The organism is Anaerococcus tetradius, from assembly GCF_947087635.1.
GTDB classification, from domain to species: Bacteria; Bacillota; Clostridia; order Tissierellales; family Peptoniphilaceae; genus Anaerococcus; species Anaerococcus tetradius.
This window is the reverse complement of sequence record NZ_CAMUDP010000002.1, coordinates 1-57671: the sequence shown is the minus strand read 5'-3', so window position 1 is coordinate 57671 and position 57671 is coordinate 1. Positions and strand designations below refer to the sequence as shown.

The following is a 57671-nucleotide window of genomic DNA, read 5'->3' as shown; positions in this document are numbered from 1 at the left end:
GGAACATAAGCAAATTAATCTAAACGAAACAGATACAGTTATCTTATCTTCATCTGCTATACCTGGAAATGAGATGGCTATTAATAATACTATTAACAACCTAACCAAAATTGGATGTAAGATAATCTATTCGTCATTAGCCAAGGTTCATGCTTCAGGTCATGCTTGTCAAGAAGAAATAAAGCTTATGTATCAATTAACAACACCAAAATATCTAATACCTGCCCATGGTGAAGTAAGACAACTTCAAAAACACGCAGAAATCGCTGAGGATATGGGTCAAGCAAAAGAAAATATCCTCATTGGTAAAAATGGTGATGTTTATGAGTTTACCAAGAAGACTGGAGCAATCAATGGTAGGGTTCAAGCAGGAAATATTCTTGTAGATGGTTCTGGCATTGGTGATGTTGGAAATATTGTCCTAAAAGATAGAAAACACTTATCTGAGGATGGATTAATGGTTGTATCATTAACATTTGATAAGCACACTCAACAACTATTAGCTGGCCCTGAAATAGTATCTCGTGGTTTTGTTTATGTCAAAGAAAATCAAGATATTATTGAAAATGCAAAAGATGTTGTATTAAGATCAATTAAAAAGTGCTCTGACAAAGACATTCGCGCTATAAGTCAAATTAAGTATAAGATTAGAGAGGACTTAAAATCTTATATTTATAATGAACTTGGACGTGATCCAATGATATTACCTGTTATTTCTGAGCTTGAAAGCAATGAATCCTATAAATAGAGAATATATTACGTCATTTATTGATGATTTGCTAGAAGACATGGATTTTTTAGAACTAAGAAAGTTTGCAGAAGAAAATTCAGTCCCCATTATGAAGGTAGAAACAAAAGAATTTTTGAAAAGTTTAGTCAAAATGAAAAATCCTTCATCTATTCTAGAGTTCGGAACTGCAATAGGTTACTCGTCTTTAGTGTTTGAAAAATATAGCCAAGCTAAAATAACTACTATTGAGTTATCAGAAGAAATGGCAAATATTGCAAGAGATAATTTTGAAAAATATAATGCAAATGTCAATTTAATAAATGATGATGCCAAAAAAGCCTTGACTAATCTAAATCAAGGCTTTGATTTTGTTTTTATAGATGCTAATAAATCTAATTATAAATTTTACTTCGACTATGTCGATAAGAATCTCCTCAATGATGGTGGAGTAATAATTTGCGATAACATACTCTTTAGAGGTGAAGTTTGTAATGATGATCTGATTGAAAAAAGAAAGATTACTATAGTCAAAAGACTAAGGAAATTTCTTGCTTATATTACTAGTAGGAATGATTATATAACATCAATTATTCCTATTGGTGATGGAATAAGTATAAGTTGTAAGGGGAAAAATTATGAATAAGAAAGTTGAATTACTTGCGCCCGCTGGGGATATGGAAAGATTGGAAGCAGCAATTAAATTTGGTGCCGATGCGGTATTTCTAGCTGGTGATAGCTTTGGATTAAGAGCCAATGCTAAAAATTTCGATAAAGAAGAATTAAAAAAAGCGGTAGAAATAGCTCACAAAAACAATGTAAGAGTTCATGTTACAATGAATATATTACCTCATGATGAAGACATGAAGGGCCTAGTAGAATATCTGGAGTATTTGGACTCTGTAAAAGTTGACGCTTTAATTATATCTGATCCAGGTATTTTTTCACTAGCTAAGGAACATACAAATATTGACCTTCATATTAGCACCCAGGCTTCAGTAACTAACTCTTTTACTGTTAAGTTTTGGCATGATATGGGGGCTAAGAGGGTAATACTAGCAAGAGAACTTTCCTTTGAGGAAATTAAGGAAGTTAAGAAGAATGCTCCTGAGGATATGGAGATTGAATGCTTCATTCATGGGGCTATGTGTATATCATATTCTGGCAGGTGTCTATTATCTAATTATATGACAGGAAGGGATGCGAATAGGGGTGATTGTGCTCAATCATGCAGATGGAAATATTCCATTCAAGAAGAGACAAGGCCAGGTGAATATTATCCTATAGAAGAGGATGGTAGGGGTGGAACCTTCATCATGAATTCCAAAGACCTTTGTCTTTTAGATGAGATTGATAAGTTGATAGAAATAGGCGTAGATAGCTTCAAAATCGAAGGAAGAATGAAGACGGCTTTCTATGTTGCAACTGTAATTAGAAGCTATAGACAGGCAATAGACGCTTATTATGATGGTAAATTCAACGAAGATGTAGCTAAAAAGTATTATAAGGAAATTACTAAAGCTAGTCACAGACATTTCACAAAAGGATTCTTTAATAAGAAACCTGATGCAAATGATCAAATTTATGAAAATTCATCATATATAAGAAATTATGATTTCATAGGAGTTGTGCTTGCTTATGATAAAGATAGTAAAATAGCTACAATAGAGCAAAGAAATAGATTTTTTCTAGGTGATGAGATAGAAATATTTTCTAACTCTCCAGATTTTTATGAATTTAAAATTGACAATATGAAAAATAAAAAAGGTGAGGACATTGATGTCGCAAACCAACCTAAGGAAGAAATTCTTATTAAAATCGACTATCCTTTATCCAAGGGCGATATGTTAAGGCGAAAAATCGAGGAATAAAAAATATAAAAACCCGAGTTCATTAGTACTCGGGCTTTTATGTAAAACAGCTTAATCTTCTGATGGATTTTCGGAAAAATCAGCTCTTGTTCTACGAGCTTCTACACCTACATTTGAATTTTCATCAGCTTCGTCAGTGATGCTTCTTAGATTTTCTTGATCTGGACCTAGTTTTCTATCTAGAGATTCTCCACCTGCGTTTTTGTTAGTTTCCCTAACTTTTTTATCAAGTTCAGCGTTTCCTCTGTATTGATTTGTGTTATTTACTTTATTTTCGTCTGTCATTGAATATCTCCTTTCCATATCAATTATCTTCACACTTATATTATAACATATTTATATAAAAATTTCATTAGATATCGTTTGCTATGATTTTTATTATCTCAATTATAGTCTCACTAGCCTTAATCATATGTTCAATTGGAATTAATTCATAAACTCCGTGATAGTTCATGCCACCAGTAAAGATATTTGGTGTTGGTAAACCCATGAAAGATAGCTTAGAACCATCTGTTCCTCCTCTGATAGGCTCTATAATTGGGCTGATACCCAAATTCTCCATGGCTTTTTTGGCGTAGTCAACTATTTTCATATTTTTTTCAATTATTTCGCCCATATTATAATAGGAATCGTTTAATTTAATATTAATTATATTACCATATTTTTTGTTTAAGAAATTTGCATTATCTTTAAATTCTTTTTTCATGGCTTCAAACTTATTCCTATCATGCTCTCTAATGATATATTCCATCTTAGTGTTTTCAATATCACCATTAATACTTAAAAGATGAAAGAAACCTTCGTAGCCTTCTGTATGTTCAGGTCTTCTTACATCCCCCAAAAGATTGTCAAATTCTCTAGCAACTGTAATTGAATTAATCATAGTATTTTTCGCTGAACCAGGGTGAATTGATTTTCCTTTAATACTTACAATTCCACTAGCAGCATTAAATGATTCATATTCTAATTCACCAAGATAGCCACCATCAACTGTGTAGGCAAAGTCAGCATCAAAAGCTTTTACATCGAATGTATCACAGCCTGTTCCTATCTCCTCATCAGGAGTAAAGGCAATCATAATATCACCATGTTCTACTTGCGGATTGTTTATTAAAAATTCGATTGCATTCATTATTGATGCAATACCTGCTTTATCATCAGCTCCGAGCAGGCTTTCTCCCCTGGTTGTTATTAATGTTAGCCCTTTAAGCTTATTTAGGATTGGAAATTCTTCGACTCTTATACTTCTTTCATCATTAAGTTTGATATCACCACCTTCATATTTTATGATTTGAGGATTATCTATTTTGCCGTACATTTCTGGAGAGGTATCCATGTGGGATAAGAAACCTACTCTTGGAATGTCTTTATTAGAATTGGATTTTAGTTTAGAAAATACGAATCCTTCTTCATTAATGTTTGCTTCTAATCCAAGTTCTTCTAGTTCTTTTTTTAATTCTTTAGCTAAGACAAGTTGTCCAGGAGTGGATGGTTTTTGCCTTTCTCCTTTGTCTGGATCGCTTTTAGTATCAAATGTTATATATTTCAAAAATCTTTTTGTTATATTTTCCATATTACACCTTCCTTTCTTTTAATTATACTCTAAAGATTGTAAAGTTAGCGAATATTGGTATATTAAATAGAGAAAAGGTGGGATTATGAATAATAAAAAACTTAAAATGATTGTTGAATCTAAAATTCCTTCTTATGGAACAGACCATGCAGCAGGTTTAGATTTATATTCATATACAGATAAAGATATAATAGTTAAAGCAGGAGAAACAGTTAAGGTTCATACTGGTGTTAGGGTAGAGATTCCAGAAGGATACTTTGGAGGAGTATATCCTAGATCTTCTACAGGTGTAAAAAAACAACTTATGCTTTCTAATACAATTGGTGTAATTGATTCTGATTATAGGGGCGAGATTATGGTGTTCTTTTATAACTATGGCAAGGAAACACAAGTCATAAAAAATGGTGATCGATTAGCTCAATTAGTCATACAACCATACCAAAGGTGTGACATAGAGCTTGTAGATAATTTGAATGACTCAGCCAGGGGAGAAGATGGATTCGGTTCAACAGGTCAGTAATGAAAAATAGGATGTATAAAAGATTTAAAAAGAACAAGTATAAGATATATTTAAGCTTAATAAGCCTAGTATTGGCAATTTTTCTGATTATATTTGTTAAAAATACGATATCTGATTATTATTTGAAAAAATATGATAAAGAAATCATTGTAATTAGGGATAGCGATAATATCCAACATTCTTATTCTTTAAGAGAAATTAGATCGCTTAAAGCTATAAAACAGAAGGTTAGAATAAATAAAGGGCTTGAAGTTGTTGAATTAACAGGAGTTGCCCTAGAAAAACTCTTAGGTGATTTAGGTTATAATCTAGAGGAAGCTCCAGATTTACTTATAGAGGATTCTAATGGTAATACTACTACTTTTCCGATGTCTGTTGCTTTGGAAGTAAATAGGGTTCTTCTAGTATATAAGATTAATAACAAAGCTAACAGGGATTATGATGATTCAATGGGAACATTTTCGATAATAGATACTACAAGCGATAACAAATCCTCTTGGGTAAAGGACGCTAAGCTTTTAAATATACAGTAATACTCATGTTAGGCATGAGTATTTTTTTGCTAGGCTATAAATTTATGAAATGGAGTTAAAATGAAGAGCAATTTTAAGTACGATAAACTTACTCCTATGCTAAAACATTATGTAGATGTAAAAAATGATTTTAGAGATTCTATACTCTTATACAGGGTAGGCGATTTTTATGAAAGTTTTTTTGATGATGCGATTATAACAAGTAAGGCCTTATCTCTAACTTTGACTGGTAAGGATTGCGGACATGAGAAAAAGGCACCCATGTGTGGAGTACCTCATCATGTTATTGATAGCTACGCTTTTAAGTTGGTAAAGCAGGGCTATAAGGTGGCCTTATGTGATCAGGTAGAAGATCCTAAAGAAGCTAAGGGGCTTGTAAAAAGAGCTATAACTAGGGTAATTACTCCTGGTACTATTACTGATATGGAATCCTTGGATAATAGGGAGAATAATTATCTTTTATCATTATTTCAAAATGATTATGGTCTATCTATAAGCTATTGTGATATATCTACTGGTAAACTAGTTTGCCTTGAAATAAAGGGACTTAGTTCGTCTTTAGCAAAAAAGGCAATAGATCAAATTGAAAGAATCAATCCTTCAGAAATCCTAATTAATTCAGATTTTTCAGATAATGTATTGAAAAGATATTTCAATGATAATGAAATCTTTCTTAATTATATAGAAAATCCAAAGGACTATCTTAATAGAGCAAGTATGATTAAGAATCATCTTGGTGAAACGAATTTCAAAAAAATCTCTAATATGAGATTAGCTATCTTGTCCTTAGCTAATTTAATTGATTATATTTATAAGTATCATAAGGATAACCTAAGCCACATTAACAATATTGAAGTTTTAGAAATAAACGATTATATGCAGCTTGAGGCAAATACAAGAAGGAATTTGGAGCTCCATAGAAACTTAAATAATAATACCAAAGAAAACACACTTTTAAGTATTTTAGATAAAGCCGATACCGTGATGGGATCTAGGCTAATAAATGAATATTTGGAAAGACCTCTTATTGATAGGGATAAAATAAATAGGAGACTTGATATAGTTGAAAGCTTCCTTGAAGATAGGATTCTTTCTAACAATATTTCTAATATTTTATCAGATGTTTACGACCTAGAAAGACTTATTGCAAAAATATCCTACAAAAGAGCAAACGCAAGGGATTTTATTTCGATAAAAAACTCTATAGCAAATATGCCAAAACTTAGAGAAATACTAGAAGCAAGTGAAAGTGAGCAAATAAGAAATATAGCTTTAAATCTGCCAGATGTTAGCGATATATATGAACTGATTGATAAAGCTATTGTAGATGATCCGCCCCTAGGGATAAGCGAGGGTGGGATAATAAAAGATAAATACAATACAGAGCTTGATTCTCTAAAAATAGCTTCTAAAAATGCTCAAAGCGATTTGATTTTATATGAAAATGAGGAGAAAGAAAAAACTGCTATTAAAAATTATAAAATAGTTTTTAATAAAAATAATGGTTATTCCATTGAAATAACTAAGGCTAACTTGGATAAGGTCCCAAAAAACTATGTCAGAAAACAAACTCTAAAAAATCAAGAAAGATATACTAGTGAGAGATTGGAAGAGATTGCTAATATAATTTTGGGTGGAAAAGATAAGCTTAATGAGCTAGAATATAAGATTTTTTCAAATATTAGAGAAAAAATACTGGCAAATACTATAAAGTTACAAGCTCTCGCTAAGATGCTTGCTATGATTGATGCCTTGAACACATTTGCAAAAATAGCCCTAGAAAATTCTTATATAAGGCCAAAGCTAAGAGATGACAATATTATAAAAATTAAGGATGGTAGACATCCGGTTATAGAAAATAATCTAAAAGAGAATGAATTTATTCCAAATGACACCGACATAGGTAGTAGAGAAAATCTTATTCAAATAATAACTGGGCCTAATATGGCTGGTAAATCGACTTATATGAGGCAAATGGCAATAATTATAATCCTTGCTCAAATCGGATCCTTCGTACCTGCAAGAGCTTGTGAAATATCAATTTGTGATCAAGTTTTCACAAGAATTGGAGCAAGCGATAATATTTCTAAGGGCGAGTCGACCTTCATGTTAGAAATGAATGAGGTAAGTAATATATTAAAAAATTCTACTAAGGATTCTTTTGTAATATTAGATGAAGTAGGTAGGGGAACCTCTTCTGATGATGGTCTTAGTATAGCTATGGCTATAGTCGAGTATCTAAGTAAGCACAAGAAAGTTAAGACTGTATTCGCAACACATTTTCATGAACTAACCATTCTAGAAGATGAACTAGAAAATGTAACAAATCTTAAAATAGAAATATTAGAAGAAAATAATAATCTAGTATTTTTAAGGAAAATAAAAAAGGGTAAATCTGATAGATCGTATGGAATAGAGGTTGCAAAACTAAGTGGTTTGCCTAATGAAATAATCGATAACGCTAAAATAATTATGGACAAATTATCTACGAATGAGATATTTGAAATAAATAAAAGTAAGGAATTATCATCTTCTATCGCAGATATATCAAATCAAAAAATACTTGCTATAAAAAATCTTGCTTCAGCTGTAGATATAAATAGCTTAACACCAATAGAAGCGATTAATAAACTAAATGATTTATTAAAGAAAATTGGAGAATTGTAATGACTATAATAAAATTAGACGATCAGACTATCGAAAAGATAGCAGCTGGTGAAGTTATAGAATCTCCAGTTTCAATCATCAAGGAATTAGTCGAAAATTCTATAGATTCTGGAGCGGATACTATCACCGTCGAAATAAAAAATGGTGGTAAGACTTATATAAGGGTTACAGATAATGGTTGTGGAATAGCAAGAGGTGAGATTGAACTTGCCTTTAGTAAACACGCTACATCAAAGATTAAAGACTTTAATGATTTATATGATATATATTCCTTAGGTTTTAGGGGTGAAGCTCTCGCAAGTATTGTCACTGTTAGCCAACTAACCGCTATAAGTAAAACTGATTTTGAAGATATAGGAAGTAAGATAAATTTTGATAATGGTAAATCTTCTTTAACAAGTATAGCTACTAATACGGGAACTAGTATTGTTGTTAAAGACTTGTTTAGAGATATACCTGTTCGTAGGAGATTTCTTAAATCTGATACGATCGAAGCAAATCGTATAAGTAGACTAATGTACGCTTTTGCTATTGGTTATAAAGATATATCTTTTAAATTTATAAAAAATGACAATATTGAATTTTCAACTAATAAAAATGAGGACTTGAAAGTAAGAATCTCGAAACTCCTTGATGATAGTTTAGGTGAAAATTTAATTAGCCTTAAAGCTAAAAATGATATCTACAAAATTAATGGCTATATATCTAATTCTAACTATTATAGGGGCAACAGATCCTTGCAATATATCTATATTAATAATCGCCTAGTTGATAGTGACTTGATTAGGGCTAGGATCGAGCTAAATTATAGGGGTCTTATTCCTAATGCTAGATTTCCAGTTTATTTTATCTATATTAGTACTAATCCTAAAAATCTCGATGTTAACGTTCATCCTAATAAGAGGAGTATTAAGTTTTCCTATGAAGATGAACTTATAGAATTAATTGATGGAACTCTTAGCATAAAATTAGGGGAGAACAATAGGGCCAAAGAGATAGATGTAAGGACAGAAACTAGCGAAGATTTAATGGATTTTTCTGATTATGGACAAATTCTCAATAAATATAACAAAGTATCTTCTTTCGCCAAAGAAGAGAATAAGAGTAATTTGTACAAAACTAAAGAAAAAAAAGATTATAAATCTAAGTCGCTTGATGATTTCTTTAACAATAATATAGAATTAGACGTTCAAAATGACAGTATTGAAGATAAAAGAAAAATATCTATTTCAAATAAAAATCAGCCTAAAGAAGAATTCGAAGAACAAACATATTTGGAGGACTTTGAGTTTTTAAGCTATAAGTGTTCTATTTTTAATAGATATTCCTTATTTGAAAAGAAAGATGAACTTTATATTTTAGACCATAGAAGGGCATCGGAGAAGATTAACTTTGATAAGTTTATTAAGCAATTATCCAATAAATCAATTGATAAACAAATTTTACTAGATCCTATAATAATAAAGTTAAATAGAAATGATTTTGAAAAATTTAATAGTAAAAAAGAACTCATAAATAACTTAGGTTTTGACGCTGAAATTATAAGTGATGAGTCAATAATTATAAGGTCAACTCCTTTTATTTTTGAAATTCCAGAAAATGATAAATTTTTCTATGATCTTATTGATATTGATTATGATAGGGATGTAGATTATCTTTATAACAAGCTTAGAAAACTGAACCTTTCATATATTTTTAGGAAGGGAGATAAGATTGGTGAAAAAGAGGCTTTCGCCTTAATTAAAGGCCTATCAGCTATGGCTAATCCATATAAAACTAGCGATGGCAAAGCAACTCTTATAAAAATAAATGAAAAAGATGTGGAGAAATACTTTGAAAAATAGATTAATAGTAATAACTGGCCCTACAGCTAGTGGAAAAAGCGATATAGCAATTAATCTTGCAAAATCTTTGGAAAGTCAGATAATATCAGCTGATAGCCAACAAGTTTATAGATATATGAATATTGGTACAAACAAAACAGAAGACATTTTTGAAGTTGATCACTTTATGATAGATTTGATTAATCCTGATCAGCCTTTTTCTGTTGAGGATTTTTCAAGAGAGGCTAGAAGTTTGGTAAAAAAAATCAATGATAATAATAGAATTCCTATAGTAGCAGGTGGTACAGGTTTTTATATAGATTCATTAATTTATGAGATGAATTATGGTCAAGTTAAGAAGGATCAAGGATATAGAAATGAATTACAAGCCCTTGCCATTGATAAGGGTAATGAATTTTTATATAAGCGTTTATCTGAAATTGACCCTGAAACTGCCAAAAGATACCATCCTAATGAAGTTAATAGAATTATTCGAGCCTTAGAAATTTATCATCTAAGTGGTAAGATTCCTTCAGATATTAGGAGCGGAGAAAGAAAATTAAATGATAATATTAATCCTCTAGTGTTTTTTCTAAATTATGATAATAGAGATCTGTTATATGAAAGAATCAATCATAGAGTCCTTAAAATGATAGATGATGGGCTAGTAGAAGAAGTGAAATATTTAGTTAGAAAATACAAGCTAACTGATAAATCTCAGTCTATGTCAGCAATAGGCTACAAAGAAGTACTAAGCTTCTTAAATGATGAAATAACTTACGAAGAAATGATTGAGCTAATTCAAAAAAACACCCGACATTATGCAAAAAGGCAAATAACTTGGATGAAGAAATATCTAGATTATGGATTTACCCATGAAATTAAGATGGATAAGTTAACTAAAGATGATGCAAGTGATATAATTTTAAGTATAATTTTAAGTATAATAAAGGGAGCTTATGATTTATAAAAATATTTACGACAATTATAAAATAGATTACAATTTTGATGAAGAAATCAAAGATATAGAAAGTTCATTGCATGAAGAATTTTTGAAAATTGATGAAATTTCTGAGTATAATCAACTAAAGGTTTTAAGTTCCTTAAAAAAGAATGACCTTCAAACATCAGACTTTATGCAAGCTACAGGTTATGGCTATGCTGATGTGGGAATGGATAAGATTGAGGCTATATTTTCAGATATTTTTAATACTGAGGATGCCTTGGTTCGTCCGAGCATAGTTTCAGGAACTCATGCCTTATCTATAGTTTTATTTTCGCTATTAAATAGCGGAGACCAGATGGTATCGATAACTGATGACCCTTATGATACAATGCAACAGGTTATTGGAATTGCAGGTAATAAAAAGGGAAATCTTTTAGAAAAAGGTGTTATATATGATAAATTAGCCTTAGATGATGAAAATAAAATTCAATATGACAAAATCAAGGATCTTGTAACATATACAACAAAGATTGTATTGATACAAAGGTCAACTGGTTATACCCGAAGAAGAGCTTTTACTATTTCTGAAATCAAAGAAGCCATTATAAAAATAAGACAAGCTAATCCTACGGCCATAGTTTTTGTAGATAATTGCTATGGTGAATTTACAGAAACTCTAGAACCTACTGAAGTAGGTGCAGATATTGTTGCCGGATCTTTAATTAAAAATTTAGGTGGTGGTATAGCCATTACAGGTGGCTATATATGCGGTAAAAAAAATCTCATTGAATACTGCTCAAATTACTTGACAGCTCCCGGAATCGGAAAAGATGAGGGGTTAAGTTTTGGTACAAATAGGCTAGTTGCGGAGGGATTATATTTTGCTGCTCATATTGTAAAAGAAGCTATGAAAGTTGCTATCTTATTTGCTAAAGCCTTTGCTAAATTGGGCTATGAAGTAATCCCAAAGACCGATGACCCAAGATCAGATTTAGTTCAATCAATAATATTAAGAGATCCTGATAAGGTCAAGACTTTCTGCAAGGCTATTCAAGAAGCTTGTAGTGTTGACTCTAACTTCGTTCCCGAAGCTTATCCTATGCCAGGCTATGAAGATCCAGTTATAATGGCTGCAGGAGGTTTCGTAGAAGGAGCTACATCTGAATTATCAGCTGATGGTCCATTGAGAGCACCATATATAGTTTATTTGCAAGGTGGTCTTAACTACTATCATGGAAAACTTGCCTTAAAGATTGTACTAGATAGATTCAAAAAAGAAGCTTATATATAAACTTATAAAAGCTCAGCTATAATCCTGTAATTTTAAGGATATAGTTGAGCTTTTATATATCTATATTAGAGAGAGGATTCTTATTTACAGCATTTTTTAAATCTTCGTCATCGAGGTGAGTATAAATCTGAGTGGTCGAAACATTTGCATGTCCTAAGATATCTTTTAATGCTCTTATATCTACATTTCCATACTTATACATTAGGGTCGCTGCCGTATGTCTCAACTTGTGGGTTGAGTAAACACTTACATCAAAGCCTGCTTTTTTTAAATATTTATCTATAGTACTTTGAACAGCCCTATTAGAAATTCTTTTTTTTCTTGTTGAGATAAATAGGGCATCAATATCAATGTTTTTAACATATTTACCTCTAACTTCTATATACTTTTCTATTAGATCTATACAATTACTGGTTAAATAAATAGTTCTTTCTTTATTGCCTTTACCAATAATGTTAAAATGCTCATTTGAAATATCCCTTAAATTAACACTAACAAGTTCAGAAAGTCTCATGCCAGTAGTAAGGAAAGTAAATATAATAGCTAAATCTCTACATTTTAAGAATTCGTTTTGTTCTTCTTTAACAGTTTCGAGCAATTTCTCAGTTTCTTGTAAGGTTAGATAAACAGGTTGCCTTTGACTTATCTTTGGGTTAGTTAATTTATCGCTAATATTTGTATCAATAACTTCAATCTCGGAAAATAAATATTTATAAAAAGATCTTATGGCAGAAATTTTTCTAGACCTTGTTGAAGCTAAGTCACTTTTGTCATTATCCAAGTAACTTAAATAAGAATAGAAGTCCTGCAAGGATAAGGTCTCAAAGAATTTGGGGTCAACAATTTTATTAATCGATTCAGGGTCGAATTGTTCATCAAATCTCTCAAAATCACCATAATATATTTTTCTGACAAGCATAAACCTAATCATAAGATTCAAATCATAATTATATTCTCTAATTGTATTAGAAGATAGGCCTCTAATAGATTTTAAATAATTAAGATAGTCTGTTAATATAATTGGTGAAATGATTTCTTTCATAAATTCCTCGGTTTAGCTTAAGAATATTGTTCTTTAATAAAATTGTACCTCTTTCTAGGTAAAAATACAATTATTGCACAAAATTATTATTTTGTGCAATAATTTATCTATGATTGACTACTCCTCTTTTATAAAATCACATAATACTCATTCGATCTTTTATTTAGTTCGATTAAAACTTTTTAGTATATATTTTCCTATAATAATGGCTAGAACAGCATTAAGGTATCTTCTACTCAATAGTAACCAACATCTTTATATTTTCCTATATTACTAATGATATTACTTGTTTATGAAATGATTTTTTATAATGCCTTATATTATGGATCTTTGTTTTTGTAAATATTAGAATTATTTTACGAAGAAATTTTAGGATTGTATCATCAATTGCTAATCTTTTATTACCTATAATTTAAGTCATTTACAAAAATTTATTAAATAAAAAACATAGGCCCTATTTTAGCTTGTAAGCGATTTAAAAATAAAAGGAATGCTATTGTATGTCTTTGATTGCAGTTGGTTTTATTATAATTTAAGGAATTATTGTTGGATTAAATGGTCAAGTAAAAATTATTATAATTTAAAGACCTTGTGTTAAAATGATAGGTCCCTATATTGCCTTGTTAGAGATTTAAAGATAAAAGTAATACTAATATCATGATTTTTCATTAATTTCTTTTAACTAAATTAAAAGACTACCAATTAAATGGTAGTCTAGTTTAAATACAATATTTTATTTAGCAAAATCTATCACTTTAGACTCTCTTAATACGTTTACTTTTATTTCACCTGGATATTCTAGTTCTTCCTCTATTTTCTTTGCAATTTCTCTAGCAATTACAATCATTTCATCGTCAGAAATTTTCTCTGGTTTAACCATAATCCTAAGTTCTCTACCAGCTTGTAGAGCAAATGATTTTTCAATACCGTCGAAAGAATTTGCGATTCCTTCAAGGTTTTCAAGTCTCTTAACGTATTTTTCTAAGCTTTCACGCCTTGCACCTGGTCTTGCTGCTGATATAGCATCAGCTGTTTGAACTAAAATTGATTCTACACAGTTAGGTTCAACCTCGCCATGATGTGATTCTATAGCATTTATAACGTATTTATTTTCACCGTATTTATTTGCCATTTCAACACCCAAGCTAACATGTGTTCCTTCTTGTTCACGATCTATGGCTTTACCAATATCGTGTAGTAGTCCACCACGTCTAGCTATTTGAGGATTAGCGCCTATCTCTTCAGCTAACATACCTGCAAGATTTGCAACTTCGACAGAGTGCTTTAGAATATTTTGGCCATAAGAAGTTCTAAATTTCATTTTACCAACTAATCTTACTAGTTGAGGATGTAAATTAACTACTCCAGCCTTTTCAACTGCCTCTTGTCCATCTTCCATAATTCTTTGTTCAACTTCTTCGTCTGCCTTTTCTAGCATTTCTTCAATTCTAGATGGGTTGATTCTGCCATCTTGAATTAATCTTTCCAAGGCGACCTTTGCTACTTCACGTCTCACAGGCTCAAAAGAAGATATAACAACAGCTTCTGGGGTATCATCAATTATCAAATCTACTCCGGATGCTTGCTCAAATGCTCTAATGTTTCTACCTTCACGTCCTATTATTCTACCTTTCATTTCATCATTAGGTAGAGAAATAACTGAAACAGTATTTTCAGCAACTTGTTCTGCAGCATATCTTTGGATAGTTGTTGCTAGAATATCAGTAGCTATTTTTCTACTTTCAGCTTTTACTCTTTCTTCAGCTTCTTTTATTAGCTTAGCAGATTCATGAATGGTTTCACTTTTAACGTTTTTAAGAATTATTTCTTTAGCTTCACTATTGGTGAGTCCAGCGATGTTTTGTAATTCCAATTGCTGTTCTTCAATCAATTTATCAATTCTGTCTTCTTTTTGTTTTAACTTTTTCTGATCACTAGAGATTTGATCAGACTTTTTGTCAATCAATAAAGATCGATTGTCTAAGCTTTCTTCCTTTTTCAACAGACGAGATTCTCTCTTGTCGAGGTCTTTTCTAATCTGTTTAAACTGTTCTTCATTTTCAGATCTTAATTTAGATATTTCATCTTTTGCTTCTAGAAGAGTTTCTCTTCTTAAAGCTTCTGCTTGGTTGTTGGCATCTTCAATTATTTTTCTGCTTAATTCTTCAGCAGATCCTATTTTAGATTCACTAACCTTCTTACGATAAAGATAGCCAGAATTAAAAGCTAACAATACGAAGGCGACAGCGATAAGAATAACGATTGGGTTAATACTTTCAAACATCATATCACCTCCTAATATAGGAATTATACATTCCTATATCATTATACCATAAATTATCATTTATACGAAAATATGAAATCTTATTTATTAATTTACAATATAAGTACAGGTAAAGACTAACCTTTAATAATTATTTTGGCAGGTGCACCAACAGCTGTAGCATTTGAAGGAACATCTGTTAATACAACTGCATTGGCACCGATTTTTACATTATCACCTATTACAATATCACCTAACAAGACTGCGCCAGCTCCAATTAAAACATTATTTCCAACAGTTGGATGTCTTTTACCTTTTTTGCTTGAAACTCCGCCTAGGGTAACTGAGTGGTAAATCAAACAATCATCACCTATTTCAGCTGTTTCACCTATAACGACCCCCATACCATGATCTATATAGCATCTTCTTCCAATTTTTGCTCCTGGATGGATTTCGATACCAGTCTCAATTCGTGACTTATAGGCAATCTCTTGAGCTTCATAAAGACTTCCTTCCAAGAAAAGTTTGTGGGCATACCAATGATACATCAAGGCTCTGATGCCAGGGGAGAAAAGTGCTGCTTCTTCTCTGCTTTTTAATGCAGGATCTTTCCTAAGAGCGTTATCTATTAGCTCTTCCTTATATTTTTTATAACTGTTCATTTTCATACAATTCAGTAGATAGGTATCTTTCTCCTGTATCTGGAAGAACTGTTACTACTGATTTCCCTTCTCCTAATTTGTCAGCTATTTCTATAGCTCCACATACATTAGCTCCTGATGATATACCAACTGCTAACCCTTCGTCTTTGGCAAGCTTCCTACTCATCTTAATTGCATCATCTGAACGAACATCAACAATTCCATCAAGTATATTAAAATCTAAGTTAGGAGGTATAAAATTTCCTCCGATTCCTTGTATCTTATGTCCTCCTGCCTTTCCACCAGAAAGAAGTGGACTTTCTTTTGGTTCTATCGCATAAACCTTTGTTTCTTTGTTATGTTCTTTAAGCCTTTTTCCTATACCCGTAACAGTTCCACCAGTACCTACTCCAGCAATAAAAGCATCAGGTGTAAGTTCTTTTAAAATTTCTGGACCAGTTGTTTCATAATGAGCTCTTACATTAGCTGGATTTGAGAATTGATCAGGAAAAAAATAACCATTTTCTTCAGACAATTCTTTAGCCTTGTCATAGGAACCTTGAAGGCCTCTTTCACTTGTCCTAATTACTTTTGCTCCATAAGCCATAGCCAATTTTGCTCTTTCAATGCTCATAGAAGCAGGCATGGTAAGTATAAGTTTATAACCCTTACAAGCAGCAAGAGCAGCAAGTGCTACACCAGTATTACCGCTTGTAGGCTCAACAATAGTACCTCCTTCTTTAAGATAACCTTTATTTTCAGCATCTTCAATCATATATAAGGCAATTCTATCCTTAATAGAGCCGGCTACGTTATTCTTTTCGACTTTAGCGTATATATCAGCTCTGCCTTCCTTCTTTAAGGAATTAAGTTTGATCAAGGGAGTATTACCTATTAGTTCTTTTGCGTTATTTTTTATAGTCATAAAAATCCTTTCCAAATTTAATATTTCTGTTTATACCTTATTATATATACCCCAAAACTATAAATTATAATAAAAAAAAGGAGCCATAGGCTCCTTTTAATAACTATCTCATTTGGCTTTGAACTTCTTTAGCAAAGTCTTCTTCTTTTTTCTCTAGACCTTCACCAACTTCAAATCTAGCAAATCTTCTGATTTTAATGTTTTCTCCAACATCATTTGCTGTATCTCTTAGATATTGCTCAATTGTGATGTCAGGATTTTTAACAAATGGTTGATCTAATAGACAAACTTCAGAGAACCATTTTTTCATTCTTCCTTCAACCTTCTTTTCAGCAATCATCTTTTTCTTATCTTCAGGCATATTATCATTTGCTTCATTCATTGCTTGATTTACAAGAATTTCTTTTTGTTCTGCGACAGTTGCTTCATCAGCATCTGATTCAGAAATAAATAAAGGATTAACTGCTGCAATGTGCATAGCAATATCTTTAGCAAAATTTCTAACTGTATCTGTGTTTGCAGAGAAGTCTGTTTCTGTATTGATTTCAACAATTACACCGATTTTGTCATTGTGGATGTATGATCCAATTACACCTTCAGCTGCAATTCTTCCAGATTTTTTGTCAAGAGTTGCTTGTCCTTTTTCTTTAAGGAGCTTTTGAGCTTGATCAATATCACCATTAGCTTCTTCTAATGCTTTTTTACAATCCATCATTCCAGCGGCAGTTCTTTCTCTTAATTCTTTAACTAATTTTGCACTAATTGCCATTGTAATCTCCTTAATTTTCTTCAGTTTCGTCTAGTGATTGAGTTTTAAATTCTTCAGCTGCTTCTTTTATATCTTCATCAGAAACGTCTTCTGTTTCTTCTTCAGCTACATCTTCATCATCTTCTTCAGCTTCAAATTCTTCGGCTGCATCGAATTGACTACCTTGGTTAGCTTCTATTACAGCATCAGCAATTACAGATGTTATTAATTTTACAGCTCTTATAGCATCATCATTACCTGGTATAGCGATATCAACTAAGTCTGGGTCACAGTTAGTGTCAACTATTGAAACAACAGGTATTCCTAGAATTTTTGCTTCATGAACAGCTATTGATTCTTCACCTGGGTCTACAACGAATAGAACATCTGGAAGATTTTCCATTTCTTTAATACCACCTAGGTTCTTTTCTAGTCTGTCCATTTCCTTTTGTATTTGAAGAACTTCTTTTTTAGGTAGAAGATCGAAAGTTCCGTCTTCTTCCATTGCTTCATATTTTTTAAGTTTATTAATTGATTGTCTAATTGTTCCGAAGTTTGTTAACATTCCACCTAACCATCTGTTAGATACATAGAATTGTCCACTTCTTTTTGCTTCTTGCTCAATAGAATCTTGAGCTTGTTTTTTTGTACCAACAAATAGAACCTTACCGCCATCAGCAACTATATCTCTTACTGTAGCATATGCTTCTTCTATTTGGTTAGCTGTTTTTTGTAAATCTATAATATAGATTCCATTTCTTTCTGTGAAGATGTATTTAGCCATCTTAGGGTTCCATCTTCTAGTTTGGTGTCCAAAGTGTACACCAGCTTCTAATAATTTTTTCATTGAAACTACTGCCATAAATATTACCTCCGTTTATTCTTCCACCCTCTTCTACTGATGATTTAACCAATAAAGGCAACGAAATCATCATCCAAGGATGTGTTTATTCGTAGTACATGTTGATGATACCACATATTCGTTTTGATTTCAACACTAAAACATAGCTTCTACAAATAATTCTGAATTAAATTTTTCTAAATCGTCAATTCCTTCACCAACCCCAATATATTTTACAGGAACTTCTAATTCTACTTGTAAAGGGAAGATAACTCCACCCTTGGCAGTTCCATCTAGTTTGGTTAGGATAAGTCCTGAAATATCAGTTACATTTTTAAACTCTCTTAGTTGGCTAACAGCATTTTGTCCTGTTGTAGCATCTAGTACAAGTAGATTATCTCTATTTACCTTATTAGCGTGAGTTGCTATTGTTTTATTAATTTTTTCTAGTTCTTTCATTAAGTTCTTCTTATTGTGAAGTCTTCCAGCTGTATCACAAATTAGAACATCAACGTTTTTAGCCTTAGCAGACTTAATTGCGTCAAATATAACTGCTGATGGATCTGAACCTTCTTGGTGAGAAATCATCTCAATATTGGCTCTTTGAGCCCATTCGCCTAATTGTTCAATTGCAGCAGCCCTGAAGGTATCAGCAGCTGCAAGCATTACTTTTTTCCCATCCTTATTTAAATTGTTAGCAAGTTTTCCTATAGTCGTTGTCTTTCCTACGCCATTTACCCCAATAACCAAAATTACTGACAATTCGTTATCTTTAAGTTTTAGGTCATTATCAAGATTTTTCTCATCCAATTTTCTAGTCATTATTTCCTTTAAAACTGGATATATCAAATCAACATCTTTAATACTTCTTTTTTTGATTTCTTCCCTAAGTTCATCAACAATTTCTACTGTGGAAGTCATTCCTATATCAGCAGAAATTAAAATTTCTTCTAGTTCATCATATAAATCGTCATCTATCTTCACATTTCTTGTAAATAAATTTTTAAGGTTAGAGGTAAATTGATCCCTGGTCTTGCTAAGCCCATCTTTAAGTTTAGCAAAAAATCCCTTATCATTTTCTGAGCTAATTGATTGATCATAAGCTGTTTCTTCTTCATCTTCGAAATCTTCTTGAGACTCATCTAAAGCACTTTTTTCATTTAGATTTCCATAGTCACTATCATAATCTTTTATTTCATTAACTAAACTTTCTTCACTTTCTTGAATATCTTCATTGCTTTCAAATTCTTCTGTCGAAGAAAAATCAGCAAAGTCATTATCTTTGTTTTCTATCTGTTCTACTTGTTCTTCTTTATTTTTTTTCCTCTTAAAAAAATCAAACATTCTGACTCCTTAATTTATATCTGTTGGATTAAGTGCTGGTATGAAACTTGTATCTTTATATTTATTTATAAAATCTTTACGTACTTTACTAACGCAATTTATTAGATAATTTAGGTCATTATCATTTACTTTTATTAATATATTATACCTAAATTTGTTATTTATTCTTGCTATCTTACAGGGGTTGGGACCTATTATTTCAATGGAAGAATCTTTTCTTGTAATCCTACATAAACTCTTGTAAAACATTTTTGATATATCAATAGTTTTAATCCTAGATTCGTTAACAATCCTAATTGTAAGTAGATTTTTATAGGGTGGATAGTTGAAAGCTTTTCTCAAATTTAACTCATAATCGCAAAAACTTTCATAGTCATTGTTCTTGGCAGCCTGAATAACAAAGTTATCAGGTCTATAACTTTGTATAACAACCCTACCAGCTAATTTATCCCTACCGGCCCTACCTGAAACTTGAGTAAGAAGTTGAAAGGTCGTTTCATTAGCTTTAAAGTCACCTACATTTAAGCTTAAATCAGCAGATATTATTCCTACAAGAGAAACATTTTTAAAATCAAGGCCTTTTGCTATCATTTGGGTTCCCAAAAGGATATCAATTTTGTTTTCCTTCATCCCCTTATACATTTTTTCGTACATTTCTTTATTTGTTGCAGTCATTGAATCCATTCTCATTATATTAGCTTCTGGGAAAAGTAGTTTTACTTCTTCTTCTAATTTCTCCGTACCAGCTCCGAATTCTTTAATCTTCTTTGAGTGGCATACTGGACAAATTGTTGGCTGCTTCTTAGTTCTACCACAATAATGACAGACTAATCTGTCAACATTTTTATGGTAAGTCATAGCAACATCACATGCTTCACACTTGATTACATTTCCGCAGGCTCTGCAAAATGTAAATGAATCATGACCAACTTTATTTAAAAATAATATGCTTTGTTGTTTATTTTCAAGATTCTTAATTATTTCATCTCTAAGCATCTCTGAAATCATAGAATAATTTGATTTTTTTAACTCTTCTCTCATATCTACAACTTCTATAATAGGCATATTATTGTTTATTCTATTTTCTAGCCTTATCAGATCAAAAGCTCCTCTCTTGACCCTATCCATGGTTATTATTGATGGGGTAGCCGAAGCTAAGATTAGGTTACAAGAATGATAGTTTGCCCTTCTTATTGCAATCTCATCAGTATGATATTTAGGATCATTTGAAGAAATATATGAACCATCATGTTCCTCGTCAATTATAATAATTCCCAAATTTTTGAAGGGAGCAAATATTGCTGATCTTGCACCTATGACGATCTTTACTTCTCCGTTATTTATCATTCTCCATTGGTTGAATTTTTCCCTTGGGGTAAGTCTTGAATGCATAATAGCAATTTTTTCTTTAAATCTTCCCTTGAATCTTTCAATGGTTTGAGGTGTAAGAGAAATTTCTGGAACTAGTATTATAGCTTCTTTTCCATCTTTGATGACTTCTTCAACCATTTGAAGAAATATTTCGGTTTTTCCACTACCTGTCACACCATATAAAAGAAAATGCCCATTCTTTTTGGATTTTATAGTATTAAAGGCTCTTTCTTGCTCCTCGTTTAGGTCAAATTTCCTATATTGATCAAAACTGGATTTTATTTCTTTATCTGCTTCTTTCTTTTCAATAAGAATTATATTCTTATTAACGAGAGAATTTAAACTACTTCTACTAGCTGGACTTTTTGCTAATAGGCTTTTGACATCTGTAAGACCGTTTTTTGATAGATAATCAATTATTTTCTTTTGCTTAACAGCATTTGCATTAAGGATAAATTTACAATCTTTATTGAGTCTTGCATACTCAATGTATTGAATTTTTTGAGTCCTTTTAACATCAAAACTTTGTCTAACAATATTATCTGCTAAGTATTTATCAAGTTTTTCCTTATAGTCGGGGAATCTTTCTTTGATTTCTTTAATTTCCCTTTTTTCATTTAGAAAGTCTAGAAATTCATTTGATAAATTACTAATATTTTTGTAAAATACATGAATATCTTTGATACTTGTAGGCGGCAAAACCTGCCTTAAAGAAGCTTGGATAGTAGATAGATATCTTTTGGACATAAAAAAAGCTAAATCAATTAACTCATTTGAAATTAGCTTTCTATAATCTACAAGGTCAATAATTTCTTTAATTTTATAATCTGCTTCAATTTCTTCTGTTATCTCATAAACAAAAGCAAGTACAGCTTTGTTAGACTTACCAAAAGGCACTAAAACACGCATAGCTAGGCTAAGACTTGCAAGAAATCTTTCAGGAACTTTATATGTGAAACTTCTATCCAAAAATCTACTATTTGTGTCTAAAATTACTTTTGCGTACAAAATATCACCTTAATAAATCTAAAATTTCGTTAGCTAGTTCTTGTTTAGGCATAATATTTAACCTTCTAATATCATTTTTCGATATAATAGAAGCGATGTTTGTGTCAACATCAAAGCCTGCCCCCCATCTAGTTAAATCATTAGCTATAATATAATCCAGATTTTTCTTTTCTAGTTTTGCCTTTGCATTTTCAATCAAATTATCAGTTTCTGCAGCAAAACCAATTATAGTTTGTTTGGTTTTTTTACTAGCGAAATATTTAATAATGTCAGCATTTTCTATTAAATTTAATTCTAAGCTATAACCAGTTTTTTTTATCTTTTTATCAGATGGATTTTCTATCCTATAGTCAACTGGGGCTGCAGCCATAATTAAAGCGTCAGAGGAATCAAAGTACTTGGCTATAGTATCTTTCATCTGTTTGTTTGTTCTAACTTCTATCCTTGTTATACCATCAATTTCCATTGGTTTAACAGGACCAGATACTAATACTACTTCTGCTCCACGTTTTTTTGCTTCATAGGCTATATTATAACCCATCTTTCCACTAGACTTATTGGTAATGTATCTAACATAATCTATAGGCTCAACGGTTGGTCCAGCACTTATAATTATCTTCTTATTAGCCAAATCTTTTTTAGTAAAATAATCTTCTAAGTAAGCTACAATTTTGTAAGGCTCTTCAAGACGACCATCTCCAACTGTATTACAAGCGAGTAAACCTGCCTCTGGTTCAATAACTCTAACTCCATAGCTTTTGAGTCTATCTATATTTTTGATTGTAGCTTTGTTTTTAAGCATATTGCTATTCATGGAAGGAGCAATAATTACGTCCTTATCACAAGCAAGATATGATGATAATAGGAAATTATCTGCTATACCATTAGCCATTTTGGCAATTGTATTTGCACTAGCTGGAGCAATCAAAAAAACATCTGCCCATTTAGGTAAATCTATATGATGGACAGTTTCGTGTCTTCCTTCAAATAAATCGGTATATACCCTACACTTACCCATAGTTTCAAAACTCATTGGTCTAACAAATTCACAAGCAGATGGAGTCATTATTATTTTAAGATTTACATCTTTTTTCTTTAGCCTTGAGCACAAATCTAATATTTTATAAGAAGCTATCCCACCAGTAATACCTAGAAGAATATTTTTTTCTTCTAGCATTTTTTGGTAACTTTCTGTTCTATAACTTCATGTAGAGCTTGAGTTACAGGTTTAGCCTCGATAGTATCTGTAAGTGGTGCTGAACCATTAACAATTCTTCTTGCTCTTTTTGCACACATCATACAAATTTCATATCTACTTGGACTAATTTCACTTAGTTTTTTGAAAGATGGATTATTCATCGTCATTCTCCTTAAAATTAATTTTATCTTCCCTAAATACCCTATGCTTTTCTGCATTAATTATTTCATTTACAGATGTAATAGCTGAGTTTAGGTGGTCATTTACTACTAAATAATCGTAATCATTGATATGTTCGAGTTCTTTTCTAGCATTATTCATCCTGATTTTTATGTCTTCATCAGTTTCTGTTCCCCTACCTACTATTCTATTTCTAAGTTCTGTAAGTGAAGGTGGTGCCAAAAAAATAAAGACTCCATTATCAGTATTTTTCTTGATATTAAGAGCTCCTTGAACATCTATTTCTAATATTACTATTTTTCCTTCATTAATCTTGTTTTCAACAAATTCTTTGGGAGTACCATAATAGTTATTATGGACGTGAGCATATTCTAGGAACTTATCTTCTTCAATCATTTTCTCAAATTCTTCATGACTTTTATAAAAATAACTTACTCCCTCTATCTCCCCATCTCTCTTCTTTCTTGTAGTTGCTGATACCGAATATACCAAGTTACTTTGTGTATTCATTAAGTCATGCAAAACAGTACCCTTACCTACACCAGATGGACCTGATATTACTAATAAAAATCCCTTTTTCATTCCGCCCCCTTATTATATGTATTCTACTTTTATGAACTTCTCACTTCAAGTATAGATAATTAATTGTATAGTGCATAAGAGGTGATTGTATGAGCTATGATGGAATAGTGACCAGAAAAATCGTAAATGAATTAAAAGAGAAATTATTGGGGGCTAAGATACAAAAGATTAGCCAACCTTCTAAGAATGATATAGTCTTTAATCTTTACTCAATGGGTAAAAGTTATAAGCTACTTTTAAGTGCAAATAATAATGAAGCCAGGATAAACATAACTAAGAGGAAGTTTGAAAACCCAGATATAGCACCTAATTTTTGTATGGTATTAAGAAAACATATTAACCAAGGTAAAATCATAGAAATAAAACAAAAGGGTCTAGACAGGGTTGTAATCTTTTCAATAGCATCAATAGATGAGATGGGTTTTGATACATCAAAAAAATTAATAATAGAAATAATGGGTAAATACTCAAATATTGTACTGGTAGATGATAATTATAAGATAATTGATGCTATTAAGAGGGTAAATAGTCAAATGTCATCTGTTAGGGAAATTTTACCATCCCTTCCTTATGAATTTATTGATGACGGTAAGCTTGATGTTACTAGTGATGCTTTTACTCTTAATATTAAAACTCTAGATCAAAAATTACCTGATAATCAAGTTCCCTATAAAATCTTTCAGCAGTTTTTTACGGGTTTCTCCCCTGCTGTAGGAAAGGAGCTTGTCTATAGTGCTGGAATTGATGATAGGATAAATTGGGGCTTGGTAAGTGAAAAGGAAAAAGCTCAACTTAATACAGAGTTTATAAGACTTATTTGTAATTTAAAAGAGGGTAAGTTAAAAAGCTATATTTATAAGGATAAGGATAAGATAAAAGATTATCATTCTATTAAACTTTCTCACTTAAGCTACCTTGAAGAAGTAAAGCAAACTATGAGTGAGGCTGTTGATGAATTTTTTGCAAGTAACAAAACCCATGACAGACTAAATCAGAAAAAGAATGACCTTAATAGGAAGATAAATTCCAATATTAAGGCTGTTAATAAGAAAATAAAGATTCTAAGAGATAATTTATATAAAAAGGATAAGATTGATAATCTAAAGAAACTAGGAGATCTTTTAGCTGCAAATATCTACAGGCTTAAAAAAGGAGATAATAATATCGATGTTTTGGACTTCTATAACAATAATGAAAAGATTCTTATAGACATTGATCCAAGCCTAAGTCCATGGGAGAATGTAAACTCTCTTTACAATAAATCGAAAAAAATAAAAGCCTCCTATGACTATGCTAAAGAAGATTTACCTAAACAAGAAGAGCTGCTCAAATATCTTAATCAAAGTAAAGATTTTATAAATAGATCATCAAGCATTGATGAACTAGATGATATTAGACAGGAGCTTGAAGAATATAAAATTATAAAGAAAAAATCAAATAAGAAAAAATCTATAACTTCAAAATCTAAGCCACTCCACTATATCACTGAGAATTCTTCCCATATATATGTTGGGAAAAATAGCAAGCAGAATGATTATATAACTCTTAAACTAGCAAATAAGGATGATTATTGGTTTCATATAAAGGACTTACCAGGAAGCCATGTCATTTTAAGAAATGAGAATATAAACGATGAAGATATTCAAATAGCGGCTTACTTAGCAGCTGTTAATTCATCTATAACTGATAAAAGTAAGATAGATATTGATTACACACAAAAGAAAAATGTAAATAAAGCAAAAGGAGCTAAACCTGGAATGGTATACTATACTGACTTTAAGACAATTAGAGTAGATACAAGCATTGATTTGGCTGATAATATACAAGAAATCAAGTAGAAAGATTAAACGAACATTATGTGTATATTTGTGCTATTGCCTTCTAATTAGAAAGTAAACTAATTAGAAGGTTTTTTATTGATTTTTGCATAAAAAAAGTATCAACCTACCACTAATGGATTAGGTTGATACATAATATTCATCCTCTTCTTTATTTCAAGAATAGTTTGTTTGCTATTATTTATTAACAGCTTCTTTAAGAGTTTTACCAGCCTTAAATACTGGAGCTTTAGATGCTGGGATTTGAATAACTTCTTCAGGTTTTCTAGGGTTTCTTCCTTCACGAGCTTTTCTATCTCTTACTTCGAATGTTCCAAAACCAACTAATTGTACCTTATCACCTGCTATGAGTGATTCAGTTACTGTTTCTAGAAAAGCATTAAGTGCTTTTTCTGCTTCACTTTTTTTAAGACCACTTTTTTCTGAAATATTAATTAATAATTCTGATTTATTCATGTTTCCTCCTATAAATCATTGTAATTCTGTTTAACTCTAAGATAGATTATACATAAGCAATAAACTAATTGCAAGCTTTCCTCAAACAAAAAGCTTAATATTGCTTTCTTTCACTAGCTTATCTAGATAAGTTTCATAAGAATTTTCTAAATAAATATCCTTAGCTCTTAATAAAAGCTCATTTTCATTTTCATTAAATGAATTTATCATTAAAATGTAATACTTATTTTTGTATTTTATAATATCACTGACTTTATCTTTATTTTTAAGCTTAGATAAACTCAAAAGCTCATCTTTATTATAAACGAAGTCAGAATTGATTACAGAAAAATTTCTTACAGACTTATTTATATAAGATTTGAAATCATTGGTATCTTTGATACTATCTCTAATAATTTTTGCTTCTTGTTCATCTTCAAAAACCAAAGCATTATACTTGTATAGCTTTTGAAGGTATTTATTTTTCTTATAAAATTCTAAGACATCTGAGTCTTTAATTTTATTGATTTTCAAGAAAAGCTCGTAATGAGCCTTTCTGATTGAATCATTGTAAATAATATCATTAAAAGTATTTTCATTAACTCCAAGTGCCTTGATATTTGCTTTTAATGAATCGTCACCATTTAGTTTGTCTGAAATAAGTTTTTTTAACTCATTTGATTTATTATCATCTAACTTGATTTTATGTTTTTCAAGATTATTTAGCATTACTTGATCTTTAATCATAGAATCAACTAAATCTTCTCTTAGAACTTCATCATTTGTTTTTCCTCTGTCATTTTTTTCGTTGAGGAAATTTTCACCATAGACTTTACTATAGTAGCTTTGATAAAACTTTAATTCTTTAGAATACAGATCTTTGCTTATAGTCTTATTATTGACACTAGCAATCACATTATCGTTGTAAGAATTAGTTTTCGAGCAGGAAGTAAGTAAAATTATTGAAAAAATTGCTAATACTAACCCCTTACTTGTTGTCTTTATCAGTTTCTTCTTTGTTATTTTCATCTTTAGAATTATCGGTATTTTCTTTGTCTTTGGCAGAATTTTCTTTATCTTTTTTAGCATCTTCTGTCTTTACTTCTGTTGTTGATTCTTTTTTAGAATCTTTAGCTTTTTGTTTACTATCTTGTTCTGTCACTACATGAGCTTCATCGTGTAGTTTTTTGATGTAATCAGCATATTTTTTGTCTTTAATTTTCTTTGTTATTTCTTCTTTAGATTTCTCATAAGAATCACTAATAGAATTAATCTTTATTATATGATAGCCAAATTGGGATTTAACAGGATTACTAATTTCCCCTTCTTTCATAGAAAATGCAGCTTCTTCAAATTCTTTTACCATTTGACCCTTGCCAAATGAACCTAATTCTCCACCATTTTTAGCACTTGCAGTATCTTTTGAGTACTCTTTGGCTAGTTTTGCAAAATCTTCGCCATTGTCAAGTTTAGCTTTAATATCCTTTGCGGTTTGTTCGTCATCAACTAGGATGTGTGATGCATCAACTTTTATAAATTGATCTTTATTCTCTTCAAAATATTTCTTAATTTCATCATCACTTACCTTGTTATTTTCGTCAAACCATTCTCTGTGTTTTTTATACATTAAATCTTTTTTAAGGGTTTCCTTAAACTTCTTGATGTCCATATTGTAATCGTCAAGTGTTTTGTCAAATTGTTCTTGGCCACCGAAGTTTTGAACTGATTGCATTAATGCGTTATCAACATCCTTATCATCGATTTTGATGTTGTTTTTCTTAATGTCATTGGCAATTAATTTATCTTGAACCATCATAGTTACGATAGAATTTTTAAGTTGTTGTTGGCTTGCTAGCATTGAAGCATAAAAGCTCATTTCAGATTTATAGTCGTCTTTGCTAATTTTTTCTCCATTGACAATAGCAACTGTTTTATCATCGAGTTTTTGTTCTTTAGCTTGTTCTGTTTGTTCTGTTTTATTTCCACTTTCTTTATTAGCGTCTTTGTTTTGGTTACATCCTGCAAATAGTAAGGATGCCATTAGCATTACTGGTATTATTTTGTTTTTCATTTCATACTCCTTATATTTTCAATAGTTCTTAATAATTCATAAGTATCCAGCAATTTTGTTTTTGATACTGGAATCTTAAAGGCTGGATTAGTCGACAAATCAAGGCTCATTTCACCTTTGAATTCTTGATTAATCTCAGCTAGTTCTTCGAAGCTAAATTGATCTTTATCTTCGAAATATATGTTTACATTACCGTTTTTTTCTCTAATTTCACTAAAAGATAGTTTATCTGCTAAAGATTTTATTAGTGAAATATACATTAAATTATCTACCATTATAGGGATGTCACCATAGACATCTATTAATTCAGCTACTAGTTCATCATAGTCTTCTTGGTTTAAAATGTTTGATATTCTTTTGTATATTTCAATCTTTTGACCCTGATCTTCAATATAAAAATTAGGTATATAGCCATCAACTTTGATGTCAATATATATATCATTCTTTTGTCTTATTTCAACTTCCTTACCACTAGCTTTCTCAACTGCTTCTTGGAGGAATTTAACATACAAATCATAACCAATAGCTTCCACATGGCCAGATTGACTTTCACCTAAAAGGTTACCTGCTCCTCTTAATTCAAGGTCCTTCATAGCTATTTTATATCCAGATCCAAAATCTGAAAAATCTCTTATAGATTTAAGTCTTTTTTCGCTAATTTCGGATAAGACTTTTCCAGTCCTATAGGTGAAGTAGGCATATGATGATCTATTAGATCGACCTATTCTACCTTTAAGCTGATAAAGTTGTCCAAGGCCCATAGTATCTGCATCGTAGACTATCATGGTATTTACATTAGCTATGTCCATGCCGGTTTCAATTATAGTAGTTGATAAGAGGATATCTATTTTTCCATCTATAAAATCGAGCATTATTTCTTCGATTTGTTTTGGACTAATCCTACCATGGATTATAGAAATATTAGCTTCTGGAACAAGATCTTGTATCTGTTTATAAAGCATTTCAATATCGTTAATCCTATTATAAACAAAATAAACCTGTCCATTCCTATTAAGTTCTCTTTCAATGGCTTGTTTTATAATCCCACTATCATATTCTATCACATAACTATTAACGGGCATTCTTTCTTCTGGAGCTTCATCTAGGGTTGATAAATCCCTAATGCCAGATAAGGACATTTGCAAAGTTCTTGGTATTGGTGTCGCAGATAGGGTAAGTACATCGAGAGAAGATTTCAATTCTTTTAGTTTTTCCTTATGTTTAACACCAAACCTCTGTTCTTCGTCGATTATTAATAAACCTAGATTTTTATATCCTACATCCTTAGACAATAATCTGTGAGTTCCAACAATCAAATCAACTTTTCCAGCTTTTAGCTCCTTAACTATCAAATTATTTTTAGCTTTAGGATTAAATCTTGAAAGTACTTCGACATGCACAGGAAATTTTTCAAATCTCTTTTTAATTGTTTCATAATGTTGGTTGGCTAGAATTGTAGTAGGGACAAGGAAAGCAACTTGAAAGCCATCCATTATAGCTTTAAAGGCTGCTCTTATAGCAACCTCAGTCTTACCAAAGCCAACATCACCGCAAAGGAGTCTATCCATAGGTTTATCTGATTCCATATCGTTTTTTATTTCATCTATTGATCTGATTTGTGAATAAGTTTCTTCATAAGGAAAGGAATTTTCGAATTCACTTTGCCAAGGCGTATCTGACGAAAAAGCATGACCCTTTATTTTAGATCTTTTAGCATACAATTCAACCAAATCATCAGCTATTTCGTCTACTGCTCTTTTAGCTCTAGCCTTAGCTTTTTGCCAGGCTTGGGTTCCTAATGATGAAAGCTTAGGATTTTCTCCTCTGCTACCTATGTACTTACTTACAAGGTTCATCTGATCAACTGGGATATATAGTCTATCACTGGCCCTATATTCTATAACTATGAAATCTTTTTCAATGTTATTAACTTCAATTTTTTCTAGGCCCTTATAAATCCCTATACCATTATTCTCGTGAACAACATAATCACCAATTTCTAGGTCTGAATAATTTATAATGTCTCTTGATGATGTTTTTGCTTTGCTTTTTCTCCTAGCCTTTCTTTCGCTACCATAAATCTCCCTATGGGTAAATACATAAAAGTTTATATCATATAAATAATATCCACTGCTACTCGTTTTAGATGAGATTTGGATAGGATTTACAGAAAAATCACATCCATCATCTGAATTTCCAACTCTTAGAAAATCTTTTTCTATATATGCCTGGTGTAACTGATGCCTGGATTTGTCATTTGAAGACAATATTAGTATATTCGAATCCTTGTTTGCCAATTCTATTGTTCTATCAACAAAATAATCGACTTTTTGGTTGAAGTTTTCAGACTCTATCGTTTTTATCTCTATAATTTTTTTTGGATTAAAGAGTTTTGATTTTTTAAGGATTGATGTCAAATTGATTGTACTAAAGTCTTCGAGTTTCTTATATATAGTAGCTGATGGGACTCTAACATTCTCAAAAGTCTTAAAGACTTCTCCATTTTCCATCTGTAGACTCAGATTATCAAGAAAATCTTCGTTAAATCGCTCGTGATTATCTAATATTCTTGAAACATCGTCAAAGGCAATAATAGCATTTTTATCTATATAATCTAAAAATGTAGAGTAATTATCCAGCCTATAGGGATTAATTAAGTCGCCATTTGCTACAAATAAACTCTCCTTAATGAAAGATATTATTTGCCTGTACTTATCAATTAACTTTTGATTAAGACTGTCATCAGCTTTTTTGCTAAATGCTTCTAAATCTTTGTTGATATTAGAAATCACCTTATCATAATCATTTTCTGAATACAGTAATTCGCTAACTGGACTAATTTCACAAGAGTCAATTTTTTCTAAAGTCCTTTGGCTATCTTTATCAAATATTCTTATAGAATCAACCTCATCGTCAAAAAGCTCTATACGGATTGGGTTGTCATAAGATACTGGCCAAAAATCAATTATTGATGCTCTCTTTGCAAAATCTCCCTTATTCTCAACAAGAGATGTAGGATTGTAGTTTAATTCCAAAAGTTTTTTGACAAATTTATCAATGTCAATAACATCTTCATCCCCTATTTTAACAAAAGACTTGTTAAATTTATCTAAAGGAGTCAATTTATTTGTCATAGCTTCTAGACTAGTAACAATAATAAATTTTTCTTTCTTGGCTAATTTAGTTAGTACATCCATCCTTTGGGATAGTTTCTTATTATCTATTGACTTAATGTTATAAAAATTAATGTCCAAGCTAGGGTAAAATATAGCAACATTATCACTTATACCGTTAATACTATCAAGATAATTCACAGCTCTTTTTTCATTTTCAGCTATAATAACTATTGACTCATCAAATTTCTTAAACAAAGCAAGGACTAAATGAGGCTTGAACCCATCAGTTAGTCCTGATAAATAAATTGGAGAATAGTATTTTATACTATTTTCAATTTCTTGTATTTGTTTTAGAGAATTTATCTTATCAAGTAAATCATTCATTACTTTCATCCACTAGCCTTATGGAATTAGAGTTGTTCATAGCCTTGTCTATACTATCGCCAATAATTGTCTCTATTGCACAACTTGCAAGACTAATCTCTTGTCTAATTATTTCAGCTTCCTTTTCAGTAAAACCACTAAGTACAAAATTAGCTAAATCCATGTAAGAAGGTTTTTTACCAACAGCAAGCTTAATTCTTGGGAAATTATCATCTTGGATTTGATATATAATTGATTTCATACCATTATGGGTACCAGCTGATCCTTTTTTTCTAATTCTAATACTTCCAAAATCTATATCAATATCATCATAAATAACTATAAGTTTATCTGTATCGAACTTATAGAAACTCTTTAATTCCCTTACTGCTTCTCCTGAACTATTCATGTATGTTTGTGGCTTTATTAGCATAACTTTATGGCCAGAAATCATTCCCTGGCCATAAAGAGATTTAAATTTTAGTTTTTTAACATCAATATTGTGCTTTCTTGCTAGATAGTCGATAGTCAAGAAACCTACATTATGTCTAGTATTTTCATATTGTAATCCAGGATTGCCTAATCCTACGATATAATACATTATCTACCATCCACAAAGAGACCGCTTATTGACTCGTAAGTATTAATTCTATGAATTGCTTCAGATAGAAGTGGAGCTATAGACATTTGAGTGATTTTTGGAATTCTCTTTTCTTCACTTAGAGCAATTGTATCAGTGATAATTACTTCTTTAACATTTGATTTATTAATCTTTTGAATTGCATCACCACTAAATACACCGTGGGTAGCTACTAGATAAACATCTTTTGCCCCGCTATTAATTAAGAAATCACCTGCATTGGTAATAGTTCCAGCAGTATCAATCATATCATCAACGATAATAGCATGTTTACCCTTGAAATCACCTATTACAGACATAACTTCAGATACATTTGGTTTTGGTCTTCTTTTTTCGATAATAGCTATAGGTAGTTTTAGGTAATCAGCAAACTCTCTAGCTCTTCTTACACCACCTAAGTCAGGGCTTACTACTACAAATTCATCTGGTTTATCATAAGCTATATCTTTAAAATGTGTTGATAGTAATCTTATAGCTGAAAAATGATCTACTGGTATATCAAAATATCCTTGGATTTGTCCGGCATGTAAATCCATTGTTATTACCCTGTCAGCTCCCGCTACTGTTAATAAATTAGCAACAAGTTTTGCAGTTATAGGTTCACGACCTCTTGTCTTTCTGTCTTGTCTAGCATAACCATAGTAAGGAACTATTGCATTTACGTAACCTGCAGAAGCTCTTCTACAAGCATCTATCATGATTAATAATTCCATCAAATTATCATTGGTTGGATTGGATGTAGGTTGCATTATATATACATCCTTACCTCTGATAGATTCATTGAGTTTTATAGATATTTCACCATCTTTAAACTTTTCTATATCAGCCTTGGTTAGTTCAATACCAAGATATTCAGCAACACTTTTAGCTAATGCAACATTTGAGTTTCCACTTAAAAGTTTTAATTCTCCTCTTTGAATATAAGAGCCTTGATTGCACTTAGATGTCATTTCTTCTCCTTTAATTTTTCCAAATCTCTTTTTTTCTTTTTTTCTACATAGCCTGCGATGTTCTTTTGCTCAGCACGCTCTATTGATAATTCTCCCTTATCAATATCCCTTGTTATTGTTGATCCAGCTGCTACATAGGCTTCACGAGCAATATTAACTGGTGCTACTATATTAGAGTTTGATCCAATAAAAGCATTATCTCCAACTACAGACCTATGTTTAAATTTACCATCATAGTTGACAAAAATCACGCCGCAACCAATATTTATATTTTCTCCCAGATCACAATCCCCTATATAAGCTAAATGACCTGCCTTACATCCTTCTCCTAGACTTGCATTTTTCACTTCTACAAAATTACCTATATGGACATTTTTGCCAAGCTTAGCATTTGGTCTTAGATGTGAGTAAGGGCCTATATTACTAGAATCTTCCATCTCGGATTTTTCTATAAGGGAGTTGTCAATTCTAACATTATCATGAATTATAGAATCCACAATTTTACTAGAGCCTTCAATTGTACAATTGGAACCTATAATGCTAGATCCTAAAATTTTAACGTTACCTGAAATAATTGTGTCTTCTCCGATTTTGACCCCTGGTTCTATGCTTACTATCTCAGGAGTTTCAATTATTACGCCATTAATCATATACTCTTCGTTAATTCTTTTTCTTAGGATTTTACTAGCTTCAGCAAGCTCTTTTTTATTATTAATTCCATAGAACAAATCACAATCTTCATTAGCAAAGGCCATGGCTTTTTTATTTTCTCTAGTTAAAATTTCCACGCAATCAGTAAGATATAATTCGTTTTGATCGTTATTAGTATCTAATTTAGCCAAAGATTCTTTAAGGTCAAAGCCCTTAAAAGCATAAATACCTGTATTAACTTCATTTATAGCTAATTGATTTTCCTTTAAGTCCCTATGCTCGGTAATCTGTAAGAAATTACCATCTTTATCTCTAATAATTCTTCCGTAGCCAGTCGGATTATCAATAATTGTTGATAAAACTGAAACACTATTATTATTTTTAGTATGATTTTCTATAAACTCCTCAAGAGCCTCTTTGCTAATCAAAGGAATATCACCATTTAATACTAAGACATCATCATTATCATCTATGTAATCCTTGGCTAAAGATACTGCATAGCCAGTTCCATAGGGAAATTCGTCGCCAATTTTTTGTTCGATAATTTTTATATCAGGAAATAATTCACTAAGTTTATCCTTATTTTTACCAGATATAATTATGGTTTCAGAATTATCTATTTTACTATTATCATAAACGTATCTAATGATTTCTCTATTTAAAATTTTGTGAAGTACCTTAGATGTATGTGATTTCATCCTTGTTCCTTCACCAGCTGCCATTATAATTACTTTTATCATCTTTATTCCTAAGCTATCTCAAGGGCTAAATTCATCATATTAGTATAAGATGTTTGTCTAGCTTCTGCACTATCAGCAACATTTTCTATTAGTGAATCGCTTATAGTAAATATAGCCAATCCCTTCTTGCCGTGCTTTCTAGCAGCCATAAATAAACCATATGATTCCATTTCTACGCACAAAACTCCATATTTTTGTAAGTTTTCAAATACTTCCTTTGGCATATCATTATAAAATTGATCAGATGAATGAACTTGTCCACAGTGAGTTGTATAGGAAAGCTCTTTTGATTTTTCATAAGCCTTTATCATTAAATCGAAATCTGGTGTAGGTGAAAAATGTATATTTCCAAAAAGATTGTCGTTGATTGAAGATTCAGAACAAGCAGAAGATGCTATTACGATATCGTGAAGTTTAACGTCTTTTTGCATTGATCCTGCAGTACCTATTCTGATAATCGTATCAACATCATAAAATTCGAATAATTCATTAAAATAGATCATTGAAGATGGAATTCCCATTCCACTTCCCATGACTGATACTCTCTTGCCCTTGTATAGGCCTGTAAATCCAAGCATTCCCCTAGTATCATTGAATTGACTAACATCAGTTAGAAAATTTTCGGCTATATACTTAGCTCTAAGGGGATCACCCGGCATTAATACTGTTTTTGCAATTTGATCAGCACTTGTGGCTGAAATGTGTGGTGTAGGTATACTCAAACTTATCTCCTTTATACATATTATTACTTATATGATATCATTGTTTATGAATTTTTAAAACAGAAAAACTTTTATATTCTTTCAAGCTCCATAATCTTATCTACTCTTCTTTGGTGCCTGCCACCTTCAAACTTTGTTTTTACAAATTCATCTATAATCATTCTACAAGTTTCACTTCCTATAACCCTTGCTCCTATGCATAATACATTAGCGTCGTTATGGGCCCTGCTCATTCTTGCAGAATAGCTTTCGGAAACACAAGCAGCTCTAATCCCCTTGATTTTATTAGCTGATAGGCTCATACCAAGACCAGTACCGCAAATCAAGATAGCAAAGTCAGCTTTTTCCTCTATTATTTTATCACAAGCTTTTTTTGCAAAATCACTATAGTCTACTGATTTATTATCAAAAGCTCCTACATGATCGACTTCATGACCTAATTTTTCAAGTTCATCTTTAACAACTTCTACTAAATCAAGTCCACCGTGATCATTACCAATTACATATCTCATAATTACTCCTCCATCATTAATATACTTTTAGCAATCTTCTAATCAATAAGTAATTTCACTTGATATATTTACTCTAATAAATATGGTATAATAAAACTACGCATAAAGTTTAGTTTTACACTTAAGGAGATTATATGTTCGAATTTAATTTAAATAACCATGATTATAAATACATTCACTTCATTGGTATAGGTGGAATTTCAATGAGTGGACTTGCTCAATTATTACACGCTAAGGGTTATGAAGTTTCAGGGTCTGATAGATCTGATAGCAAAATAATAAATCACCTTAGAGATTTAGGAATTGAAATTTTTATAGGTCAAAAAAAAGAAAATATTAAAAACCCAGATCTTGTAGTTTATACAGATGCTATATTGGATGATAATGAAGAATTGATAGCAGCAAAAAAACTTTCGGTACCAGTAGTAACAAGGGGTGTATTTTTAGGTGCTTTGATGAGAAATTACAAAAACTCCATAGCTGTTTCTGGTTCGCATGGAAAATCAACAACGACTTCAATGATTTCAAAAATATTAATGCACTCTGACAAAGATGCAACTATACTTCTTGGAGGAGAGCTTGAAGAGATGAAGGGAAATGTAAGGGTTGGAAGCGAAGAGTATCTTGTAACAGAAGCATGCGAATATAAGGGAAACATAAGGTATTACTATCCACAAACACTTATAGTCTTAAATATTGATGAAGATCACTTAGATTATTATAAGGACCTAGAAGACATTGTTAATACTTTCAAAGAATATCTATCTAATCAAGACGAAAATTCTATGACTATAACTAATCTAAATGAAGATAATAATAGGTTAATTTTTGATTCAGTTAAGGGTAGATTAATAACTTACGCTCAAGATAACGAAGAAGCTGATTACAATGCTTTTAATATTCAATTTGATAATGATGGACACCCAGAATTTGATTTAAAATTCGCAAATGGAAGTATCGAACATTTTAAGCTTGGTGTAATTGGAAGACATAATATAAATAATGCTATGGCATCAATAATAGCAACTTATGAAAATGGCATCAGCATTAAAACTATTAAAGAAAATATTGTAAAATATACAGGCCTCGACAGGAGGATGCAGGTTATAGGTCATGTTAGTGATGCTACAATAATGACTGATTATGGTCATCACCCATCTGAAATAAAAGTAACTGTGGATGCCTTGGCTGAGCATACAAAAGGAAGACTTATTTGTGTATGGCAACCTCATACATATAGTAGGACAAAAACTTTGTTTAACGAATTTTTAAATTGTTTTGATTCATGCGATGAAGTTATTGTTACTGATATCTATGCAGCAAGAGAAAAATTCGATCCAACTATTCATTCAAAAGATGTAGTTGATGCTTTAGTAAAAAAGGGAATCAACGCTAAATACATATCTCAGTTTGAAGAATGTAAAGATTATATAGAAAAGATTATCAAAAAAGATGATTTGGTACTAACCACAGGTTGTGGAAATCCAGACCTTCTTGCTAGAATGATTGTAGAGGGTTAAATTCAGCCAATAGAAAGGACTTTTAGAATTTCTAAAAGTCCTTTCTTATGTATGGATTTAAGATTAGATATTTATTAAATCCAATGAGATAGCCATTGCCTCATCAATTTTAAGCATTATATCATGATTAAAGCTACCTATTTTTTCTCTCAATCTTTTTTTATCAATTGTTCTCAATTGTTCCATTAATGCAACACTGTTTTTTGGAAGACCGAATTCATTGCCCTTTAGCTTAACATGAGTAGGAAGTTTTGCCTTATTTAGTTGGCTTGTAACAGGTGCTACAATAATAGTTGGCGAGTACTTATTACCCACGTTGTTTTGGACAATTATTACAGGTCTTACCCCTCCTTGTTCGCTTCCAACAACGGGAGATAAATCAGCATAAAATAAATCTCCCCTTTTAATCTTCATATATTTCTCCTAAATAATTTTCTATTTTTACAACTTTTCCATCTTTCTTATATACCCTTATAACCCTTAATGAAAGTGCAGTCATCAATTCGTAAGGGATAGTTCCAATTTTATTAGCTTCTTTATATAGGTCCGGATATATCTCGACCTCATCTCCTATATTAACATCTATATTACTTACATCAACCATTATTTGATCCATGCAGACCCTGCCACATACTTTAGCAATTTTTCCATTAATAAGAACTTCTCCTTTATTAGAGAAGGCCCTAAAAAAGCCATCAGCATAGCCAATCGAAATAGTAGCTATCTTCATATCCTTATCAGCTATAAAGCTTCTCCCATAGCTTAAAGATGTTCCCTTTTCTATGTTTTTTACGAAGGAAACTACAGATTTTATACTAAAGGCTTTTGATAATTCGACATCTTTTCTTTCAAGTAAGTATTCTGATGGATAAATCCCATATAAGGAAATTCCGATTCTTTGCATATCGCCCTTTATATTGTGAAAAATAGTTGCAGCAGAATTTGCTATATGAAAATTTTCTATATCAAATTCTCTTCCTAAATCTTTCTTAAATCCATTAAAGATTTTATTTTGCCTTTGAGTAAATTCAATATCTTCTTCATCAGCAGTCGAAAAGTGGCTAAAGGCTCCTTTTATATGCAAATTTTGGAGATCTTTTAATTTCAAAATATCTTCAAATTCGAAGGGCCTAAAACCTAATCTTCCATGGCCAGTATCTAAAGCTATATGTACATCTAATTTGCTATCCAACTTATCATTTATTTGTTTAGCGTAGGCCAAATCATAAATTGGAATTTCAATATTATATTTGCTAGATAATATCGCCTCTTCTGGGCTGACATAACCTAGTATTAGTATCGGTTTTTTAATATTAGAAGCTCTCAATACCTTTGCTTCATTAAATGAAGCTACAGCAAAGTATGAAACGTATTCTTCTATATAGTTGGCTATAGGAACAGCCCCTAGACCATAAGCATTCGCCTTTATTACGGCACATATGGGACTATCATCTATAGACTTCTTAATATTATTAATATTTTTAATTATTTTGTCTATATCTACTTCGATATAATTTGTGAACATAATTACCTCAATAACTTGATAGCTTTTGATAAGTATTTTATAATATCTGAGGCTATCAATGATTCTTCGCCTATTTCATCTCTTGCTAGATCACCTGCTAATGAATGCAAATACACACCCAGGCATGATGCCTTATAAGGATCTAATCTGTGCAATAAGGCTGCTATAACACCACTTAGTACATCTCCGCTTCCAGCAGTTGCCATACCAGGATTACCAATTTTATTTATGTAAACTCGATTGCCATCTGTTACTAGAGTTTCCTCCGACTTTAGGACTAAAATTAGCTTATATTTTTTTGCAAAATTTTTAGCTATATTTACCCTGTCAGCTTTTATTTCATCAATAGAAAGCTTGCTAAGTCTTGAGAACTCTTTTAAATGAGGGGTTAGTACTAGTTTTTCATGGTTTTTTAAAATTTCTGGATTTAGACTTACAGCATTTAATCCATCTGCGTCTACAAGTATTTTACCACCATAGTTAAGGAATATGCTATTAATTAAAAAATTTAATGTACTATCACGTCCCATACCCGGACCAATGACTAAGACATCCTTGTCAATTAGATAAGAGTTAATCTTATTTATATTTGACTTATTATAAACAATATTTTCACTTTCTAAATTTAATATGATTTGCTCTGTAGCTTTAATTTGAAGAATATTACTTATAGAATCTGGAACTATAGCATAGACTAGTCCTGCTCCTGACCTAAGGGCTGCTGATGAAGCTAAATAAATAGAGCCTGCCATACCCTCACTTCCGCCGAGAAAGGCAATCTTACCATAATCGCCCTTATGGCTAGGCTTACTTCTTTTTGGCAAAACATTAATAAAATCTGTGTTAATATTTAAAATATGGGTATCCTTAGTGCAGATTGCGACAGCATAATCGCAATCATGGCTTATGCTTATACTTTTAGTTAAAAATCTTCCATCTAAATAGGCTTTTAAAATATTTCCTTCATGCTTTATTTCAATTCTTTTAGCTACAATATAGGATAAATTTAAGCTGTAAGCTTTTACAAGAGCTTCCTTGGCAGCAAATATTCCAGCTAAAGTTTGCGAAGGTATTTTTTTTGAATTAGAATAGGATATTTCATTTTGGGTAAAAACTTCATTTATATGAGATTTACTTGTGAACTTTTTGATATTAACTATATCTATCCCTATCATTATCTTGCCTTTAGATTATTAAAAACTAGTTGAGAATTATTTAAAATTTCTTTATCATCAATTCCTATATATTTTCCATCTTGATAAAGTAATTTCCCATTTATGATTACATTTTTAAGATCATTTTCATAAGTAGAAAAACATAGTGAAGATAGTATATCATTATGAGGAATATGGTTTTCATTATCCAAATCAATCATTATTAAATCGGCCTTATAGTTTTCTTTGATAAGACCAACTTTTCTATCTATTCCAAGAGCCTTTGCTCCATTAATAGTTGCCATTTTTAAGACTTCAAAACTAGTTATAGGTCTTGAAGAGAATAACTTTGAAACTAGCATAGTTGTTTCTATTTCTCTAAGCATAGAAAGCTTATTATTGCTAGATGCAGAATCTGTTCCTAAACAAACATTAATTCCCCTATCTAATAATCTTGATAAATTTAAGAATCCTGATGATAATTTCAAGTTAGAGCTAGGATTGTGAACTATGCTAACATCATTACCCTTAATGATATCAAGGTCATTATCAGATAAATATATGCCGTGAGCTGCAATTGTTTTATTCTTGAAGATTCCTGATTTTTCAAAAACCTCTGTTGGACTCATTTTGTATTTAGCATAGCAATCATCATTTTCCTTCTGAGTTTCTGATAAGTGGATATGGATAGGTAGTTGATATTCTTGGGCATAGTCTGAAATTTTTCTTAAATAATCTAAGTCTGCTGTATATATGGCGTGAGGTCCCAGACCTACATCTATTAAGGGGTCATTTTTGTATAGTTTAGCAAATTCTATATTTTCTTTAATTTTATTTAATTCATTGTCAGGGCAAGCAAGTCCCCTTGAAATTTGAGCCCTAATATTCATTTGCCTACAGGCTTTAGCAGTTTCATCGCAAAAAAAGTACATATCTGCAAAGCATGTAGTTCCTGTTTTAATCATTTCTAAAATCCCAAGTTTTGAACCGTAGTAGACATCATTTGGGCATAATTTATCTTCTAGAGGCCATATATAATCATTTAGCCAGGTCATTAAGTCTGTTTCAGGCCCATAATTTCTAAAAAGACTCATGGCCACATGGGTATGGGAGTTTATAAATCCTGGCATGGTTAAAAAATTAGAGCCATCAATTTTCAAATCAAAGGGAAAATCATTCCTATCTCCTAGGTAAGAAATATTTTCGTCTTTTATGTAAATATTTTTTTTATGTATGATTTCATCTTCCATGGAAAGGAGATTTGTATTTTCTATTAATATATTCATGCTTGTTAATGACTCCCTTATATTTTTAAATTATCTACCAATCCACTGGTTCTTATACTAGTGGATTGGTAGAAATTTGCTAAATAGGATATTATTTTTACAAAATAATGATTTATTTTCCTATTTTTTCTTTTAATAGCTTGTTTATTTCTTGAGGATTTCCCTTACCCTTGGTTTTTTTCATAGCTTGACCAACCAAAAATCCAAATGCCCTATCTTTTCCAGCCTTTATATCTTCAATTGATTCAGGATTTTCTCTTAATACTTCATCAACTATCTCTTCTAGGAAAGATGAATCAGAAATTTGTAATAAATTCCTATCCTCTGCCAATTTTTCAGGGTCTTCGTTTGATTCGAAAATTTCTCTTAGCAATTTTTTAGCAACATTATTATTAATTTTGTTATCCTTGGCTAAGATGATTAGTTTTGAGAAATTCTCAACAGAAACTTTCATATCTTCTGGGCTTTGCTCGAACTCATTTAGTCTTCTTGATAGTTCTGATAAAATCCAATTTGCACAAATATTTGGATCATTTACAAGTTTATTAGTTTTTTCGAAAAGATCTGAAAGTTGTCTATCGTTAGCCAAAAGATTCGCGTCATATTTGCTTAAATTAAGATCTTTCATGTATCTATTTTCTTTATCCTTAGGTAATTCAGGAAGCTTTTCTCTTATATGATTAATAAATTCATCGCTCAATTCTATTAGAGGAATATCTCCTTCAGCAGAAAATCTATAATCATTACCAACTTCTTTGTTCCTCATGTGGATTGTCTCAAGCTTCTCATCATCCCATCTTCTTGTTTCTTTTACACCGATTTCACCATTTTCGAGAAGTTTTCTTTGTCTTTGAACTTCGTATTCAAGTGCATTTTCTATTGCCTTAATTGAGTTGATGTTTTTAATTTCAGCTATGGCTGTTCTAGTATTATTTTCAAGATTTTCTAAGTTGATATTTACATCTACACGCATAGATCCTTGAGCCATAATACAGTCTGAAACTCCCAAAAATCTAAGAGTTGAAGCTAGAGTTTCTACATATTCCCTTGCCTCATCTGGGGAAGCCATATCAGGTTCACTTACAATTTCAATAAGAGGAACTCCTGCCCTGTTATAATCCATAAGGGTCGCATTATTTTCGTCATGGTTAGATTTACCAGTATCTTCTTCCATGTGGATTTCGGCAATTCTGATTTTTTTGTCTGAAGAAAGGCTTATATAACCATTTGTAGCGTAAGGCTTGTCAAACTGAGTGATTTGATATCCCTTAACCAAGTCAGGATAAAAATACTTCTTCCTATCCATCTTTTGATCATTTCTAATATCACAATTAAATGCAAGACCTGCCATAACAGCAAATTCTACAGCTCTTTGGTTCATTTGTGGAAGGGTTCCAGGATGACCTAGGCATATTGGGCATACATTGGTATTTGGAACAGCCCCGAATTCATTTTTACAAGAGCAAAACATCTTTGTTTCAGTGGATAGCTCCACGTGAATTTCCAATCCTATTATTGTTTTAGTTTTCATTTATACTCCTTAAAAATTTCTCACTAGCATTTAATAATTTATTATCTTCAAATCTGTTGGCTATGAATTGAACTGAACCTGAAATTCCACTTCTTACAGGTACAGATATACCGCACATACCAGAAAGATTTACGATAACATTAAAGCCATCAGCCTTAAAGTCACTTAGAGGATCGTCAATATCTTCATCCATTTTTGGTGGTAAGTTGGTAGTTGTTGGAGTTATAATCAAATCATAGTCTTCAAATATTTTTTCTAATTCTTCTTTAATTAAAGTTCTAATCTTTAGACCCTTTTTATATATTTTTTGATCATCATTAGCTGAAAGATACATTGTTCCAAGGGCAATTCTCCTTTGAACCTCTTCTCCGAGCCCCTCTGACCTAGACTTAACGAATAAGTCCTCAACATTTTCATAAGAATCTGCTTGATAACCATACCTTACGCTATCATATCTACTCATATTAGATGATACTTCCGAACTCATAACAACATTGTAGACAGGATTTGCGTATTTAGCATAATTCAAATCTATTGGCTGTAAATCCGCTCCTAATTTTTTAAGAGCTTCCAAGGCTATTTTGTAGTCTTCTTTTACAGCATCTTCAATTCCTTCATATAGACTAGAATCAGTTTTGATATAGGCGATTTTTTTATTAGAAAAATCATAATCTTCAAAAGTATAATTATATTTTTCTAAATTTGATGTCATATCTTTTGGATCAGCTGAGGAGCTTATATCAGCAAGCCTTCTTAAATCTTCGATATTTTTAGCAAATAAGGAAACTTGATCAAGAGTATTGGCCATAGATACAACACCATATCTACTCATTATAGAATAGCTTGGTTTATAACCAATTATATTACAATATGAAGCAGGACATCTTACAGATCCACCTGTATCCGTACCTAAAGCTACCAAGACATCTCCTTGAGCGACTGCTACTGCAGATCCTGAAGAAGAACCTCCTGGAACTCTTTGATGATCAAGAGGGTTTTTAGTAGGTCCAAAATAAGAAGTCTTGCCCCTACCACCCATTGCAAACTCATCCATATTTGTTTTAGCGACAATAATGGCATCCTCAGCAAGTAAATTTTCTATTACACTTGCATTATATAAAGGTCTAAAATCTTTAAGCATCTTTGAGGCACAAGTCATTTTCATATTTTTATATGAAATATTATCTTTGACAGCTATTGGAAGGCCAAACAATTTGCCAAGCTTTTTACCGCTTTTTAGTTTTTTATCAAGCTCTTTTGCTCTTTCAACTGATCCTTCATGGTCTATGCTGATATAGGCGTTTAACTTATCGTCTTCAATTTTTTCTAATGTCTTACCTATATGCTCTTCAACACTAATTTTTCCATTTTTATAATCTGATAATAATTGTTCAATATTCATTTAAGCTCCTATAGTTTCCAATCGAGTCTAAAATAACCATATTCTGTGTCTTTTGCGTTTTCTAAAGCTTCACTCCTACTAATAGATTCTAGTGGCTTGTCTTTTCTAAATACTGCCTTGTGGTTTGATATAAGCTCTGTCATCTCAACGTTATTAGTATCAACAGTAAATATATCTTCTATAAAATCTATTACTATGTTAAATTTGTCAGATAAGAGCTCAACATCCTTGCCATCAAGGCTAAGATTTGCTAGTCTGTAAATCTTTTTTACTTCTTCTTTATTCATTCTACATTCCTTCCAATTCTTTTAAGAAATCATAAAGTTTTTGATCTTCATAAATTTCTACATTTAACTCTTCAGCCTTGGTTTTCTTAGATCCGGCTTTTTCACCAGCTAGTAAAATATCTGTATTTTTTGATACAGAACCTGTAACCTTGCCTCCGTTTTTTTCAATAAGATTTTTTATATCATCACGTTTGTAATTTTCAATAGTTCCTGTTATTACAAAGGTTAAATTATTTAACCCATCACTATTATTATCTTCTTTTGGCTTAGAAATTTCTATACCCTTGGCCAATAAATTTTCTATGGATTTGCTGATATTTGGGTCTGAGAAAAATTCGACGATATTTTCAGCTGTTATTTCACCTATATCATCAATATCTGTTAGCTCATCGACCTTACTAGCCCTTAATTTATCAAAGCTTTTAAATTTATTTGCTAAATCCCTAGAAGTTCTCTCCCCAACATTAGGTATACCAATAGCATATATGAAATGTTGAAGGTCTACTTTCTTGCTATTTTCGATTGCTTCTAATAAATTTTTAGTTTTCTTATCACCAAATCTTTCAAGCTTAATCAACTGATCGTAAGTTAGATCGTAAATATCATCAACTTCGTTTATATCTAATTCATCCATCAATTGGGCAATGGTCTTTTCTGAAAGTCCCTCAATATCCATGGCATTCCTAGATGCAAAATGCTCTATTCGTGCTAAAAGCTGAGGTTTGCAGGAAATTGAATTTGGGCAAACTATGTGTACATTTTCTTGAATTAGTTCACTAGAGCAATATGGACAAAACTTAGGCTTTTCGATTTCCCTTGTCCCTTCTTGATTTTCATCAACTACACCTAGGATTTCGGGTATAACGTCATTTGATCTACGAATAAATACCCTGGAGCCAATCTTGATTTTCTTCCTTAAAATATCATCATAATTATTTAGAGTTGCCCTACTAACGGTAGCTCCGGAGAATTCTACAGGATCTAAGATTGCACTAGGAGTAACTTTACCAGTCCTTCCGACATTCCATACTACTTTTAGCAATGTTGTGGTGTACTCCTCAGCTTCAAATTTAAAAGCTATTGACCATCTAGGAAATTTATTTGTATTAGATAATACTTCTTGGGTTTTCTTGTCGTTTATCTTAATAACTACACCATCTGTCAATATGTCTATCTTTTTTCTTTCTTCTTCTATAAATTTAAGTTCTCTAATTATCTCATCTAGGTTATGAACCTTTTTGTGGTAAGGATGTATATTAAATCCTTGATTTTTTAAGAAGTCCAACATATCTTCTTCAGTTTTTAAATCCAAATTGTTTGTTGGCACAGCATAAAAATATGCGGTTAGGTTTCTTCTTGCAGTTTCTCTTGTATCAAGATTTCTAAGAGCACCCGCTGCTGCATTTCTTGCATTTTTAAGCTGAATTTCATTATCTTTGTTGTATTTGGCTAATTCTGATAGGGGCATCAAGGCTTCACCTTGAATTTCTAGAAGAGATTCTTCCTTTATAGTCAGAGGAATGGATTTAATGGTCTTTACTTGAGCTAATATTTCCTCACCAACAACTCCGTTGCCCCTACTAGCCGCACTTGTGAGTTTTCCATTTTCATAAGTTAGGTTGACAGTTAATCCGTCAAACTTGTATTCCATTATGAATTCTATTTCATCTAGCTTATCTTCATGGTTATCGTTATATTCTTTTCTAAGTCTTTGACATCTATCAATCCAATCTTCTAGCTCAGCATAAGATTGGGCCTTGTTTTGAGAAAGAAGTTTTGTTAGATGGTAATGTTTTTCAAACTTGTCTAATATTTGCCCACCTACAATTTGAGTTGGAGAATTATCTAGAACAATCCCACTTTCATTTTCTAGCTTTTTTAGTTTATCATAGAGTTTATCATATTCACCATCTGAGACCAAGGGCTCATCAAGAGTGTAATAATGATAATTTAATTCATTAATTTTTTCAATTAATTGGCTTATTTCTTCTCTTATATTCATTTTATACCTTCTCTATTGGTGCATAATCCTGATTTAGTTTTTTTAATCCTTTATTATCGAAAGCCACTACTAACTCGTTGCCTTTTTCTTGTTTATTGATTTGAACAATCATTCCTACACCCCATTTGGAGTGTTTAACCTTATCACCAATCTTAAAATCCTTATCACTAGCTTCTGTTTTTGTAAGTTTTTTTCCGAGAACTTGATGGCGGACTTTCTCTCTCATATAATCTTCTGCCATAGTTTTTTCGTATTCTTTGGAAGAAAATCCGTAAGATGCAATTTTTTCTTCAAGCCTTAGTTTATCAATTATTTCGTCAATAAATCTCGATGGCTTATAATATACAAGCTTACCGTAATTTCTCCTAGCTTGGGCACTGGTTAGGAATAATTTTTCTCTAGCCCTTGTGATAGCTACATAAAAGAGTCTTCTTTCTTCTTCAATATTGCCCTCATCTATGCTTCTTTTGCCAGGAAAAAGTCCTTCATCCATACCAACAACAAAGACAACAGGAAACTCCAAGCCCTTAGCAGCGTGCATGCTCATAAGTGACACACATTCCTCGCCACTTTCGGTTTTATCCAAATCTGAAAGCAAGGATAGATTTTCAAGATAATCATATATGTTTGCCTCAGGATTTTCTTCTTCATATTCTGCTGCCGATGAAATAAACTCATTTATATTATCAATTCTAGATCTATCTTCCACCGTATATGAAGATTCTAACATCTTTAGATAAGAACTTTTATCTAAAACATCATCAATCAAATCTACTATTTTGTAATTATCTATATTATCGAAAATTTCTTTTAGCGGGCCATAGAATTTACTAGTTAATTTTTTAAGTCTATCAGTAAGTAAATAGTTAAATTCCTTGTCTATCATCAAATCAAGCATGGATATATTATGTCTATTAGCGATTGTCTCTAATTCCTCAATTGATTTGTTGCCAATCCCTCTTTTTGGTTCATTAATTATCCTTTTTAGGGATAAGTTATCTTTTGGGTTAACTATAATTTTTAGATAAGCAACCAAGTCCTTTATCTCTTTTCTGTCGTAGAATTTAAGACCGCCTATAACCTTATAGTTTATCAAACTTTTCATCAAGACTTCTTCAAATGGTCGAGATTGGGCATTCGTCCTATAAAGGATTGCGAAGTCATGAGGACTAAACCCTTCTGCCATCATGTTTTTAATATTATCTAATACATATTTGGCTTCTTCGCTTTCAACAGAATTAGACTTATAAACAACCTTATCTCCTTGATTATTTTCAGTCCATAAATTTTTCTCTTTTCTTTCAGTGTTATTTTCTATAAGTTGGTTGGCAGTTTCTAGGATATTTCCTGTAGATCTATAGTTCTGTTCAAGTTTTATAAGCTCAGAGTTTTTGAAGTCATTTTCAAAATTTAAAATATTTGAAATATTGGCACCCCTAAAACTATATATGGACTGGTCAATATCGCCAACCACCGTCACATTATTATGAAATCCTGCAAAATACTTAATAAGTTCGTATTGGCTATTATTTGTATCCTGGTATTCATCAACAAAAACATATTCAAACTTTCTTTGATAATATTCTAGACATTCTTTATCTTTATAAAACAAGTACAAAAGTTTATCAATCAAATCATCAAAGTCTAAGGCGTTATAATAGAATTTCTTCTCTTCGTATTTTTTGTAAACTTCATAAAACATATCGCCCTTTGTAAAATATGTATTCAATCTGAGAAATTCTTCAGGGTCCATGGACTTGTTTTTTGCACTAGAGATAACATTTTGGCATTCTTTTACAGAAACATCGTCCTTATACTCTAGTTCATCAATTATTTCCTTTATTAGGGTTCTTTGATCAGATGTATCATATATTGTAAAATTCCTATCATAACCTATCTGATCTATATTCATCCTCAAAATTCTTGCACAGATCGAGTGAAATGTGCCTATCCAAAGATGTGAAACATCCATATTTAATAGCTTGGAAATTCTTTGTTTCATTTCATTTGCTGCCTTATTAGTAAATGTTATGGCAATTATATTTCTTGGATCAATACCTTTTTCTTCAATAAGATAGGCAATACTCGTTGTAAGAACCCTAGTTTTACCTGAACCTGCACCAGCTAAAACGAGTAAGGGGCCTTTGTCATGAAGTACTGCCTTTTTTTGCATATTATTTAATCCATCTAAGTTCATATTTCACATCCTTCCATCTATCCCATTATACCATAAAAATAAAAGAGTAAGTCGACCTTACTCTTTATCTTTGTTTTTTCCTTCTTTTAAATTCTTTTCAATTAGTCTTTCTAATACAATGTCGTAGCCATTTGAGCCATAATTAAGTGATCTATTAACTCTTGAAATTGTTGCAGTTGATGCACCGGTTTCTTCTTCTATTACGCTATAAGTTTTTCTAATTTTTAGAAGTTTCGCAACATGTAGCCTTTGAGCTATAGATTGAATTTCTCTAGCTGTACAGATATCAGTGAAGAAATCATAACATTGTTCAATATCATCTAGCATTAATACTGCTTCAAAAAATTCATCTATTTCCTTATTTCTTAATTTACTTTCTTTCATTTATTTATTTCTCCTATCTCTTAGAATATTAATTAAATCTTTGCACAAATTTTTGTTTTTTGCGAGTAAGGGACCATGAAGGTAGCTTCCAATAGTATTTTTATACCTAAATCCTTCACTCTTATCCTTACCATTATTACCATTACCCTCTATCACATAAGCAAAAGGCTTTTGTTTGGATCCTAAAAATGTTACTCCACCATGATTTTCAAAGCCAGTGTACAAATCATCTTCATTTAAAGCAGATCTAACTTTGATATTTCCTGTAAATCTGTGTTTGTTTTCCTGGTTGATTGTATAATGATCAAATATTCTCAGACCATCAATTTTTTTGTTATAGGCATCATAGTAATATTGGCCAAGTAATTGATATCCTCCACATATAGCTAATAGTATACCACCATTTTCAATGTAGGCTACTATAGAATCTCTTTTTTTTATCAAATCTTTTTGCACTATACTCTGCTCATAGTCCTGACCACCTCCGAAAAATACGAAATCATACTTTTTATAATCGAAATCATCTCCTAGGCTAATAATATCTACATTTGTATCAAAGCCTGCTTTTCTAGCTTCATGGGCAAAGGCCATTATATTTCCTACATCTCCGTAAGTATTTAACAAATTTCCATATAAGTGTGCTATATTTATAATCATAATAAATTCAACACCTCTCTTAATCTAAGCATAGCTGTATAAGTTGATAGAATATATACATTTTTAGACTTGCAATATTTAATTATTTCAATAATATCTTTCTCATAATCAAATTCTTTGATGTCAGAATCAAATATTTCTGCAATTTCAAGTCTTCTCTTCATATCAAAAGATCTAGTACCAGAAACATATATGTCTTTGATATCCATAGCCTTTAATTTTTCGTAATGAGAATCATAAATCCAACTAACATCTAAGCCATCGGCATAGTTATCATTTAAAAGACATATTAAACTAATATCTTTCTTATTTAATAATATAAGTTCGATGATTTGGTTAAGACCAGTAGGATTTTTAACAAGATTTATAATAACATTTTTATCTGCTATTTTTAAATTCTCTTGTCTACCAAAAACATTCTTCTGAGTTTTTAAGCCATCGTGAATTTCGTCATATGAAAGACCCATCTCCTTTGCTAAAGACAAGGCAGCTAAAGCATTATATATATTATATAAACCTCCAACTGAAATCTCATACTCTTCAGCACCTACCATAAACTTAGAAAAGTTACTTTCTAATTTAACAAGCTCATTAATTTCATATTTAATATTTTTAGAGCTAAAATTACAATTAGGACAAGTAAAATCTCCTAGAGAAGAATAATTTACTAATTTGTATTTTAAAATACTATTGCATCTTGGGCAGAGTATGCCATCTGAATTGTTTTCAGCATCGAGGATATAATCGTGTTGGATTTGATTTTTATCCCTAATAGCATAATAAACCTTATCGTATTTATCCATTTGTTCATAGGCAAAAATTGGTAAATCACCATTTGCTATTATCTTAGCTTTAGGCATTTCTTCCATGCCCTGCATGATTTTGTCAAATATATTATATATCTCACCAAATCTATCCATTTGATCTCTGAATATATTCGTAAATACTACATAGTCAGCTTTTAAGAACTTTGCAATTCTTTCCAGATTAGCCTCGTCTACCTCAAGAACTGCTACAGTTTCTATTTTCTTTGGGTTATCAAGAAGAGTTGTGATAATACCTTGAACCATATTTGAGCCAGATTCATTTGTATAGACCCTACTGTAATGTTGCCTTAAAATATTACTTATAAAATGAGTTGTCATGGTTTTGCCATTGGTTCCGGTTACAAAAATAAATTTTGTATTGGAAGATAACTCTTCTAGTATGTTTTTATCTAGTTTATAAGCTATATAACCAGGTAAAGACGTAGCTTTATGTTTAGTAATTCTAAGGCCTAATCTAATAAATTTTGCTATATTTTTTACTACTTTACTTTTTAAACTCATAGGTCTACTATATACCCAAAAATTAAATTACGCCATAGTCAAAATAATATTTCAAATGAATTTTCGTCATTTTTTATAGGGACTTCTATTATGTCCCTTGAGTCAATTCTTACAAATCGTTGATTAGAAATTTCTTCTAGGAAATTATCAATATTTTTTCTGCTTCCCTGAAGGTAAACTTCTACATCTCCATTATATAGATTTTTGACACTGCCGGTTAACTTGTAGGTATTTGCAATCCTTAAAGCATGGTATCTAAAGCCGACACCCTGGACCCTTCCTTTAAATATTATCTTTAATCTTTCCATTAGTACCTCTTTAATATACTATAACATTAAACATGCTAATTTGTAAAGTTTTTCTTTGCTCTTGACATAATTTTTGTAAAAGTTATAATGATAGTACACCCCCTATGGGTGTAGAGGAGGTTATATGAAAAAACGTTTTGATGTTAGTGGGATGACTTGCGCTGCTTGTCAAGCTAATGTTCAAAAGGCAGTGGAGAAACTAGGAGTTGATAGTGTTAATGTAAATCTCATTAGTGAATCAATGACTGTTAATTATGATCCTTCAAAAATTAATAAGGAGGATATTATCAAAGCTGTAGTTGATATTGGTTACGGTGCAAGGCCTAAGAATGATACAAATTCTGAAAATACAAGCTTAAAAGAAGTCGAAGAAATGTCTACAATTAATAGGCTTAAAATTTCTTTTGCCTTTCTCATACCGCTTATGTATATTTCTATGGGCGAAATGATAAATCTACCTATTCCTGGTATCTTTAAAGGACTTACTGGCGCAGTGAACTATGCTTTTGTCCAATTTCTATTAGCGATTCCTGTAATATTTATCAATCGTAAATTCTTTATCAGTGGATTTAAAGGGCTAATAAAGAAAGCTCCAAATATGGATACCCTGGTTGCTTTGGGTTCTAGTGCAGCTTGCATTTTTGGTATATTCGCTATAATGAGGATGTCATATGCTCAAGCTACTTCAGATTTTGATACTCTCATGCACTATAGGCATAATATTTATTTTGAATCCAGTGCGACAATACTAACCCTTATAACTCTAGGTAAGTATTTTGAAGCAAGAAGTAAGGGCGAAACAAAATCATCCCTTAAAAACCTAATGGAGTTAGCTCCAAAAAGAGCAAATATTATCAAGGATGGAGTAGAAAAATCTGTAGATGTTTCCGACTTGGTAAAGGGCGATATTGTTTTGGTTAGACCTGGTGAGGCAATACCTGTTGATGGAATTATTATTGAAGGTTCATCATTGGTTGATCAATCAGCTATTACTGGTGAAAGCATAGCGGTCAATAAAGGAATTGGCGATGAAGTTATATCTGCAAGTATTAATAAACAAGGTTCTTTTAAATTTAAAGCAAGTAGGGTTGGCGAAGATACGACAATCTCTCAAATTATTAGTTTAGTGAATGATGCTAATGAAACAAAGGCCCCTATTGCTAGAATTGCTGATAAAGTCGCAGCAATCTTTGTTCCACTTGTAATAGTGATAGCTATAGCTACATTTGTTATTTGGACTCTAGCTAGTAAAAACATAGAGTTTGCTTTAAATCTTATGATTGCAGTATTGGTTATATCTTGTCCATGTGCTCTAGGTCTTGCGACCCCTATGGCTATAATGGTTGCTACGGGAAAGTCAGCCCAACTTGGTCTATTATTCAAGAATGCAGAAAGTTTAGAGAATCTTCATAAGACAAATACAATATTATTAGATAAAACTGGAACAATCACTGAAGGAAAACCTGTTGTAACTGATGTCGCTACCGATCTAGATGAAAAAGATTTCTTAGAAGTTGCTTATAGTATCGAAATAAATTCTGAGCATCCCCTAAGCTCCGCCATAGTAGCATACGCCAAGGAAAAATCAGTTAGACAGCAAGAGGTTAATAACTTTAAAGCCATAAGCGGATTAGGTATTAGTGGACAAATTTCCGATAGGACATATCTTGCTGGAAATGAAAGGCTTATGACTGAAAATAATATATCCTTAGGTAAATACGAAAAACTGGCTTTAAGATATTCAGAAGAAGGAAAGACTTCTATGTATTTTTCTGATGGTGAAAAAATTATAGGACTAATGGCTGCTCAAGATATTCCTAAAGAAAGTTCGAGAAAAGCTATAAGGGAGTTAAAAAATCTTGGCTATGAATTAATAATGCTAACAGGTGATAATGAAAGAACAGCTGAGGCTATACGCAAAGATTTAGCCATAGACAAGAAATTTGCTCAAGTCTTACCCCAAGATAAGGATAAAGTTGTAAGAAAACTTCAAAAAGAGGGTAAGAAAGTAACGATGGTAGGAGATGGAATCAATGACGCCCCTGCCTTAGCTAGAGCAGATATAGGTGTAGCCATAGCTAGTGGTACAGATATTGCAATAGATTCTTGTGATGTTGTCCTAATAAAAAATTCCCTACTAGATTTGGTCGAATCTATCAAATTATCACAGATGACAATAAAGATAATAAAGGAAAATTTATTCTGGGCATTTTTCTATAATATCATCCTCATCCCTATTGCTGCAGGTCTCTTATATCCATTCATCGGTTTAACCCTAAATCCAATGTTTGCAGCCCTAGCTATGAGTATGTCATCTGTCTTTGTCTGCCTTAACTCTTTAAGACTTAGGTCCTTTAAAGCTAACAATAAAGAAGAAAAAAATAATAATGAAGAAAAAGAAGTAAATGAAAAGGAGATTAAAATGAGCGAATTAAATAAAATGATTGTAAAAGTTGATGGTATGATGTGTGAAAATTGTGCTAAGCATGTTAGTAAAGCCTTAATATCTTTAGCTGGTATAGAAAATGTCGATATTGACTTAGCTAATAAAGAAGCCTTGGTAGATTATTTTGGATCTATTAATGAAAAAGAAATATCAGATGCTATCAACGAAGCTGGATATGAATATAAAGGTATTGAATATAAATAATGCAAGCTGATAAAGCAAAAACTATCAGAAAACTTAAAACTGTTCGAGGTCAAATTGATGGTTTAATTAAAATGATTGAGGATGACAGGTATTGTATAGATGTTTCTAATCAACTCATGGCATCAATCTCAATCCTTAAAAACATTAATAAGGACGTAATGCAAGCCCATCTTGAGCATTGTCTCTATCAGTCATTAAACAGTGACGATAAAGAAGATATCAAAGAAAAAATCAAGGAAATAGAAAAAGTCATAGGAAAACTTAACAAGATATAATAGTTCAACATAAGCTAAGCTACTTTAAAATGATAATAGTAAATTCCAAAATAAAGGATTACTATTTTAAATTAAGCTACTATAAAACTATCTAATCTTGATGGAAAGACAATAAAACTCCCCTCTATCGCACAGATAGAAGGGAGTTTTTTAAAATTCCTTTATATATTTCATAAATCCATTATTTTTTTCTAGTATCTTAAATATTACTACACCAATGATACTTACCATTATGAATTCACTTGCCATAAATTCAAGAATCATAATTATCAAGACAGCATCATTTGCTAAAATAAAATATGTTCCTAAAGCTGGCACGATTACCATTAGCACTGGCCACAATGATGCTATAAATAGGCTTTTTGTTCTTTTTATAAGCTCAAAGGCTATCAAAGATGATAAAGTCCCAAATATCACATCAAAAGCAAGCATTGGTGAAAACATATTAGCTATAGCACAACCTAAAACAAGACCTGGAATAAATCTCTTGTTGTAGAATACTAGTAAGACCATAATTTCGCTAAAACGAAGTTGAATAGGTCCGTAAGAAGCCATAGGCAGTAATAAAGTTAGAACAGCATAAAGTGCTGCTACAAGTGCTGACTTTACTAAAAAATTAGTGTCTAAGTTATTATTCATTTTTTTCTCCTTGATATTTTTTATAATGGGTCCCAAGAAACATTACCTAACTATTATAGCATAAAATACACGTTTTGCAAATTATAGAATTTTATAATACACATGAAATAACATAGAATAACATATAATTTTTGACGGATTTTTGACGGAGATAAATTTAAGTATGTATAATGGAAGCAATTAAAAAGGGGCTGTTGCAGAATGAATAAATCGTACCATTATCGTTAGAAGAACCTCCACGGAAAGTCTCATAACGCCGACGGGCTAACCTCCTCCATCAGTAGGCAGGCACTAATATGCCCACCGGCAAGGAGAGGTAAAATTTCCTAAGAGAACCTTATAACGATGGTACGATGATTATTCATAGTTTTGTAACATCCCCTTTTCTATGAAAATAAACACTTCAGTTTTTAGTTGTTAAGCAGTAATATAGTAATCTTAGCTAAGTATCTATATTTTTAATTTATTTTTAGTTCTTTCCTCAAAGCTTCTTGTAATAGTAATGAAAAGTTTACATTATTCTCTATCCCAGCTTCGTTTAAATAACTTGGGATTGATAATGTCTTCTTTACAGTCTTAGTATTAGACTTCTTTACATAATCTGTTAAATCTAAAGATACATAGTTTTTAAAACTACCTTTATGTGAAAAATATTCTTTGTCATCTTCATCTATCTTTATTTCAATATCGTCTATACTAGATGACTTTGGCATTTCGTTAGGTTTCGTATAGTATTCAAATAGATATGCTCCTAAGGCATCCTGAGCCATTCTTAGAGCATCATTAACGCTATCGCCCCAAGATATACATCCTTCTAAGTCTGGAAATATAACTGTGTAACTTTCACTATCCTTTTCTTTTAAAAATATAGCTGGGTAATTTATAAACATATACTTACTCCTAATATTTGTTCTATGGTAAGGAGGGGCTATTTCAGCCCCGTTTGTTTTAGAATTACATGTTCTGTACCTTTAGGTAAATCCTTACCTCCATGGTCAGGTACAATTATAATCCTACCATTCTTAAAGTTTTTGAATTTCTTATGTGACCCATCACCAGATGGAATATAAGTAAATCCATTTTTCTTTAAGAGTTTAATCATTTGCTTTGACGTCATCGGCATATGATTACCTCCTTACACTATTATTATACGTACAATTACGTATGTAGTCAAGAAGATTAAATGTATTTTAGAAATACCCAGCTAAGGTCTATATAAGATAAACTTTTTATTTTTACATAAAATACCACTTTATATTTTGTGTTTTAAGCGATTTTAATTTTAAAATGGTGTTATAGTACCTTTACAAATAAATTTGTTTTACTGGATTCTTATCCAATGACTAGTATCTCCTGAAAGCCAGTTCGGAAACTCCTTTCCTATTTAATTTAAACTTAACTTTACTCATATGCTTCAACCCATACTTTCTTATTCCAGGATAAGGGAATCGAGTGATCTATACCTTCAAGTTCCTTTCCAAAAACTCTAAACTTTTGACCAAAGAACTTCATTTCTTGGCCTTTAGCCTTGATTGATTTGAAATCAACCTTATCAACCAAGCCCATCTTCTATAAATACTTTTTAAGTTTCTTAAAAGATGAGTGTGACGTAGAAATTCTATGAGCGGTATGGATGATATTTTTACCATCCATTAAAAACCAAAGCTCGGCCATGTAGACTATCTCGGTCTTACCATTCCTACGTGGTACTGCGTAACCAAATTTAGAGTGAGTCCATAAACCATCATCATTAACTGCAAAAATATCTTTAATAGGCTTTTCTTGCCATGGATAAGGACTTAAACCAGTCTTCTTATAGATATCTATAGCTTCTTGGCCAAGACTCTTTTCATAATCAAGTATCACCGACTGGCTGGGAGTCTGACAACCATATCGAACCATCATGACTCCTTCCAATAAAAAATAGCAGTTTTACGACTTACTCAGGTCGATAAAATTAAATAAATAAGGCTGTAATCAAACTGGTTATTAACTCAGGATGTTCCAGGAAATAATCTTTAACCTTATGCATATTACTATTATTTTGTATATAATCAATACCTTTAGAAGATATCCTAATATCAGAAAAATCACCTAAGGCAATCCTATTATTACCCCAAGCCTTCTCAAAGGCCATCCCACTTATATATCCATCTTCCTCCATCATATAAATAACATCATTCAGGTATTCTTCAGATATATCATTAAACTTAATAGCAGCTTTGAAAGAAGCATCAGTAAAAGCAATTTTTCTTTTTAAGACTCCATAAAAATATGTCAAAATCTTAAAAACTAAAACATCATAATCATCCTTTGCCATAACTTCTCCTTTTTTGTACTGATAATTTATCATAACAAGTGCAACACAAAATAAACTCATAGCTAATCAGCTGT

At 31.4% G+C, this 57671-nt stretch carries 54 protein-coding genes (1 of these 54 running past the window's edge); 13 read left to right on the top strand and 41 right to left on the bottom strand.

Annotation, left to right across the window (positions count from 1 at the left end; genetic code table 11):
• The 3 genes in view from P6936_RS00960 to P6936_RS00950 are tightly spaced (each overlapping or abutting the next) and all read left to right on the top strand, a layout consistent with a single transcriptional unit that may run on beyond the window.
• Positions 1-748, top strand: the final stretch of a protein-coding gene (locus tag P6936_RS00960) for a ribonuclease J (protein ID WP_060929574.1). It extends 935 nt beyond the left edge of the window; only the last 748 of its 1683 coding nucleotides appear in the window; its start codon lies beyond the left edge, outside the window; the stop codon is at positions 746-748.
• Complete coding sequence (locus P6936_RS00955; protein WP_276880589.1) at positions 732-1373, top strand: O-methyltransferase; 642 nt, start codon at positions 732-734, stop codon at positions 1371-1373. The genes P6936_RS00960 and P6936_RS00955 overlap by 17 nt, the downstream gene beginning before the upstream one ends.
• Positions 1366-2598, top strand: a complete 1233-nt coding sequence (locus tag P6936_RS00950) for a peptidase U32 family protein (protein ID WP_060929572.1) — start codon at positions 1366-1368, stop codon at positions 2596-2598. The genes P6936_RS00955 and P6936_RS00950 overlap by 8 nt, the downstream gene beginning before the upstream one ends.
• Positions 2599-2649: 51 nt before the next feature.
• Here the strand turns inward: P6936_RS00950 and P6936_RS00945 are convergent, their stop codons facing one another.
• Entirely contained in the window at positions 2650-2883 is a 234-nt protein-coding gene (locus tag P6936_RS00945) for a hypothetical protein (RefSeq protein ID WP_060929571.1), read from the bottom strand.
• A 67-nt stretch (positions 2884-2950) separates the two neighbouring features.
• On the bottom strand, positions 2951-4171 hold the full coding sequence (gene pepT / locus P6936_RS00940; RefSeq protein WP_060929570.1) for a peptidase T: 1221 nt from the start codon (positions 4169-4171) through the stop codon (positions 2951-2953).
• Positions 4172-4256: 85 nt separating this feature from the next.
• Here pepT and dut point away from each other — a divergent pair, with 85 nt between their 5' ends.
• The 6 genes from dut to P6936_RS00910 are packed head-to-tail and all read left to right on the top strand — an operon-like array spanning position 4257 to position 11951.
• On the top strand, positions 4257-4691 hold the full coding sequence (gene dut, locus P6936_RS00935) for a dUTP diphosphatase (protein ID WP_060929569.1): 435 nt from the start codon (positions 4257-4259) through the stop codon (positions 4689-4691).
• Entirely contained in the window at positions 4691-5224 is a 534-nt protein-coding gene (locus P6936_RS00930; RefSeq protein WP_004835974.1) for a hypothetical protein, read from the top strand. Before dut ends, P6936_RS00930 begins: the two co-directional genes overlap by 1 nt.
• A 60-nt stretch (positions 5225-5284) precedes the next feature.
• Positions 5285-7891 (top strand): DNA mismatch repair protein MutS, encoded by a 2607-nt coding sequence (mutS, locus tag P6936_RS00925; protein ID WP_060929568.1) that lies wholly within the window; start codon positions 5285-5287, stop codon positions 7889-7891.
• Entirely contained in the window at positions 7891-9735 is a 1845-nt protein-coding gene (mutL, locus tag P6936_RS00920; RefSeq protein ID WP_276880588.1) for a DNA mismatch repair endonuclease MutL, read from the top strand. The genes mutS and mutL overlap by 1 nt, the downstream gene beginning before the upstream one ends.
• Positions 9725-10684, top strand: coding sequence for a tRNA (adenosine(37)-N6)-dimethylallyltransferase MiaA (gene miaA / locus P6936_RS00915; RefSeq protein ID WP_276863396.1), 960 nt, complete (start codon positions 9725-9727; stop codon positions 10682-10684). Before mutL ends, miaA begins: the two co-directional genes overlap by 11 nt.
• Positions 10674-11951 (top strand): aminotransferase class I/II-fold pyridoxal phosphate-dependent enzyme, encoded by a 1278-nt coding sequence (locus tag P6936_RS00910; RefSeq protein WP_276880587.1) that lies wholly within the window; start codon positions 10674-10676, stop codon positions 11949-11951. Before miaA ends, P6936_RS00910 begins: the two co-directional genes overlap by 11 nt.
• Before the next feature lie 52 nt (positions 11952-12003).
• Here the strand turns inward: P6936_RS00910 and P6936_RS00905 are convergent, their stop codons facing one another.
• The 11 genes from P6936_RS00905 to gmk all read right to left on the bottom strand — a co-directional run bounded on the left by P6936_RS00905 (position 12004) and on the right by gmk (position 24094).
• Positions 12004-12993 (bottom strand): tyrosine recombinase XerC, encoded by a 990-nt coding sequence (locus tag P6936_RS00905; RefSeq protein ID WP_276880586.1) that lies wholly within the window; start codon positions 12991-12993, stop codon positions 12004-12006.
• A 733-nt stretch (positions 12994-13726) separates the two neighbouring features.
• Entirely contained in the window at positions 13727-15280 is a 1554-nt protein-coding gene (gene rny / locus P6936_RS00900) for a ribonuclease Y (protein WP_040349201.1), read from the bottom strand.
• A 113-nt stretch (positions 15281-15393) separates the two neighbouring features.
• Positions 15394-15918: a serine O-acetyltransferase EpsC gene (epsC, locus tag P6936_RS00895; RefSeq protein WP_040349302.1), complete on the bottom strand. Its 525-nt coding sequence runs from the start codon at positions 15916-15918 to the stop codon at positions 15394-15396.
• The gene (gene cysK / locus P6936_RS00890; protein WP_276863398.1) at positions 15905-16822 is read right to left on the bottom strand and encodes a cysteine synthase A; all 918 of its coding nucleotides are present in this window, start codon (positions 16820-16822) and stop codon (positions 15905-15907) included. Before cysK ends, epsC begins: the two co-directional genes overlap by 14 nt.
• A gap of 103 nt (positions 16823-16925) precedes the next feature.
• Positions 16926-17591, bottom strand: a complete 666-nt coding sequence (tsf, locus tag P6936_RS00885) for a translation elongation factor Ts (protein ID WP_060929563.1) — start codon at positions 17589-17591, stop codon at positions 16926-16928.
• A gap of 10 nt (positions 17592-17601) precedes the next feature.
• Positions 17602-18432: a 30S ribosomal protein S2 gene (gene rpsB, locus P6936_RS00880; RefSeq protein WP_276880585.1), complete on the bottom strand. Its 831-nt coding sequence runs from the start codon at positions 18430-18432 to the stop codon at positions 17602-17604.
• Between the two features lie 135 nt (positions 18433-18567).
• Complete coding sequence (gene ftsY / locus P6936_RS00875; protein ID WP_276880584.1) at positions 18568-19755, bottom strand: signal recognition particle-docking protein FtsY; 1188 nt, start codon at positions 19753-19755, stop codon at positions 18568-18570.
• A 9-nt stretch (positions 19756-19764) separates the two neighbouring features.
• Positions 19765-22134, bottom strand: coding sequence for a primosomal protein N' (priA, locus tag P6936_RS00870; protein ID WP_276880583.1), 2370 nt, complete (start codon positions 22132-22134; stop codon positions 19765-19767).
• Between the two features lie 4 nt (positions 22135-22138).
• Positions 22139-23311: a bifunctional phosphopantothenoylcysteine decarboxylase/phosphopantothenate--cysteine ligase CoaBC gene (coaBC, locus tag P6936_RS00865; RefSeq protein ID WP_276880582.1), complete on the bottom strand. Its 1173-nt coding sequence runs from the start codon at positions 23309-23311 to the stop codon at positions 22139-22141.
• Positions 23305-23493, bottom strand: coding sequence for a DNA-directed RNA polymerase subunit omega (rpoZ, locus tag P6936_RS00860; protein WP_004835960.1), 189 nt, complete (start codon positions 23491-23493; stop codon positions 23305-23307). The genes coaBC and rpoZ overlap by 7 nt, the downstream gene beginning before the upstream one ends.
• On the bottom strand, positions 23486-24094 hold the full coding sequence (gene gmk / locus P6936_RS00855) for a guanylate kinase (RefSeq protein ID WP_004835959.1): 609 nt from the start codon (positions 24092-24094) through the stop codon (positions 23486-23488). Before gmk ends, rpoZ begins: the two co-directional genes overlap by 8 nt.
• 89 nt (positions 24095-24183) lie before the next feature.
• Here gmk and P6936_RS00850 point away from each other — a divergent pair, with 89 nt between their 5' ends.
• A complete protein-coding gene (locus tag P6936_RS00850) occupies positions 24184-25932 on the top strand; it encodes an Rqc2 family fibronectin-binding protein (protein ID WP_060929559.1) in 1749 nt (582 codons plus the stop codon).
• 177 nt (positions 25933-26109) lie between these two features.
• Here the strand turns inward: P6936_RS00850 and P6936_RS00845 are convergent, their stop codons facing one another.
• The 9 genes from P6936_RS00845 to rpiB all read right to left on the bottom strand — a co-directional run bounded on the left by P6936_RS00845 (position 26110) and on the right by rpiB (position 36132).
• The gene (locus P6936_RS00845; protein ID WP_004835957.1) at positions 26110-26388 is read right to left on the bottom strand and encodes an HU family DNA-binding protein; all 279 of its coding nucleotides are present in this window, start codon (positions 26386-26388) and stop codon (positions 26110-26112) included.
• A gap of 81 nt (positions 26389-26469) precedes the next feature.
• Positions 26470-27396, bottom strand: coding sequence for a SurA N-terminal domain-containing protein (locus tag P6936_RS00840; RefSeq protein ID WP_060929558.1), 927 nt, complete (start codon positions 27394-27396; stop codon positions 26470-26472).
• On the bottom strand, positions 27356-28438 hold the full coding sequence (locus tag P6936_RS00835; RefSeq protein WP_276880581.1) for a peptidylprolyl isomerase: 1083 nt from the start codon (positions 28436-28438) through the stop codon (positions 27356-27358). Before P6936_RS00835 ends, P6936_RS00840 begins: the two co-directional genes overlap by 41 nt.
• Entirely contained in the window at positions 28435-31938 is a 3504-nt protein-coding gene (gene mfd / locus P6936_RS00830) for a transcription-repair coupling factor (RefSeq protein WP_276880580.1), read from the bottom strand. The genes P6936_RS00835 and mfd overlap by 4 nt, the downstream gene beginning before the upstream one ends.
• Complete coding sequence (pth, locus tag P6936_RS00825; RefSeq protein ID WP_004835953.1) at positions 31931-32518, bottom strand: aminoacyl-tRNA hydrolase; 588 nt, start codon at positions 32516-32518, stop codon at positions 31931-31933. The genes mfd and pth overlap by 8 nt, the downstream gene beginning before the upstream one ends.
• The gene (locus P6936_RS00820) at positions 32518-33507 is read right to left on the bottom strand and encodes a ribose-phosphate diphosphokinase (protein ID WP_004835952.1); all 990 of its coding nucleotides are present in this window, start codon (positions 33505-33507) and stop codon (positions 32518-32520) included. Before P6936_RS00820 ends, pth begins: the two co-directional genes overlap by 1 nt.
• Positions 33504-34898 carry a bifunctional UDP-N-acetylglucosamine diphosphorylase/glucosamine-1-phosphate N-acetyltransferase GlmU gene (glmU, locus tag P6936_RS00815; RefSeq protein WP_276880579.1) on the bottom strand — a complete coding sequence of 465 codons (1395 nt, stop codon included), beginning with the start codon at positions 34896-34898 and terminating at the stop codon, positions 33504-33506. The genes P6936_RS00820 and glmU overlap by 4 nt, the downstream gene beginning before the upstream one ends.
• Before the next feature lie 8 nt (positions 34899-34906).
• Positions 34907-35620 (bottom strand): purine-nucleoside phosphorylase, encoded by a 714-nt coding sequence (gene deoD / locus P6936_RS00810; protein WP_004835950.1) that lies wholly within the window; start codon positions 35618-35620, stop codon positions 34907-34909.
• A 71-nt stretch (positions 35621-35691) separates the two neighbouring features.
• Complete coding sequence (rpiB, locus tag P6936_RS00805) at positions 35692-36132, bottom strand: ribose 5-phosphate isomerase B (protein WP_060929553.1); 441 nt, start codon at positions 36130-36132, stop codon at positions 35692-35694.
• Positions 36133-36266: 134 nt separating this feature from the next.
• On the opposite strand from rpiB, the gene murC reads away from it, so the two are divergent.
• Entirely contained in the window at positions 36267-37652 is a 1386-nt protein-coding gene (gene murC / locus P6936_RS00800) for a UDP-N-acetylmuramate--L-alanine ligase (RefSeq protein ID WP_276880578.1), read from the top strand.
• A gap of 63 nt (positions 37653-37715) precedes the next feature.
• Here murC and P6936_RS00795 read toward each other — a convergent pair whose 3' ends face one another.
• The 13 genes from P6936_RS00795 to P6936_RS00735 form a co-directional block, all read right to left on the bottom strand.
• The gene (locus P6936_RS00795; RefSeq protein ID WP_004835947.1) at positions 37716-38066 is read right to left on the bottom strand and encodes a type II toxin-antitoxin system PemK/MazF family toxin; all 351 of its coding nucleotides are present in this window, start codon (positions 38064-38066) and stop codon (positions 37716-37718) included.
• Complete coding sequence (gene alr, locus P6936_RS00790) at positions 38056-39177, bottom strand: alanine racemase (protein ID WP_276880577.1); 1122 nt, start codon at positions 39175-39177, stop codon at positions 38056-38058. Before alr ends, P6936_RS00795 begins: the two co-directional genes overlap by 11 nt.
• 2 nt (positions 39178-39179) lie before the next feature.
• Positions 39180-40352 carry an NAD(P)H-hydrate dehydratase gene (locus tag P6936_RS00785; RefSeq protein ID WP_276880576.1) on the bottom strand — a complete coding sequence of 391 codons (1173 nt, stop codon included), beginning with the start codon at positions 40350-40352 and terminating at the stop codon, positions 39180-39182.
• The gene (locus tag P6936_RS00780) at positions 40352-41617 is read right to left on the bottom strand and encodes an amidohydrolase family protein (protein WP_276861810.1); all 1266 of its coding nucleotides are present in this window, start codon (positions 41615-41617) and stop codon (positions 40352-40354) included. Before P6936_RS00780 ends, P6936_RS00785 begins: the two co-directional genes overlap by 1 nt.
• A gap of 112 nt (positions 41618-41729) precedes the next feature.
• A complete protein-coding gene (gene gatB, locus P6936_RS00775; protein ID WP_276880575.1) occupies positions 41730-43148 on the bottom strand; it encodes an Asp-tRNA(Asn)/Glu-tRNA(Gln) amidotransferase subunit GatB in 1419 nt (472 codons plus the stop codon).
• Positions 43138-44550, bottom strand: coding sequence for an Asp-tRNA(Asn)/Glu-tRNA(Gln) amidotransferase subunit GatA (gene gatA, locus P6936_RS00770; RefSeq protein WP_276880574.1), 1413 nt, complete (start codon positions 44548-44550; stop codon positions 43138-43140). The genes gatB and gatA overlap by 11 nt, the downstream gene beginning before the upstream one ends.
• Positions 44551-44558: 8 nt before the next feature.
• Complete coding sequence (gatC, locus tag P6936_RS00765) at positions 44559-44837, bottom strand: Asp-tRNA(Asn)/Glu-tRNA(Gln) amidotransferase subunit GatC (protein ID WP_004835941.1); 279 nt, start codon at positions 44835-44837, stop codon at positions 44559-44561.
• 1 nt (position 44838) lies between these two features.
• A complete protein-coding gene (gene ligA / locus P6936_RS00760; protein WP_276880572.1) occupies positions 44839-46839 on the bottom strand; it encodes an NAD-dependent DNA ligase LigA in 2001 nt (666 codons plus the stop codon).
• Position 46840: 1 nt separating this feature from the next.
• On the bottom strand, positions 46841-49036 hold the full coding sequence (locus P6936_RS00755; protein WP_276880571.1) for an ATP-dependent helicase: 2196 nt from the start codon (positions 49034-49036) through the stop codon (positions 46841-46843).
• 57 nt (positions 49037-49093) lie between these two features.
• Entirely contained in the window at positions 49094-49420 is a 327-nt protein-coding gene (locus tag P6936_RS00750) for a YerC/YecD family TrpR-related protein (RefSeq protein ID WP_060929545.1), read from the bottom strand.
• Positions 49421-50077, bottom strand: coding sequence for a type 1 glutamine amidotransferase (locus tag P6936_RS00745; protein ID WP_004835937.1), 657 nt, complete (start codon positions 50075-50077; stop codon positions 49421-49423).
• Entirely contained in the window at positions 50074-51405 is a 1332-nt protein-coding gene (locus P6936_RS00740) for a Mur ligase family protein (RefSeq protein ID WP_004835936.1), read from the bottom strand. Before P6936_RS00740 ends, P6936_RS00745 begins: the two co-directional genes overlap by 4 nt.
• A gap of 38 nt (positions 51406-51443) precedes the next feature.
• Positions 51444-51713, bottom strand: a complete 270-nt coding sequence (locus tag P6936_RS00735) for an acylphosphatase (protein ID WP_004835935.1) — start codon at positions 51711-51713, stop codon at positions 51444-51446.
• 124 nt (positions 51714-51837) lie between these two features.
• Here P6936_RS00735 and P6936_RS00730 point away from each other — a divergent pair, with 124 nt between their 5' ends.
• Complete coding sequence (locus tag P6936_RS00730; RefSeq protein WP_004835934.1) at positions 51838-54363, top strand: heavy metal translocating P-type ATPase; 2526 nt, start codon at positions 51838-51840, stop codon at positions 54361-54363.
• Positions 54363-54638, top strand: a complete 276-nt coding sequence (locus tag P6936_RS00725; RefSeq protein ID WP_004835933.1) for a metal-sensing transcriptional repressor — start codon at positions 54363-54365, stop codon at positions 54636-54638. The genes P6936_RS00730 and P6936_RS00725 overlap by 1 nt, the downstream gene beginning before the upstream one ends.
• A gap of 150 nt (positions 54639-54788) precedes the next feature.
• Here the strand turns inward: P6936_RS00725 and P6936_RS00720 are convergent, their stop codons facing one another.
• The 6 genes from P6936_RS00720 to P6936_RS00695 all read right to left on the bottom strand — a co-directional run bounded on the left by P6936_RS00720 (position 54789) and on the right by P6936_RS00695 (position 57597).
• Complete coding sequence (locus P6936_RS00720; protein WP_040349197.1) at positions 54789-55277, bottom strand: QueT transporter family protein; 489 nt, start codon at positions 55275-55277, stop codon at positions 54789-54791.
• A gap of 458 nt (positions 55278-55735) precedes the next feature.
• On the bottom strand, positions 55736-56167 hold the full coding sequence (locus tag P6936_RS00715) for a type II toxin-antitoxin system HicB family antitoxin (protein ID WP_004835931.1): 432 nt from the start codon (positions 56165-56167) through the stop codon (positions 55736-55738).
• A gap of 38 nt (positions 56168-56205) precedes the next feature.
• Positions 56206-56400, bottom strand: a complete 195-nt coding sequence (locus P6936_RS00710) for a type II toxin-antitoxin system HicA family toxin (protein ID WP_276880570.1) — start codon at positions 56398-56400, stop codon at positions 56206-56208.
• A 278-nt stretch (positions 56401-56678) separates the two neighbouring features.
• The gene (locus P6936_RS00705) at positions 56679-56837 is read right to left on the bottom strand and encodes a hypothetical protein (protein WP_276880569.1); all 159 of its coding nucleotides are present in this window, start codon (positions 56835-56837) and stop codon (positions 56679-56681) included.
• 9 nt (positions 56838-56846) lie between these two features.
• Positions 56847-57182: a hypothetical protein gene (locus P6936_RS00700; protein ID WP_276880568.1), complete on the bottom strand. Its 336-nt coding sequence runs from the start codon at positions 57180-57182 to the stop codon at positions 56847-56849.
• A gap of 52 nt (positions 57183-57234) precedes the next feature.
• Positions 57235-57597, bottom strand: coding sequence for a YjcQ family protein (locus P6936_RS00695; RefSeq protein WP_276880567.1), 363 nt, complete (start codon positions 57595-57597; stop codon positions 57235-57237).
• Positions 57598-57671 lie beyond the last annotated feature (74 nt).

What these genes read in the sequence shown, in the direction of transcription:
- P6936_RS00955 (WP_276880589.1), top strand. Translation starts at nt 732, where the DNA reads ATGAATCCTATAAATAGAGAATATATTACGTCATTTATTGATGATTTG.
- P6936_RS00950 (WP_060929572.1), top strand. Translation starts at nt 1,366, where the DNA reads ATGAATAAGAAAGTTGAATTACTTGCGCCCGCTGGGGATATGGAAAGA.
- P6936_RS00945 (WP_060929571.1), bottom strand. Translation starts at nt 2,883, where the DNA reads ATGACAGACGAAAATAAAGTAAATAACACAAATCAATACAGAGGAAAC.
- pepT (WP_060929570.1), bottom strand. Translation starts at nt 4,171, where the DNA reads ATGGAAAATATAACAAAAAGATTTTTGAAATATATAACATTTGATACT.
- dut (WP_060929569.1), top strand. Translation starts at nt 4,257, where the DNA reads ATGAATAATAAAAAACTTAAAATGATTGTTGAATCTAAAATTCCTTCT.
- P6936_RS00930 (WP_004835974.1), top strand. Translation starts at nt 4,691, where the DNA reads ATGAAAAATAGGATGTATAAAAGATTTAAAAAGAACAAGTATAAGATA.
- mutS (WP_060929568.1), top strand. Translation starts at nt 5,285, where the DNA reads ATGAAGAGCAATTTTAAGTACGATAAACTTACTCCTATGCTAAAACAT.
- mutL (WP_276880588.1), top strand. Translation starts at nt 7,891, where the DNA reads ATGACTATAATAAAATTAGACGATCAGACTATCGAAAAGATAGCAGCT.
- P6936_RS00910 (WP_276880587.1), top strand. Translation starts at nt 10,674, where the DNA reads ATGATTTATAAAAATATTTACGACAATTATAAAATAGATTACAATTTT.
- P6936_RS00905 (WP_276880586.1), bottom strand. Translation starts at nt 12,993, where the DNA reads ATGAAAGAAATCATTTCACCAATTATATTAACAGACTATCTTAATTAT.
- rny (WP_040349201.1), bottom strand. Translation starts at nt 15,280, where the DNA reads ATGATGTTTGAAAGTATTAACCCAATCGTTATTCTTATCGCTGTCGCC.
- epsC (WP_040349302.1), bottom strand. Translation starts at nt 15,918, where the DNA reads ATGAACAGTTATAAAAAATATAAGGAAGAGCTAATAGATAACGCTCTT.
- cysK (WP_276863398.1), bottom strand. Translation starts at nt 16,822, where the DNA reads ATGACTATAAAAAATAACGCAAAAGAACTAATAGGTAATACTCCCTTG.
- tsf (WP_060929563.1), bottom strand. Translation starts at nt 17,591, where the DNA reads ATGGCAATTAGTGCAAAATTAGTTAAAGAATTAAGAGAAAGAACTGCC.
- rpsB (WP_276880585.1), bottom strand. Translation starts at nt 18,432, where the DNA reads ATGGCAGTAGTTTCAATGAAAAAATTATTAGAAGCTGGTGTACACTTT.
- ftsY (WP_276880584.1), bottom strand. Translation starts at nt 19,755, where the DNA reads ATGTTTGATTTTTTTAAGAGGAAAAAAAATAAAGAAGAACAAGTAGAA.
- coaBC (WP_276880582.1), bottom strand. Translation starts at nt 23,311, where the DNA reads ATGCTAGAAGAAAAAAATATTCTTCTAGGTATTACTGGTGGGATAGCT.
- rpoZ (WP_004835960.1), bottom strand. Translation starts at nt 23,493, where the DNA reads ATGAATAATCCATCTTTCAAAAAACTAAGTGAAATTAGTCCAAGTAGA.
- gmk (WP_004835959.1), bottom strand. Translation starts at nt 24,094, where the DNA reads ATGAAAAAGGGATTTTTATTAGTAATATCAGGTCCATCTGGTGTAGGT.
- P6936_RS00850 (WP_060929559.1), top strand. Translation starts at nt 24,184, where the DNA reads ATGAGCTATGATGGAATAGTGACCAGAAAAATCGTAAATGAATTAAAA.
- P6936_RS00845 (WP_004835957.1), bottom strand. Translation starts at nt 26,388, where the DNA reads ATGAATAAATCAGAATTATTAATTAATATTTCAGAAAAAAGTGGTCTT.
- P6936_RS00840 (WP_060929558.1), bottom strand. Translation starts at nt 27,396, where the DNA reads ATGAAAATAACAAAGAAGAAACTGATAAAGACAACAAGTAAGGGGTTA.
- P6936_RS00835 (WP_276880581.1), bottom strand. Translation starts at nt 28,438, where the DNA reads ATGAAAAACAAAATAATACCAGTAATGCTAATGGCATCCTTACTATTT.
- mfd (WP_276880580.1), bottom strand. Translation starts at nt 31,938, where the DNA reads ATGAATGATTTACTTGATAAGATAAATTCTCTAAAACAAATACAAGAA.
- pth (WP_004835953.1), bottom strand. Translation starts at nt 32,518, where the DNA reads ATGTATTATATCGTAGGATTAGGCAATCCTGGATTACAATATGAAAAT.
- P6936_RS00820 (WP_004835952.1), bottom strand. Translation starts at nt 33,507, where the DNA reads ATGACATCTAAGTGCAATCAAGGCTCTTATATTCAAAGAGGAGAATTA.
- glmU (WP_276880579.1), bottom strand. Translation starts at nt 34,898, where the DNA reads ATGATAAAAGTAATTATAATGGCAGCTGGTGAAGGAACAAGGATGAAA.
- rpiB (WP_060929553.1), bottom strand. Translation starts at nt 36,132, where the DNA reads ATGAGATATGTAATTGGTAATGATCACGGTGGACTTGATTTAGTAGAA.
- murC (WP_276880578.1), top strand. Translation starts at nt 36,267, where the DNA reads ATGTTCGAATTTAATTTAAATAACCATGATTATAAATACATTCACTTC.
- P6936_RS00795 (WP_004835947.1), bottom strand. Translation starts at nt 38,066, where the DNA reads ATGAAGATTAAAAGGGGAGATTTATTTTATGCTGATTTATCTCCCGTT.
- alr (WP_276880577.1), bottom strand. Translation starts at nt 39,177, where the DNA reads ATGTTCACAAATTATATCGAAGTAGATATAGACAAAATAATTAAAAAT.
- P6936_RS00785 (WP_276880576.1), bottom strand. Translation starts at nt 40,352, where the DNA reads ATGATAGGGATAGATATAGTTAATATCAAAAAGTTCACAAGTAAATCT.
- P6936_RS00780 (WP_276861810.1), bottom strand. Translation starts at nt 41,617, where the DNA reads ATGAATATATTAATAGAAAATACAAATCTCCTTTCCATGGAAGATGAA.
- gatB (WP_276880575.1), bottom strand. Translation starts at nt 43,148, where the DNA reads ATGAAAACTAAAACAATAATAGGATTGGAAATTCACGTGGAGCTATCC.
- gatA (WP_276880574.1), bottom strand. Translation starts at nt 44,550, where the DNA reads ATGAATATTGAACAATTATTATCAGATTATAAAAATGGAAAAATTAGT.
- gatC (WP_004835941.1), bottom strand. Translation starts at nt 44,837, where the DNA reads ATGAATAAAGAAGAAGTAAAAAAGATTTACAGACTAGCAAATCTTAGC.
- ligA (WP_276880572.1), bottom strand. Translation starts at nt 46,839, where the DNA reads ATGAATATAAGAGAAGAAATAAGCCAATTAATTGAAAAAATTAATGAA.
- P6936_RS00755 (WP_276880571.1), bottom strand. Translation starts at nt 49,036, where the DNA reads ATGAACTTAGATGGATTAAATAATATGCAAAAAAAGGCAGTACTTCAT.
- P6936_RS00750 (WP_060929545.1), bottom strand. Translation starts at nt 49,420, where the DNA reads ATGAAAGAAAGTAAATTAAGAAATAAGGAAATAGATGAATTTTTTGAA.
- P6936_RS00745 (WP_004835937.1), bottom strand. Translation starts at nt 50,077, where the DNA reads ATGATTATAAATATAGCACACTTATATGGAAATTTGTTAAATACTTAC.
- P6936_RS00740 (WP_004835936.1), bottom strand. Translation starts at nt 51,405, where the DNA reads ATGAGTTTAAAAAGTAAAGTAGTAAAAAATATAGCAAAATTTATTAGA.
- P6936_RS00735 (WP_004835935.1), bottom strand. Translation starts at nt 51,713, where the DNA reads ATGGAAAGATTAAAGATAATATTTAAAGGAAGGGTCCAGGGTGTCGGC.
- P6936_RS00730 (WP_004835934.1), top strand. Translation starts at nt 51,838, where the DNA reads ATGAAAAAACGTTTTGATGTTAGTGGGATGACTTGCGCTGCTTGTCAA.
- P6936_RS00725 (WP_004835933.1), top strand. Translation starts at nt 54,363, where the DNA reads ATGCAAGCTGATAAAGCAAAAACTATCAGAAAACTTAAAACTGTTCGA.
- P6936_RS00720 (WP_040349197.1), bottom strand. Translation starts at nt 55,277, where the DNA reads ATGAATAATAACTTAGACACTAATTTTTTAGTAAAGTCAGCACTTGTA.
- P6936_RS00715 (WP_004835931.1), bottom strand. Translation starts at nt 56,167, where the DNA reads ATGTTTATAAATTACCCAGCTATATTTTTAAAAGAAAAGGATAGTGAA.
- P6936_RS00710 (WP_276880570.1), bottom strand. Translation starts at nt 56,400, where the DNA reads ATGCCGATGACGTCAAAGCAAATGATTAAACTCTTAAAGAAAAATGGA.
- P6936_RS00700 (WP_276880568.1), bottom strand. Translation starts at nt 57,182, where the DNA reads ATGATGGTTCGATATGGTTGTCAGACTCCCAGCCAGTCGGTGATACTT.
- P6936_RS00695 (WP_276880567.1), bottom strand. Translation starts at nt 57,597, where the DNA reads ATGGCAAAGGATGATTATGATGTTTTAGTTTTTAAGATTTTGACATAT.